Source organism: Flintibacter sp. (assembly GCF_046973065.1).
Map to the genome: position 1 here is coordinate 1 of NZ_JBKVXZ010000028.1, position 45,021 is coordinate 45,021.

Genomic DNA, 45,021 nt, shown 5'->3' on the forward strand with positions numbered 1-45,021 from the left:
GAGCTAACCCCTTTTCCCGGGCGATGGTGGCACGGGTGCGCCGCTTCTGCTTGTAGGGACGGTACAGGTCCTCCGCCTCAGCCAGGGTTTTGGCGGCGTCAATGGCGGCGGAGAGCTCGTCGGTGAGCTTGCCCTGATTTTCAATAGAGGTTTTGATCTCGCCCTTGCGCTGCTCCAGATTGCGCAGGTACTGAAGCCGCTCGGCCAGCTGACGCAGCAGCTGGTCGTCCATGGAGCCGTGGAGCTCCTTACGGTAGCGGGCGATAAAGGGAATGGTGGCCCCCTCGTCAATGAGGGTGACCACGTTTTCCACCTGCTGGGCAGGACGGCCCAGCTCGGCGGAGAGAGTTTCGATGATCTGATCCATGGAGAAGCGCTCCTTTTTATCCGATTACTCATAAGTGTAGCGAAAGCGGGAAAGAAAGTCCAGAAAAAATTGAGACGCAGCCAGGGCGGACGTGGTATAATAAAAATAATAAACAGGAGAGGGGGAGAACTATGCGGGAGCTGAGCCAGATCGACCAAGAGCTCAGACAGGTGCGGCGGGACCTGGACCGGGCGGGAAAGTTGGATGCCATGCTGGCCGACCTGGGGAAGCAGCATCTCCAGCAGCGCAAAAAGGCGGCAGAGGCCTTTGAGCGGTTGAACCGGGCAGAGGAGAAGAAGGCCTTTTTGGCCTCTGGCCGGGAGGCGGAGCACGAGACCGGAAAGCCCCGCCGGGACAAACAGGAGGTGGCCCAGGCCCGGGCGCGGTATGAGGAAGCCGAGTGGGACCTGCGGGACTTGGAGGACCGCCTGTGGGACGTGAAGGAGGAACGGGCCAAACTGGAGCAGCAGGAGAGCCGGTATCAGGCTCTTTTGAAGGAAAAGGAGCAGTATTTGTGCTGTACCGGCAGCAGCCAGGTTCCGCGGTTGGTGGAGATCGCCCGGGAGATGGGGACGGCGGACTGCCTGATCCGGGAGGAGCAGGAGGCGCTCCAGGCGGGAGAAGAAGCCCAGGCGCGGCTGAAGGAGCTGGCCGGTGCGCTGGAGCAGGCCAAAGGCCGGGGCTGGGATATGCCGGGAGGGTATATCAGCATGCAGACGGTCCAGGCCTATGCCCGGGACACCCGGAGCGCGCTGAGCCGTCTGCGCACCGAACTGGCCGGACTGACCCCCAAAGATGTGCCTCTTGTGGACCTGGAGGGGTATTCTGCCTTTGCCGATTGTTTTCTGGAGCAATTGTTTTCCGATCTGTTTGAGCCGGAAGGAGAAAAACAGACCCGGGAAGGGGTAACCAATACCCTGTGCGAAGTGGAGGCTCTGGTGGACGGACTGCGCCGGGAATTGGAGGAACAAAAAAATACAAAGCAGTCCCTCCAGCAGGAGCGGGAGAAGCTGCTGGCCGGAATATAGAGGAGGAAGGAACCATGAAGGACTATCAAGAGCAGCTGGAGACCTTGCAGAAATGGATCGACGAGAGCAAGAACATCGTCTTTTTCGGCGGTGCGGGTGTGTCCACCGAGAGCGGGATTCCCGATTTCCGCAGCGTGGACGGCCTTTATAACCAGCAGTATAAATACCCCCCGGAGACCATCCTCAGCCGCAGCTTTTTTGACCGGGACCCGGAGGAATTTTACCGCTTTTACCGCAACAAGATGCTCTGTCTCACCGCCAAGCCCAATGCCGCCCACAAAAAGCTGGCCCAGCTGGAAGCGGCGGGGAAGCTCAAGAGCATCGTGACCCAGAACATTGACGGCCTGCACCAGGCCGCCGGAAGCAAGCGGGTGTGGGAGCTCCACGGAAGCGTGCTGCGAAACCGCTGCATGGCCTGCGGCCGGGACTACCCGGTCTCCGCCATCGCCGACAGCCAGGGGGTGCCACGGTGCAGCTGCGGCGGTATCATCAAGCCCGACGTAGTCCTCTACGAGGAGAGCCTCAGCTCCCGGGTGCTCCAGGGGGCGCTGAGCGACATCCAGCAGGCGGATATGCTTATCATCGGGGGCACCTCCCTGGTGGTCTATCCCGCCGCCGGACTGGTGAACTACTACCAGGGCCACCGCTTGGTGCTCATCAACAAGTCCACCACTCCCTATGATAAAAATGCAGACCTGGTCCTCTCCGGTCCCATCGGAGAGATTTTGGACCAGATCAAGGTATAAAAAATTGGCAGGTCAAACGACCTGCCAATTTTTTATGCTCAGCGACGGCGGTGAGGACGGCTCATGGCAAAGCCCATGGCCGCGCCGCACAGGCCGCCTATAATGTGGGTCAGCTGGGAGATGTTGTCCTGGGCGGTGACAGCGTCTACGATCTCGCCGCCCAGATACAAAATGACCACCACAATCAGGGTCAGAGGGATGGAGCCATTCCGCATGCCCGCCAGAGAAGAGAGAACGATCATCATAAATACGATGCCGCTGGTGCCCAGCAGGGCGGTGGCGGGGAAGAAGATAAACTGCACTAGCCCGGATACAAAGGCGGTGAGCACGATGCAGCCCAGCAGCCGCTTGCTGCCGTACTTCTCCTCCAGGGGCGGCCCGACCACCAGAAAGAGCATCATATTGCTCATAAAGTGAGTGTAGTCCGCATGTCCTAGCACGTGGGTGAACATGCGCAGATAGGTCAGCGGGTCGGTGAGAGGGGAGCGATAGACGGTAAACAGCAGCCAGGTGGTGCGTTCTCCGGTAAACTCTCCCAGAGCCAGCGCGCCCAGGGAGAGAAGAAAGAAGGTAAGCACCACCGGGGAGTTATATTGGATCCGCAGTTCCTTCATCTCAGTGGTTGATCACCCGCACCCGGATCATACCAGGGATCGCACGCAGCTCGTCAGCCACCGCGTCTTTGATGCGGCCGTTCAGGTCCACCATGGTGTAGGCGTAGTCCTTCTTGGACTTGTTGGTCAGGTTCTCCACGTTGACTCCCTCGTCGGAGAGAATGGTGGTGATCTTGGTCAGCATGGCGGGGATGTTCTTGTGAATGAGGCACACCCGGGAGATGCCGCTCCAATCCTGGTGGACGTTAGGCAGGTTGACGGAGTTTTTGATGTTGCCGTTGATAAGATAGTCCTTCAGCTGGTCGGCGGCCATGCGGGCGCAGTTCTCCTCGCTTTCAGGGGTGGAAGCGCCCAGATGGGGCAGAGCAATGACGTTGTGGACCAGGGCGATCTTATCGTTGGGGAAGTCGGTGACATACTTGGCGACCCGGCCGGACTCCAGAGCGGCGATCATGTCGTCGTCGTTCACCAGTCCGCCGCGGGCCAGATTCAGCACCCGCACCTGGCCCTTCATCTTGGAGATGGCCTCCGCGTTGATGAAGTCCTTGGTGTCGTTGGTGTAGGGCACGTGGATGGTGATGTAGTCAGAGACCTTGTACAGCTCGTCCACGCTCTTTACTACATGCACGTGGCGGTCCAGCCGCAGAGCGGCGTCCACCGACAGGAAGGGGTCATAGCCGTACACGTCCATGCCCAGATCCAGGGCAATGTTGCACACCAGAGCGCCGATGGCGCCCAAGCCAATGACGCCCAGGGTTTTGCGGTAGAGCTCGGGGCCCACAAAGGCGCTCTTGCCCTTTTCCACGGCGGCGGCCAGATCCACATTGGGGGTGTGAGCCTGTTCCTGCACCCAATCGGCGCCGCCCAGAATGTCACGGGAGGCGATGAGCAGGGCGGCAATGACCAGCTCCTTCACCGCATTGGCATTGGCGCCGGGGGTGTTGAAGACCACGATGCCGTTCTCGGAGCAGCGGTCGATGGGAATGTTATTGGTGCCGGCACCTGCCCGGGCGATGGCCCGCAGGGCGTCGGGGAAGACATAGTCGTGCATGGCAGCAGAGCGCACCAGGATACCGTCCTCGTTTTCCACGTCATTGCCCACCTGGAAACGGCTCTTGTCCAGCTGGTCCAGGCCGGCGGAGGAGATCTTGTTCAGAGTTTTGATACGATACATAATAATAACCTCGAATCTGGAGTGAATTCAAATTTGTATGTCTATGTGGTGAGACCGCGGGCCACGCCCGCGGTCTCGGGAAAATCAGTTATTCTTGTCGAACGCCTTGATAAAGTCACACAATTCTTCTACGCCTTCCACGGGCATGGCATTGTAGATGGAAGCGCGCATGCCGCCGGTCTTGCGGTGGCCCTTCAGGTTGGTGAAGCCCGCCGCGGCGGCCTCCTGAACGAACTTGGCGTCCAGCTCCTCGTTGCCAGTGCGGAAGGTGACGTTCATCCCGGAGCGGGAGCCCTTCTCCGCGTGGCAGTGGAAGAGGCGGGAGTTGTCCAGGGTATCATAGAGCATGGAGGAGCGCAGGGTGCGCAGCTTCTCCATTCCTTCCACGCCGCCCTGCTCGGCCACCCAGTCCAGGGTCAGGCCCAGCATGTAGATGCACCAGCAGGGGGGAGTGTTGTACATGGAGTCCTTGTCGATCATGGTCTTGTAGTTCATCATCAAGGGGGTGTAGGGCAGCTCGTGGCCGGCCAGATCCTCCCGGATAATGACCACCGTCAGACCGGCGGGGGCCATATTCTTCTGGGCACCGGCATAGACGATGCCGAACTTGGACACGTCCACCGGGCGGGAGAGAATGTCAGAGGACATATCGCACACCAGAGGCACGCTGCCCGTCTCGGGGACGTACTGCCACTCGGTGCCGTAGATGGTGTTGTTGGCACAGTAGTAGAAGTAGCTGGCGTCGGGGGACAGCTTGAGCTGCTCCTGGGTGGGGATATAGCTGTGGTTGCGGTCGCTGGTGTCAGCGGCGATATTCACGGTGCCGTACTTGGCGGCCTCCTTGGCGGCGATGCCGGCGAAGTTGCCGGTGACCGCGTAGTCAGCCTTGCCGTTGGGGCCCATCAGGTTCAGAGGAATCATGGAGAACTGGCCGGAAGCGCCGGTCTGCAAAAACAGGATCTTATAGCCGTCGGGCACATTCATCAGGCGGCGCAGCTTCTCCTGGGTCTCGTCAAAAATCTGCTGAAAGACCTTTGAGCGGTGACTCATCTCCATCACTGACATGCCGCTGCCGCGGTAGTTGGTGATTTCTGACCCAGCGCGCTCCAGGGCGGAAAGCGGGAGCATGGAAGGGCCAGCGGAGAAATTGTAGACACGCTCATTCATTTGGGAGAACCCCTTTCATTTTCAAACTGATTCCGGACAGCTCGCCTGCCGGAATACTGTTTATTATAGTAAAGGAGCAAAGTTGTGTCAATCCTTGCGGGGAAGAAATCTCTCCTCCAACGCTCAGGCTTGGGTCTGGGAGGCCTGGATGGAGAAAACGTAGGTCAGATTCTGTGTCTCGCCGTCGATCGGAAACAGGTACTGCTCATAGACCTCGTAGCCGGAAAAGTCCATCTGGCAGGTGATGTCCCAGCCGTCGATGTTCCAGGTGCGCTCTCCGGCCACCGTCTCCAGCAGTTCCTGGTCAAGGGCGCTCAGCTCCTTGCCGGGCAGCAACTCCCGCTGCCCCAGCAGGGCGTGAACGGTGCGCACGGCGTAGGAGGAGGGGGGCTCGTACAAAAAAGCTTCCTGAGCGGAGACAATGGAGAAGGAGACCTGGGTGAGCTGGCCGTCTTTTTCAGTAAAACGGAAGGTGGGAGGCTCCACGCCCGTGTGGAATACAAAGGCATTGGGATCGGTCTGGTACCACTTCCCGTCCGCACCCAGTTTTTCGCCCGGAGAGTCGGGGGCGCTGGCGTAGGTCAGCAGGTGGTTGTAGTTGCTGGTAAATTCCTTCGCGGTAAGAGACCCATGGTGCCAGGGGGTAGCCGCTACCAAAGAGGCCAGCATGGTAAGGACAATGATGGCCACATAGCAGCCCACATAGCCCACGACCCGCAGCACGCTGCCCTTCTGCTCAAAGAAGGGAGTCCAGCCGCCGGAGGGGTCGGACCAGCCCTCGTCATCCAGGGCCCAGGGCTGGGATACCTGATGGCTGCACCGCTGAAAGGCCAGGATCGAGGTGATCAAGGAGACCAGAGGGATCATCAGGCCCAGGCCAAAAACCACCACCCGGCCGGTACGCCACAGGGCATCCAAAAAACCAAAGTAACTGCCGTCCGAGCGGGTCAGCTTGAGACCAAAGAGAGCCTTGCCCGGGGTGGTGCCGAAAAAGTGGAGACAGGCCGCCTCCAGTACACACATCAGGCCCAGCGCCATGGCGACATTTACCACATTCAGCCAGAACGACGTGGATAAAATATTGACCCGCAGCACCAGAGATAAAAACAGCTCCCACAGAGTGAGACAGAGAGCATAGTCCAGCGTCCGGGCAAAATACCGCCGCCAGGGGCAGCGGTTGCCCAGCGTATCCGACGCGTCCCGCACGGGGGGGAGCTCCGCGGAGATGGTGGGATTCCAGAAGAGGTAGCGCTCCGGCTGGAGATTGTCCCAACTGGGGCGGTCGGCCCGCAGCTGCCGGCACAGTTCCAGGGCGTGCTGGGTCTCCGACGCTTTTTTCTCCAGGGCATCCCCCACCTCAGAGAGCACCTGGTCCAGACTGCGTGTCCCTTTCTCCAGAGCCTGGATATCTTCCAGGGAGCAGTCCAGCTGCCGCAGGAGCTTGATTTTCAGCAGGGTGTCCAGATCCTCCTGCCGGTAATCCCGGTAGCCGTTGGCGGCTCGGGCGGGGTGGATGAGGCCTAAGCTCTCATAATAGCGCACATTGGCACGGGGCAAGCCGGTGGCGTCCTCAATTTCTCGGATGGTCATAAAGGTGCTCCTTTCCCGATATGGTCCTTTCTGGTGCCAGTATAGGGTATCAAGTTCCTTTACAGTCAAGATATTTTTCACATTTCTACCCTTATCATAACAAGACCGGGAACAGATGGCAATAAAAAACCGCCCGCAGAGCGGACGGCCAGATGAGAAACCTGAAAAGGAAGAAAGACTAACGAAGCACCCACTGAAGCATCAGAAGCAGGCCGAAGCCGGGTACTCCCAGCACGCCCAAAATGAGGGCGTTGACCAGGTTGACGCCTAGAGAGACGCCTATGAACTGTCCCACCTGGCTGAACAGAGCCAGCACCGCCAGGCCTACCGCCGAGCGGGCAGCCAGACGGAGAAGACGGCCAAGGGGACGGTGGAGCAGAGCCAGGATGGACAGGGCCAGCAGAGCGACGGCCAGCCAGGGTACATCGGGGGCGGTCATGGGGCGCACTCCAGCTCTTTGACCCGGCGCAGCAGGTAGTCGTACCGGGACTGAAGAGCCTTGATCTCAAAGACATAAGATTCGATCAGGTCGCTGTCGCACACCGTGTTGAAGCCGCCGTAGGCCTGCTGGATCTGGGTGCGGGTGCTGGCCAGGGAGGCCAGAAGCTCCCGCCGCTCCGCCTCCAGGGCGGCGGACTGTCTGCGCCGGGACAAAAAGGGGCGGGCCGGCTGAGCCATGGGGATCCCTCCTTTCGTACACTGCTAGGATATGCTTAGTTTGGACAATTATTCCAACCCCTAAACAAAAAATGGACCTGCCCGAAGGCAGGTCCGGAAAGAAGTTGAATTTAAACCAGCACATCCTCGCAAAGAGTCTGCAGCACGGCGGAAAATTCCGCCCGGGTCACAGAACCTGCGGGGTCCAGAACGGTTTTGCCGCCCACCGTGCGGCCGGCCAGAATGCCCTCGGCCACTGCCCATTCCATGGCGGTACGGGCCCAGTCGGCTACATCCCCTTCATCGGCGTAGCCGCTCAGGTCAGCGCGCTGGGAGGTGGAGACACCGCACTTTTTCACATAAAGGAACAGAGTCTGGGCCATCTCCTGGCGGGTCAGGCTGCGGTCAGGTGCAAACTGCTTGGGACTGGTTCCGGCCATCAGCTGCTGGCTGGTAGCCCAGGAGACCGCATTATAACTCCAGTGAGTCTGGGGCACATCGTCATAGTGGCTGATGGTGCTGTCAGGCTGTCCGGAGATGTTGTAGAGGGTCTGTGCCAGCATGGCCCGGGACAGCTGCTGATCAGGCGAGAAGGTGCTGCGGGTAGAGCCGGTGAGCAGGCCGTGGGACACTACGTAGTCTACCGCGTCATAGTACCAGGCGTTGGGAGCAATATCCCGGAAGTCGGAGGCAGCGGGGGCGGGCAGCTGGTCATACAGGTGCACGTAGTAACACTGCTCATATTTTTTATTGTCGCTGGGGGACTGGTAGGCGATGGTAAGCATATACAGGATGGAGTCGGCCTGAGAAGTAGTGGAGCTCAGGTCGGCCAGATAGCTGACGCTGCCGGCGGTGGTGCGGTCCTGGATAGCGGCCTGGCCCCGGGCGAGCAGGGCATTGCCGGTGATGGAGTAGGTGCGGCCCTGAGTCAGCTGGGTGGACACGCCGCTGCTGGCGCTGGTGAGGGTGCCGTCCGCGGAGAGTACGTCGCCCACTGGCCGGTCCTGGCCGCTGAGCAGCTCATACACCCCATCTCCATTGAGGTCGGTGAGATAGTCCACCGTCAGGGTGACCTGCTTAGCCTGGGGAGTGAGGTTAAAGGTCATGTCCTTGGTCAGACGGTTGACGGGGGTGACGTAGTCCATGGACTCCACCTTGGTAAAGGCGTTGGAGCTGTTCCGGCGGTAGAGAGCCAGGTCCAGGTCCAGAGTGGGGGAGTCGGAATTTTTCGCGGAGATGGCCACCTGAGCAAAGCCGCCGCCCGCCAGGGGATCGGCAGCCAGGGCCGGGACCCCCAGAGTGAGGGTCAATGTCAGGATCAAAGCGGCAGTCAGGCCGCGTTTCATATGCAGCAACATAGTAGCTCCTCTCGAAATGAAATAGAATCCAGCCGATTGACGGCGAAAAAATCGAAACCGGAAGAGACCGGTTTCTGGTAAGATATCAGAAAGTTTTACCTGATCTTGAAAAAATATTATACCGGAATCAAAGAAAAAATGCAAGATGGAAGTGGCTGGCGCCCAGATTTAAGACTGTTTACCGGGAACACGGCAAGCAGTAAACCGGAAGAGAAATGGGTTGACAATCGAGACGGCGGAATGTATACTAATCTCAAATTTGGTTTACGATATGGCAAGAGAGGAAGGAACTGTAATGACCCAATCGCCTGTGCCCGCTGCCGGCAGCCGGGGAAAGATCTATGTGATGTCTATGATCGCCGTGATGACGGCGGTGACCTGTGTACTGGCTCCCCTGTCCATCCCTATCGGAGAGGTACCCATCTCCTTTACCAATCTGGTGATCTATTTCACCCTCTATCTTTTAGGATGGAAACGGGCCTCGGTGAGCTATATTGTCTATATGCTCATTGGTATGGTGGGCGTGCCCGTGTTTTCCGGCTTTGCCGGAGGACTGGGGAAACTGGCTGGTCCCACCGGAGGCTACATCATCGGCTTTTTGCCTATGGCGGTGATCGCTGGCTTGGTCATCGACCACACCCACAGCCGGATTCTCCAACTGCTGGGAATGGTTCTGGGCACCGCGGTGTGCTACGCTCTGGGTACGGCCTGGTTCTGTTTCTCCACCAACACTGGAGTGATGGCCGCCCTGTGGATGTGCGTGATCCCCTTCATTGTGGGTGATCTGGTAAAGATGGCGTTGGCCATGACTATGGGCCCCATGATCCGGGGACGGCTGGAGAAGGCGGGCCTGCTGCAAATCTGAAAAAACGGAGTGGACGTAACGTCCACTCCGTTTTTTTTACAGCAATTCTTCGTAGCAGTTGAGATCCTCCGGCAAAAAGCCCTGGAAGAGGAAATGACTGGTGCCCGCAAAGCGGTAGCCCAGACGGGGATACATGGAGTTGGCGGGCTGGTTGTTCACATAGGTGTCCAAACGGATGACCCGCTTGCCCTGCTGACGGCAGTGCTCTTCGCAGAAGGCCACCAGCTCCCGGGCCTTGCCCTTGCCCGACCAGGCGGGGTGAATGACCAGGGTGTGGATGACGCCCACCTCGTTGTCCTGGGCGGCGTACTGCCAGGGGATGTTGGCGTACTCAGGCAGCTGTTCCCCATTGAGGTTGACACAGCCGTACACCTCACCGTTTTCCTCGGCGGTAAAGAGGGTGCCGGCCTCCAGGGCGGCACGGGCGGTGTCCACGGTTGGGTACTTGCCCCGCTGCCAGTTGGTGAAGGAGACCGGACGGGCGTCCTCCTCCGCCAAAATCGCCTCGTAGATGGCGGCGATGGCGGGCAGGTCTTGGGGATTGGCGGGTCGAATCATAAAAAGGCCTCCTTTTCCATCAGTACCGGGGTACCCAGCTGGTAAGGAACCACACCGGGAGCAGCCAGGTAAGCAGGAAGATCAGCAGATTCAGAGGGGACAGAGAGCCAAAGGCGGCCACAGCCGTCAGATAGTAGGCCAGCAGTACCCCTACTGTGGAGCCAACACAGGTAAGGATGGCGCCGAAGCGGGTGGCCCGGCGCAGACGCCGGGCGCCCACCACCGAGTCGGCGTAGGGCACCAGACCCTCGCGACACAGCACGGCGGTGAGGATGGGATTATGGGGCTGTTCCGGGTCGGACAGCTCCCGGCGGCGCTCCACGGGGGGAAAGTCCATCTTGTCCGATGCCAGCTTGAAGCGCTGGTGGAGCATGGCGGGGATGATGTTAAAGTCCCGGGTCGCCAGTACCGGGCCCACTTTTTCCCGCAGCAGGGCGTCCAGAGAGGGGAATACCCCGTCGTGCAGGCTGTAATTGAGGGCAAAAATACCGGCCAGATCCCCGTCGATGGCACAGAACACGGCGTTTTTCACGTTCAAGCCGGGGGGAAGGGGGACCTCCATCAGATTCATAAAGGAGGCCGAGCCCACCAGCACCTGATAGCCGCGGATGTTGGCGGACAGGCCGCCACCCTCGTAGCAACACAGGTGGTCGGCCTGGCGGAACAGGCCGCCTTGGGCCCGCAGCAGATCATGAAAGAGCTTAGTCAGGCCGCTGCCCGAGTCCCGGATCAGGGTGGCAGTATAGCTGAGCACCCGTTCGATGGAGTAGTCGCCAAAGACCTTGATGCCGTTGAACTCCACATAGCCCGGAGGAAACAGGTCGCCGTCATAGATCAGTACCCGGTCCCCCTTTCGGGTCTGGAGCAGGCCGGGCCATCCGGCCAGGGCGGCGCCGGTCTGGGAGAGACGGCGGGTCACCTTGTGGAAGGGGCGGCCGTAGACCAAGGCGCTGCCAAAAGCAGCGGCGGAAGTAAAGGTGGCCGACAGGCACCACAGAAGGTACTCAGGCCGGTTGGCCGCCACCGAGGACAAAATGGAGAACAGCAGGCAGGCCAGCAGCAGGATGGGGCAGTAGCGGCGGTAGATCCGCTGGGCTCCGTCGTCGGTCTGGATCTGGCTGCCAAAGCCGTTAGGCACGCCGGACCACTTGCAGTAGGTGTCCCGGCCGTTCCACTTGCCCTCGTCCAGGGTAAGGAGATAGGGCTCCGCCGCCGCGGCAGCCGTGCGGCAGGCCAGACGGAGTCCGCATTTTTGGTGATAGGTCCCGTGGGTCAAAAAGAACAGACCCACCAGAACTGCGGCGGTGTAGGGCAGCTGGCCCTCCCGGTTTTGTACCATGGCCAGCACCAATCCGTCAGCCAGAGTGAAGATCACCGACAGGGCGCACAGGGTATCCATGCCCACTTTGCCGTGGAAGGCCCGGGCCAGTCCGGTAAACAGTACATCGGCGGACAGGAGAAAGCCCGCGCCCAACAGGCCGCAGGCGATCCAGACCTGGATCTGATAGTTGTCCAGCGGGGGCAGCCATACAAAGTTGAGGGCAGGCACCAATAGCTGGAATATAGCCACCGCAGCCAGCAGGAAGATGGCCAGGGAGCGCAGGCGCAGGCCCTTGAGTCCCTTTCCATATGTACGGGCCAGCTGCTGGGGGGCAATGTCCTCGGGCATGGGCTCCTCCCGCCGGGGGCGGTGGAGCAGGCGATAGAGCAGACTGGGGGTCTGAGGCTGGGGAGGCTCGTCCTCCTGGTCGGTGCCGGGGATCAGCTCCTCCAGACGGCGGATCTCCTCCTCGTCCATCTCCTCCGACTCCTGAAACATCTGGTCGGCATACCGGTCGGCCTTGCGGCCCAGACGCTTGAGCAGAGAGGACAGCAGGCTCTCCTCCGGGGGGAATTCCACCACGCCGGAATCATCTTCTCCGGCGTCTTCCTCTTCCTCCTCCTGGGATGCCTCCTGCTCTTCCTCCTCCTGCTGGGGGGAAGAGGATTCCGGCTCCTGTTCAGTCTGGTCCGGCGAAGAAGCGGTCTCCGGCTCCTCCGGGGCGTCCGAATCCTCCGGTTCCTCCTGAGGCGTGGGGACAGGCCGCCGGGGGAAGGCCAGTACCTTGCCCTCCGGCTGGTCCAGGGGAGAGTTTACGGGGACAGCGGTGCGTACCGTGCTGCGCCGGGTGCCATACTCAGCCAGGATATCTTCCAGAGAATAGATCTCTTCCCCAGGCTCCTGGGTGGGATGCTTCGTATTCTCCGGAGTGGTCTTATTGGATTTTTCTTTGTCACGCTGGCGCATAAGCGGCTCCTTGGTGGTGGTTCGTGAGAATAATTATCCGCCTACGCGCTGCCGGACGGCCTCATAAAGAAGCACGGCGGCGGCGGCCGAGGCGTTGAGGGAGTTGATTTTGCCGAACATGGGGATGGAGACGGTGAAGTCACAGTTCTCCGTGACCAGACGGCCCATGCCGTCTCCCTCGCTGCCGATGACGATGGCGGCCGGGCCCTTCAGGTCGGCCTGATAGAGGGAGGTAGTCCCCTCGGCGGCAGTGCCGAAGACCCACACGCCCGCCTGCTGCAGCTCCTTCAGAGCGGCCACCAGGTTGGGCACCCGGGCTACGGGCACATGGGCCACCGCACCGGCAGAGGTCTTGGCCACCACGGCGGTGAGTCCCGCGGAGCGGCGCTTGGGGATGATGACCCCGTGGGCACCGGCGGCGTCGGCGGTACGGATGACCGCACCCAGGTTGTGGGGATCGCTGAGCTCGTCGCACACCACGATCAGGGGCTTTTCCCCCTTCTCCCGGGCGATGGCGAGAATGTCGTCCACGGTGACATACTCCCGCACCGCGCACAGGGCGATGACGCCCTGGTGGGAGTGGGTACGGCTCATGCCGTCCAGCTTGCGCCGGTCGGCGTCCACCACCACGATGCCCTTTTCCCGGGCGGTGGAGGCGATATGCCCCAGGGTGGCGTCGGTTTCGCCCTTGGCGATGAAAATTTTGTCGATGGTCACGCCGGCGCGTAATGCCTCGATGACTGCGTTGCGGCCTTCGATCACGCCGTCGCTTTCCGCCTCGATGGGGGCGGAGCGGCGCAGGGGGGGACGTTTATTCATGGATTGAAAACCTCCAAAATGAGCGGTAAAAAATCAAAATGCGATACAGAATATACTATACCATATTTCCCACCCCGAGGGAAGGGAAAAATTGTGCCTGGAATACCGGGTTTCACAGAAAGTTTACAGCACTCTTTCTTGTTTTTAAAGGAAGAGTGTGGTATAGTAATCACTGCGAATCTGAGATGAACCGGGCCGAAAGGCTCTGGTTCCCCATTTTTTTGTGCCAACAAGCGACGGAGGTATTCTCATTTGAAGCCAGAAAAAAACAATAACAACCGAAACAACAAACGCAATGTGATCGGTCTGGTCAGTATTGTCCTCTGGGCACTGTTTTTTACCATTTTGCTGCGCAGCTGCCAGTCTGCCTATGAAAATGCGGACACGGTTCAGGTGCCCTACACCACCTTCAAGGAGTGGTTGGTAGAGGACAAGATCAAAGAGGTCAACGTGGAGACCAGCCAGTACACCTTTACCCTGCGGGAAGGGGTGACGGTGGAACTGCCCAAGGAGGAGAGCAGCCAGAGTGAAAGCTGGATGAACTCCCTCATTCCCTCTACCCAGAAGCCGGAGGATGTGAAGTATATTACTGTGCCTCTGGCCGGAGTGGAAGACAGCGAGCTCTCTGCTCTGCTGGAGGAGCACACAGACGTATCCTACACTGAGCCGGTGGACAGCTCGGCCTATCTGCTCAGCCTGTTCCTGTCCTACATCCTGCCTCTGGTGGTGATGGTGGGCCTGATGCTCTTCCTGTTCCGCGGCGTGGGCGGAAAGGGCGGAATGGGCGGCATCGGCGGCATCGGCGGCGTAGGCAAGTCCAATGCCAAGGTCTATGTGGAGAAAAAGACCGGCGTCACCTTCCGGGATGTGGCCGGTCAGGATGAGGCCAAGGAGTCTCTCCAGGAGATCATCGACATCCTCCACAATCCCCAGAAGTACACCGAGATCGGCGCCAAGCTGCCCAAGGGCGCTCTGCTGGTAGGCCCTCCGGGTACCGGTAAGACCCTGCTGGCCAAGGCAGTGGCCGGTGAGGCGGGCGTGCCCTTCTTCTCCATCAGCGGTTCTGACTTTGTGGAGATGTTCGTGGGCGTGGGCGCCAGCCGTGTCCGTGACCTGTTCAAAGAGGCCGCCAAGATGGCCCCCTGTATCATCTTCATCGATGAGATCGACACCATCGGTAAGTCCCGCGACAACCGCATGGGCGGCAACGACGAGCGGGAGCAGACCCTCAACCAACTGCTGGCTGAGCTGGACGGCTTTGACCCCAGCAAGGGTATCATCGTTCTGGGCGCCACTAACCGGCCCGAGGTGCTGGATAAGGCTCTGCTGCGTCCCGGCCGCTTCGACCGGCGCATCACCATTGACCGGCCCAACCTGGCCGGCCGTCTGGCCACACTCCAGGTGCACACCCGGAAGATCAAGCTGTCTGAGGACGTGGATCTGAAGAAGATCGCTCTGGCTACCGCCGGATGCGTGGGCGCGGATCTGGCCAACCTGGTCAACGAGGCCGCCCTGCGGGCGGTGCGCCATGGCCGCCGCCTGGTGACCCAGGAGGACCTGCTGGCCTCCTTCGAGTTTGTCATCGCCGGCAGCGAGAAGAAGAATTCCGTGCTCACCGAGTTTGAAAAGAAGCTGGTGGCCTATCACGAGGTGGGCCACGCCATGGTGGCTTACAAGCAGAAGAACGCCGAGCCGGTGCAGAAGATCACCATCGTCCCCCACACCGAGGGCTCTCTGGGCTACACCCTGCTGATGCCCGAGGAGGACAAGACCAACCTGCGCACCAAGGAAGAGCTCATGGCCAAGATTACCGTCTCCATGGGCGGCCGTGCCGCCGAGGAAGTGGTGATGCACACCATGACCAACGGTGCCTCTCAGGATATCCAAGAGGCCACCAACATCGCCCGGAACATGGTCGCCATGTTCGGTATGAGCGACGAGTTCGGCATGATGGCTCTGGGTTCCGTCCGCAACCAGTATCTTGACGGCGGCTACGGTCTGGACTGTGCCCAGGAGACTGCCGCCATCATGGATAAAGAGGTCAAGATCATTCTGGACCAGTGCTACAAGGCGGCGGTGGAGCTGCTCAAGGAGAACCTGGAGGATATGCACAAGGTGGTGGAGTACCTGCTGCAGAAGGAGACCATCACCGGCGGCGAGATGGTGGCCATCATCGAGGGCCGCGACCCCGCCCTGGTGGAGGACGCCTACGCATCCACCCACGCCAAGGCAAAGCCTTTGCCCGGGGATATTGAGCCTCCCGCCAAGAATATCCACATGGTCAGCGAGGAGATCAAGCCCCCTCTGCCTCCCCAGGAGGACGAGGGCAGCGACGCCAAGCCGGAGGATCAAGCCTCTGACGACTCCGACAAACCGCAGTCCCCGGCCCAGCCGGAGGAGGGAAACGACTCCGACTCTGAGGAGACAAAGGAATAACAACACGGTTTTAGCCGGGAAGCGAACTTCGCTTTCCGGCTTTTTCTCTGCAAGGGATCCTTGCGTGACAAAATGGGGGCATATTTGGTATGATCAAGGCAGAAAGGGGGAGTGGTTATGCGTTTATCCATCGCGAAGCACATCCGCAGCCTGCGCAAGCGTGCCGGGCTGACCCAGGAGGAGCTGGCCCAGCGGCTATATGTGACCCGGCAGACCGTCTCCCTGTGGGAGCTGGGAAAAACCCGGCCTGACGTGGAGACCCTCCAGGCCATTGCCGATTGCCTGGGGGTGGATCTGCTCCAGGTGCTCTACGGACCGGAGCAGACTGCGCCCCAGAGCACCACGCGCCGGCTTATCGTATGGGCGGCGGTGAGCGGAGGAGTCGGGGCGCTGCCCCGGGGCGTGATGACCCTGGTACACAGCTGGATGGGCCGGCCGGAACTCATTGGCTCGGCCTGGTTTGTGCCTGTGGGCAGCGGCTATCTCTGGATGGGATTGTATGGATGCTCCCTTCTAGCACTGCTGTCCGGGATGTGGCTGGGAAAAATTTTGAACCCTGTGCCCACTCGCCCCCAGCCGCTGTGGATGGGGATTGGACTGGCGGTTCTGGCGATATGGACCACCTATTGTGTGAGCCTGCATATACCGCTGCCCTGGGCCAGTTTGGCTGCCTGGCGGATGCAGCAAGCCCCGTGGCTGTTTCTGCCGCTGGGGCTGCTCTTCCACCGGAGCTGGCTGTCGTGGCGGCACATGTTGGGCCTGAAACAAGAAAACGCGCTCTGAGAGGAATCTCAGAGCGCGTTTTGATAGCTTACAGGCACCGGCGGTAGGTGCGGGTAATTTCACGCAGCTTACCGGAGACATAGGGGTTGAAGGCGTCCATACGTACCCGCCAGGACCAGTTGTGGTCGCCGGAGGTGCCGGGGGTGTTCATCCGGGCGTCAGCCCCCAGGCTGAGCACATCCTGGAGGGGAGCCATGGCCAGATAGCTGCCCGAGGCCCAGGCTCCGGCAATGAGGCCCCAGCCAAGTCCCTCGTCCTCCCGCAGGCGCAGGTACTGCCGGGCAAAGCGGGCCTGGTCGGGGTTGCCCTGGGTCAGGAACTCCATAAAGGTGGGGGTGTCGTGGGTGCCGGTGTACACCACGGAGAATTTTTCACAGTTGTGGGGCAGATAGGCACTCTCCCCCAGGTGGTCAAAGGCAAAGACCAGCACCTTCATGCCGGGGATGCCGCAGGTGCGCACAAATTTCAGCGCGTCGGCATCCAGGTCGCCCAGGTCCTCGGCGATGAGCTCCAGCTCCGGAGCGGTGCGCTGGAGAGTTTTCAGCAGCTCCATGCCCGGGCCGGGCTCCCAGTGGCCCTCCTTGGCGGTCTCCGCGTCGGCGGGGATGGACCAATAGGTGTGGAAGGCGCGGAAGTGGTCGATGCGGATGGCGTCGTAGAGCCGGGCACACCAGGTGATGCGCTCCCGCCAGAAGTGGAAGACCTCCTTTTTATTGCCCTTCCAGTCATACAGGGGGTTGCCCCAGAACTGGCCGTCGGCGGTGAAGGCGTCCGGGGGCACGCCGGCCACATTGGCCAGATGGCCGTCCTTATCCAGCTGGAACAGCTCCGGGTGGGACCAGCGTTCCACGCTGTCGGCGGAGAGATAGAAGGGGATGTCGCCCATGATGCGGATGTGCTTCTGGTTGGCGTACTCCTTTAAATGGAACCACTGGCGGTAGAAGGTGTCCTGGAGAAAGATGTGGAAGGCCACCCCGTCGGGGTCGGGCTGGGCGTCCTCGGGCCACTCCTCCCAGCTGGTATCATACTGGTCGTGGAGGGCGGCAAAGCGTGCGTAATCGGCCAGCCAGGGCAGGTCGGGCTCTTCCTGCTGCTGGGCGGCGGGGAGCTGGGCGTAGCGCTCAAAAGCCTTGCGCAGCAGGGGGATGCGGGTGGCGTTGAGGTGTTCGTAGTCCACCCGGTCCGGATTTTCACACCGGGCAGATTCCAGCTCCTCGGTGGTAAGCAGGCCCTGGGCGGCCAGCTCGTCCAAGTCGATGAGCAGGGGGTTGCCCGCAAAGGCGGAGGTAGACATGTAGGGGGAATTTCCGTGGCCCAGGGGGACCAGAGGCAGGATCTGCCAATAGCTCTGGCCCGACTCAGACAGAAAGTCCACAAAGCGGCGGGCGGACGCCCCCAGAGAGCCGATGCCGTAAGGGCCCGGCAGGGAGGAGACGGCCAGAAGAATGCCGCTGAAGCGCGCGTCGTACATGGAATCAGGGTCTCCTTTCAGGGTTGAATGGGCGGAACCCGGCAGGGGGTTCCGCCAAAAAAATCTATGTTTCAGTATACCAGAAACTCTGGAAAATTCAAGAAAAATCCCCCCGGCACACCTGGCCAAAAAAGGCCAGGGTACGGTCGTTGGTGTCCCGGCTTTCCGGCCAGTCCCACCAGCCCACTTCAAAGACGTGGGTGGCCCTGGCGCTCTGCTGTCGGGACCAGTGGATCACTTGGTGGGGGAAGGGGGAGTTGTCCAGGTAGCGCATGAGACGCTGGCTCTGGGCGTAGTAGCGGTCGGGCTGGCTGGCGATGACCAGAATGGGAGGCAAAGGCAGACCGGGAGCGGTGTCCTCGAAGCTGACGTGCCTTCGCAGGGGAGAGCGCCGCCAGGGACGGCCCAGCATCAGGTGGAGATACTCCCGGGTGAGAGCCCGGTCCAGCAGGGGGGTGAACAGGCGGAAGCGGTACACGTCGCACACCCCGTGGGCGATGGCCAGGGCGGAGAAAGAGAAGGGGAGGGGATCGACCTGATAGAGCTTCTGAAGGTCGGGGCTGAGCTGGACGCAGGCGGTGAGCCCGGTGAGATGTCCCCCGGCGGAATCCCCGGTGAGCAGCACCCGGCTTAGATCAAAGCCATACTCTGTGCTATGTTCGGCCAGCCAGTGGAGGCTAGCAAACACGTCCTGCACCTGTCCCGCCACCGTCACCTCGGGGACCAGGCGGTAGCTCATACCCATGACGGCGTAGCCCCGGGAGGCCAGGTACATGCAGTAATTGCGGTTGAGCTGCCGGTCACCGTACATCCAGCCGCCGCCGTGGATGTCCACCACGGTAGGCAGTGGACCGTACACGCCTGCCGGGCGATACAGGTTCAGGGTGTGCATGGGATGGCCGTCCTCTTCATAGGGCAGGCCCTCCCACACCTCCACCCCCTGAGGGGGCGTCTGGGAGTCCAGACGGATGGCGTCCCGCTGGGTGTTCCCGTCCCATTTCCTTTGGATCATGCGGCGGATCAGTCGTCCCATGGAAGATCCCTCCTTTTTGGATTCAGGTACAGCATAGCGCAATTGGGGCGCTGCTTCAAGAAAAAACAACGCCGCCAGAGGATATTTTTCCTCTGGCGGCGAAACAATGATTTAGACCGATTCCCGCCGGACCACCGTGTAGCCCAGCATGGTTTGGCGCACCGGCGCGTCGTCCCGGCGTTTCTGGTCCGCCATGGACAGCAGAAGACGGGCGGCCTCGGCACCGCAGTCCTCATAGTAGAAGTGGGCGGTGGTGAGCTTGGGGGAGATGTGGATTCCGGCCCAGCTGTCGTCGATGCCTGCCACGCTCGCGTCCTCTGGAAGGCGCTTGCCCGCCGCCCGCAGGGCCTCCATAGCGCCCAGGGCAATGAGGTCGGTGGCGCACATCACCCCGTCCACGTCGGGGTGCTCGGCCAGCAGCTGCTCCATGGCCGCCCGGCCTCCCTCCACGGTGAAGGGACTCAGACGGGTGGGGATGTCGGGGCTGAGCCCGGCCTGGGTGAGGGCGGCGCGCACGCCCTGGCGGCGGTTGAGGCCCACCGCCACGTCCAGTTCAGTGACGCCGATGTATACCAGCTTCCGGCGTCCCCGCTGGATGAGACAGTCCATCAGCTCCCGGGCGGCGTTGAAGTCGTCGTGGTAGACACAGGGCACGTTTTGGGAGCGCTGGCCCACCACCACCACCGGCACGGAGCACTGGCGCAGCATCTCCTGGTGCCGGGGGGTAAGAATGGTGGCCATGAGCAGGATGCCCGCCACGCAGCGGCTTTGAAACAGGTCCAGGTAGGTCAGCTCCTGCTGGGGATCGTCGTCCGTGTTGGCCAGCAGACACAGGTAGCCCTGCTCAGACAGGACCTGGGTAACACCCGCAGTGACCCGGCTGACGGCGTCGGAGCTGATTTTGGGGACGATGAAGCCGATGTAGTCGGTGGATTTGGTGCGCAGGGACTGGGCTGCCGCGTCAGGGCGGTAGCCGGTGCGGTCAATGGCGGCCTGGATGGCCTCACGCTTGGGCTGGCTGAGGGAGCCGCCGTTGAAGTAGCGGCTGACGGCGGCACTGGATACGCCGGCCAGCTGTGCGATCTCCTTCATAGTCATATGGGGGAGCCTCCTTTGCTCCGGGGACGGATAGGGTCAGCCCTCGGTGTGAAGCATCCAGACAAAGCCGTAGGGGAACAGCTCCACCCGGCCCAGGTCGTCAAAGTTGCCGCCGTATACCAGCTCCCGGTAGGGCCCCTTCTCCCAGGAGGAGGCGGTGACGAACTGGTCGCTGAAGTTGAACATGGCGATGAGCTTGCGGCCCTGGTACCAGCGGCCTACGCCCAGCACATGGGGGCAGCCGGTGTCGAAGGTCCACACGTCGGCCCGGGCGTCAAAGGTGGGCTCGTCGGCGCGGATCTGCTCCAGACGACGCAGGCCCATGAACTGCTTGCCCTGGCGGGTGGTCTCGTCGCGGCGCATGTGGGCCAGATCCCACTGGAAATTGCCCCGGTGGATGTAGCGGCTGTCGTCCCACTTCTCGCCGTCGTGGTGGTAGGAGTAGTCGTTGAGCTGTCCCACCTCGTCACCGCTGTACAGAACAGGAATGCCGCTCTGGGTGAGCATCCAGGCGTGGAGCATCAGGTCGCAGGCGATGGCACGCTCCAGCTTGAAGGGATTCTTTTCATAGTCGGCGGCCTCCACCCCGCACAGGGAGGCGGTGGTGCCGCACAGACGGGCGTCGCCCAGGTGGGGGTCATCGTTATAGAGCTCGCCCCGGCTGCCGCTGCCCGGCCACTTGCCGGTGAACCAATCGTTGAGATACTTCTTGTGGGTCACCTCATCGGTGCCGAAGTGCTCCTTGAGCCAGGGGTAGTCCAGACCCCAGCCGATGTCGTCGTGGCAGCGCAGGTAGTTCAGGAACAAAAAGTCCCGGGGCAGGGCGCACACGGTATCCATCTGGTGGCGCAGCAGGGACACGTCCCCGGTGGCCAGCGTGTGCCAGGTGGTGGCCATGGTGGTCACATTATAGAGCATGTGGCACTCAGGCTTTTCCGGGGAGCCGAAGTAGGGGACGACCTTGGCAGGCTCCATGACTACCTCGCCCAGCAGCAGCACGCTGGGGCAGACGATCTCACACACCATGCGCATCATGCGCACCAAGGTGTGGACCTGGGGGAGGTTGCGGCAGGTGGTGCCCAGCTGCTTCCAGATGTAGGGGACCGCGTCCAGACGGATCACATCAATGCCACGGTTGGTGAGGTAGAGTAGGTTCTCGGTCATGTCATTAAAGACCACGGGGTTGGCGTAGTTCAGGTCCCACTGGTAGGGATAGAAGTTGGTCATGACCACCTGCTTGCAGTCATCCAGCCAGGTAAAGCTGCCGGGGGCAGTGGTGGGGAACACCTGGGGGACCGTCTTCTCAAATTCGCGGGGAATATCCCAGTTATCATAGAAGAAGTAGCGCTCCCGGTAGCCCGGCTCTCCGGCACGGGCCTTGCGGGCCCACTCGTGGTCCTCACTGGTGTGGTTCATCACAAAGTCCAGGCACAGGCTGATGTCCTTCTCCCGGCAGGCGTCGGCCAGAGACTCCAGATCCTCCATGGTGCCCAGCTCGGGCTGGACCCGGCGGAAGTTGGACACGGCGTAGCCGCCGTCGCTGCGGCCCTTGGGGCTCTCCAGCAGGGGCATCAGGTGCAGATAGTTGACGCCGCACTCCTGAATGTAGGGCAGCTTCTCTTCCACACCCTTCAGGGTGCCGGCAAAGGCGTTGGTGTAGAGCATCATGCCCAGCAGATCCCGGCGGCGGTACCAGTCGGGATCGTTTTCCCGGCGCTGGTCCTGCAGACGCAGGGCATCCTTGCGCTGGGCCCAGCAGCGACGGAGCATCTGGACAAAGTAGTCAAAGGCGGCCATATCACCGTGGTAGAGCTCGCAATAGAGCCACTTGAGCTCGTCATAGCGGCTGTCCAGACGGCGCTGGAAGGCGTCGGGGTCGGGATGGACGGGAGCGGGCTGCTCGGCCTCTTCGGCAGTCTCTTCCACCTCGGGTTCCCCGGTCTCTTCGACAGTCTCTTCCGCCTCGGGTTCCTTGGCCTCTTCGGCAGGCTCTTCGGCCTTGGTTTCCTCGGCCTCTTCGATGGTCTCCTCAGCCTTGGGCGCCTCGACCGCTTCGATGACCTCTTCGGCCTTGAGAAGAACCGTTGCAGGCTCCTCCGCAGGAGCTTCCGGCGCCTTGGCAGGAGCGGGCTGGATGGCCTCTTTCTGGTCTTCTGCGGGGGTGAGCTCACCCACCGGGATGGGGATGGCGGGGATCTTCAGCCAGCCGTCCCCCTCGTCGGCCTGGCGGATGCGCCAGGTGCGGGCGGGGATGACGCTCCAATTCTTAAACCCGTTCATATCAAGGGCCTCCTTACTGAATTTCCGCCAGGGTGGGCATGGCGGGGATGGCTCCGCTGCGGGAGCAGGTCACCGAGGCAGCGCGGTTGGCAAAGGCCAGGATCTCCTCCAACTCCTGGGTGGTCAGGCCCTCCAGGGGCTTGTCGCCCCGGGCGACCAGGCGGCTGAGTACCGCCCCCAGGAAGGTGTCGCCGGCGCCGTTGGTGTCGGCCACCTTGGTGGGGACTCCGGGCACCAGACCGGTCTTGCCCTGCCAGCGGTAGAAGGAGCCCTTATCTCCCAAAGTGATGAGCACCAGGCGCACGCCATCCGCCTCCAGACGGCGGCTGCCCTCCTCGGGGTCGTTGGTGTCGGTCATCAGAGCCACTTCCTCGTCGGAGAGCTTGATGAGATCCACCAGGGGCAGGGGAATACGCATCCACTGCTGGGCCTCCTCCTGGGTCTTCCACAGGGAGGCGCGGTAGTTGGGGTCATAGCTCACCAGCACGCCCTTCTGATGGGCGTGGCGGGCGGCAAAGATGGTGGCCGAACGGGACAGCCCGGCAGTCAGACTGACCGAGCCGAAATGGAGCACCTTGCTCCCCTCCAGCTGGCGCACGTCCACCTCGTCGGGGGACAGGTTGCAGTCGGCGCCCCGCATAAAGCGGAAGGAGCGCTCCCCGGAGGGGGAGACGGTGACCACTGCCAGGGTGGTGGCTCCCTCGTCGGTGCGCAGGCCGGCCACGTCCACCTGGTTTTCCTGCAGCACGCTTTTCAGATAGTCGCCGAATCCGTCCCGTCCGATCTTTCCTAAAAAGGCGGTGCGGGCGCCCAGACGGGCGGCGGCCACGGCTACGTTGGCGGGCGCTCCTCCCGGGTTGGCGGCGAAGAGGGGCACTCCCTGTTGGTTTGTCCCGGTCTGGGTCAGGTCGATGAGCACTTCTCCAATGGTGGTGAGATCCGTCATAGCGGTCCGCTCCTTCTTGATAGAATTGAAAAAAGTTGAAATCGATTACAAAGGTAATATAGCACAAACGGCTCCGGGGTGCAATGGGGACCACCCTTCGCCGTTTCAACAAAAATATATTCAAAAATTTGGTTGATCAGACAATGGGTATGGTTTGTTAATATTTTTCAAACAAGAAAACAATTGAAATTTTCTTCCCCCCATGATACCTTGTTGATAGGAATGTTGGTTTGCCTGTCCGGGCGGCCCGATTTTTGGGTTTGAGAGGAGACAGCTTATGCCTTTGGAAGAGTATCATAAAGCGATGCGCCAGGGTCTGAAGGAGGAGAAGGAGGCCATTGCCCGGGGAGAAGAACCGGGTCTGCGGGTCCTGCCTGAAAATTCGGATACCCTGGCGGTGCGGCGGGAATCTCTGGGTGTGGTGGAGATCCCCAGCGAACTGATTGACGGCACCTGCAACGATCTGCGGAAAAATGCCTTCTCCCGGGGCTTTTACCCCGTGCTCCAGGAGGAGAGTGAGTTTGCCCACAAGTGGTCTAACCTATGCAAGGCTCACCTGGAGGAGGGCATCCGGGACCCCATCAAGGCGGTGGAGTACCTCAACCACTTTTACGTGGTGGAGGGCCACAAGCGGGTGAGCGTGCTGAAATACTTCGGCGCCATCTCCATCCCTGGTGTAGTCACCCGGCTTCTGCCCAAGCCCTCGGACGACCCGGAGGTGGTGGCCTACTACGAGTTTCTGGATTTCTACCAGATGACCGGGTTGAATTTTGTGGTCTTCAAGCGGCCGGGAGAGTACCGGGAGCTGCTCCAGGCTCTGGGCCGCACCAACCGGGAGGCGTGGAGTGCGGAGGAAATCTATGCCTTCCGCTCCTTCTACTATATGTTCCGGGATGCCTGCTACCGGGATAACGCCGACCGGCGGTATATTTCGGTGGCGCTGCTGGTCTATTTGAAGATCTTCGGCTATCAGCAGTCCCGCAACAAGCTCTCCTCGGAGATCGGAAAAGAGCTGGTGAAGATTCGCCCTGAGATCCTCAACCGGCTGGAGAATGCAGGAGCGACTCTGGTGCTGGAGGACGCGGTAAAGAAACCTCTGTTCTCCTTCTCCACCACGGGAAAGATCTGCGCCGCCTTTATCCACGGCGGCTCGGCGGCTACCTCCAAGTGGGTCTATAACCATGAGTATGGCCGCTACCTGCTGGACAACACCATGGGCGACCAGGTGCGCACCCTCTCCTATGAGAATGTGCTCACCGACGAGCAGGCCGATGAGGCCATCGAGGATGCGGTGAAAAAGGGTGCGGATATGATCTTCACCACCACCCCCAAGCTGCTGCTGCCCAGTGTGAAGGCGGCGGTGCTTCATCCGGACGTGAAGATCCTCAACTGTTCGTTGAACACCGCCTACCCCTCGGTGCGCACCTACTATCCCCGGCTGTATGACGCCAAATTTATCAAGGGAGCCATTGCCGGTACCCTGGTCCAGGACGGGCGCATCGGATATGTGGCTGACTACCCCACCTACGGCAGCATCGCCGGCATCAACGCCTTTGCCCAGGGAGCGCGGATGGTCAACGCCAACGCCCGGGTCTATCTGGAGTGGGCCAACCTGAAGGAAGGCGGAGGCGTGGAGCGTCTGCACGAAAAGGGGATCGTGTATATCGACCATCTGGACCGTCTGGCCGCCAATACCGGCAATGACATGCACGGTATGCACAACCTGGCGCTGATCCAGTGCCACTGGGGACGGCTGTACCGCAGTCTGGTGCGCCGGGTGGTGGAAGGAAGCTGGAAGCAGGAGGAGCGGGGCAGCAGCGCCATCAGCTACTGGTGGGGCATGACCCAGGGCATCGTAGGTGTGCTGTGCTCCCGCCGTCTGCCCATCGGCACCCGCCGACTGGCAAGCGTGCTCCGGGACGCCATCCGGGAGGACCGGCTGGACCCCTTCTACGGCGTGCTGATGGACCAGCAGGGCCGGGTGATCTATGGGGATGACGCGCCTCTGCCTGCCGATCAGATCCTGTCCATGAACTGGCTGTCCGCCTATGTGGAAGGACGCATCCCTGCCTTTGATGAGCTGACCCCCAAAGCCCAGGAGCTGGTGAAGCTCCAGGGAATCCAAGGCCTGGAGGGAAGCGTTGACCCATGAAGATTCTGGTAGTATCCGACTGCGAGTCCCGGTATCTCTGGGACTACTACACCCCGGACAAGCTGGAGGGAATTGACCTGATCCTTTCCTGCGGGGATGTGAAGGCCAGCTACCTCTCTTTTCTGGCCACCTTTGCACACTGTCCCGTGCTCTATGTCCGGGGCAACCACGACGACCGCTATGAGCAGGAGCCGCCTCTGGGCTGCATCTGCATCGATGGAGACCTCTATGAATACAATGGACTGCGCATTTTGGGCCTGGGAGGCTCTATGCGCTACAACAATGGGGTCAACCAGTATACCGAGAAGGAGATGACCCGGCGGGTGTGGCGGCTGCTGCCACGGATCATGCGCAAGCGGGGCTTTGACATCCTGCTGACTCATGCGCCGGGAAAGGGGATGGTGGACTGCCACGATCTGTGCCACACGGGCTTTGAGACCTTCAACAAGCTGCTGGACAAGTATCAGCCTGCCCTGTTTCTCCACGGACACACCCACCTCAATTACGGACGAAATATCCCCCGGGAGAGCCGCTATGGGCAGACCCGGGTAGTAAACGGCTACGAGCGGTATATTTTGGAATTATAAGGATCCATTTGGCCGCGGCAGAGCACTGCACGTATATGCGCAGAGCTCTGCCGCGGCCTTTTCAAGAACATGAAAGATATGGAAAAACAACATATTAACAAGTTTATGGAGGAGCGCATCCTTAGAACCCGACAAAATGACAGGAAGAACCGGACGCACATTTGTTTTTTTAGGCGTGTTGCCTTGTTCAAAACGGCAAAAACTGACGCTTAAAACTGTGCAACCATACGAAAGTTGTGAAATCCGCACAAAGAATGACAAAATGTATTTTGATATATACAGAAATAATATTAAAATCGCTTTTGGACATATTCGAAAAACTTGCTTCCATTTTCAGCCGATATGGAAAGATGCTACACTAACTTCGTCAAAACCGCAGTACGCGGAACTGGGAGCGCGGATCCGGTGCAGCGATGTGCCTGGGAAGGGGCACACAGCCGGTCCTGCTCCACACCATTCCATGTGTTGAAAGGAGAAAAAACATGAAACATCTGAAACGAACCGCCCTCGTCCTTATGGCTGCTGCCATGGCCTTCACCGCTACCGCCTGCGGAAGCAGCGGCGGCAGCGATGCTGGCAGCGACGGCAAGCTGACCATGCAGATCTGGGATAACTCCCAGCGCGAGGCCATGCAGGCCCTGGCCGATGCCTACCATGAGCAGAATCCCGATGTGACCATCGAGGTCCAGGTCACCAGCTGGGACGAGTACTGGGCCAAGCTGGAGGCCGCTGCTGGCTCCGGCAACCTGCCTGACATCTTCTGGATGCACACCAACCAGATCCTGCTGTACGCCGACAGCGGTATGCTGGCTGACGTCACCGACCTGTATGACGACGACACCTACTCCCACTACTCCGACATCTCCATCGCCAACACCCAGGGCTCCGACGGCCGTATGTACGGCGTGCCCAAGGACAAGGACACCGTCTGCCTGGTGTACAATAAGGAGATGTTCGACCAGGCCGGGGTCGCTTACCCCGACGAGAACTGGACCTGGGATGATCTGACCGAGGCCTCTCAGAAGATCTACGACGCCACCGGCAAGTACGGCTACATGGCCTACTGCGACGAGCAGCTGGGCTACTGGAACTTCGTCTATCAGAATGGCGGCTACATCCTCAATGACGATAAGACCGCTGCCGGCTTTGATAATCAGGCCACCATCGATGCCATGAAGTTCTACATCGGCCTGCAGGACAACGAGTGGTGCCCCGATCAGAACTACTTCGCTGAGACCGCTCCCGGCAATGCCTTCTTCTCCGAGCAGGGCGCTATGTTCCTGGAGGGTACCTGGAACCTGCTGTATGAGATGAAGAACTATCCCGAGATGCAGGGCAAGTGGGACGTGGCTGTGCTGCCCAAGAGCCCCAACCCCGCCTCCGGCGACGGCCGTGCCACCATCTCCAACGGCCTGTGCTATGCCACCTCTGCCAAGAACCAGGACAACGAGACCGTTATGAACTTCCTGAAGTGGCTGGGCAGCGAGGAGGCCCAGAAGCTTCAGTCCTCCTACGGCGCTGCCATCTCCGGCTATGAGGGCACTGAGCAGGCTTGGATCGATGCCTTCGATCAGTTTGACTACAAGCTGAACGTGCAGGCCTGCATCGATATGTTCGACTACTCTGTCCAGTCCGTCAACGACGCTACCCGCCCCGTGTGGAAGAGCAAGGTCAACGATGAGATGCTCAAGATCTACGGCGGCCAGGTCAGCGTGGACGAGGGCCTGAAGAACTGCAACGACATCATCAACCAGGCCATCGCAGAGGGCTGATCGTCTCTCGAAAGCAGAAAACGATCCGCGGCGGGCGGCTTCGGCCGCCCGCCGAAGAGTGAAAGGAGTAGAAATCCATGCGCAAAGCCCAATCCATCGCTGCCCGCAAGGAGCAGCACTGGGCATGGCTGATGGTGGCTCCTACCATCATCGGTCTGCTGGTTTTAAACTATTATCCCCTGATCGAAACCTTTATCCTCAGTTTTTCCAAGACGAAAACCTTTGGAGCCTCTACCTTTAATGGCATTGACAACTACATCCAGATGTTCCAGTCCCCCGAGTTCTGGAAAGCTACCTGGAACACCATCCTCTTCTGTATCCTCACCGTGCCTGTGGGCATCATCCTGGCCCTGCTGGTGGCTCTGCTGCTCAATGCCAAGGTGAAGTTCAAGGGTGGCTTCCGGGCCATCTACTTTTTGCCCATGGTGTGTGCTCCTGCCGCCATCGCCATGGTCTGGCGCTGGATGTTTAACGGCGAATATGGTATTATCAATCAGATCCTGGGCACCAAGATCAGCTGGCTGACCGACCCCAAGACCGCCATTGTGGCCTGCGCCATCGTGGCCATCTGGAGCTCCATCGGCTACGACGCCGTGCTGCTGCTGTCCGGATTGCAGAATATCTCCAAGAGCTACTATGAGGCCGCCCGCATCGACGGCGCCGGCCGCATCAAGCAGTTCTTCTCCATCACCCTGCCCATGATCTCCCCCACCCTGTTCGTCACCCTCATCATGCGTATGATGGCCTCCCTGAAGGTGTATGACCTCATCTACATGATGATCGACCAGTCCAACCCGGTGCTGCCCGACGTACAGAGCCTGATGTACCTCTTCTACCGGGAGGCCTTTGTGGCGGGCAACAAGGGTTATGCCTCTGCCATCGTGATCTGGACCATCTTCCTGATCGGTATCGTGACTGTTATCCAGTTCATCGGTCAGAAGAAGTGGGTCAACTACGACGTCTAAGAAAGGAGGAAGTCAGATGAAAACCGGAACTATGAGCCGCAGCCGCGGCATTGCCACGGGGCTTACCTACTTCTTCCTGATTGCAGGCGCCCTGCTGATGATCTTCCCCTTTCTGTGGATGATCCTCACTTCCCTCAAGTCCCTGTCTGAGAGCGTACAGATCCCGCCTACGATTTTCCCTGCAAAAATCGTGTGGTCCAACTTTAAGGACGCCCTCACTAGCCTGCCCTTTGTCAACCTGTACATCAACACCATCATCATGGTACTGGTGCGTGTGATCTGCGCCATCGTGTTCAGCTCCATGGCCGGCTACGCCTTTGCCAAGCTGCACTTCAAGGGCAAGAATCTGCTCTTCACCCTGGTGCTGGTACAGATGATGATGCCCTCTCAGATTTTCGTCATTCCCCAGTATCAGATGCTGGCTAAGGTCGGTCTGACTGAGAGCATCTTCGCCCTGATCTTCCCCGGTCTGGTCAGCGCCTTTGGTACCTTCTTCCTGCGTCAGGCCTACATGGGCATCCCCAACGAGATCGGTGAGGCCGCCTACCTGGACGGCTGCAACCAGTGGCAAACCTTCACCAAGGTGATGCTGCCCCTGACCGGCACCTCGGTGGCCGCCCTGACCATCTTCACCGCCGTGTTTGCCTATGCCGACCTCATGTGGCCTCTGGTGGTGAACACCGACATCAACCTGATGACCCTGTCCTCCGGCCTGGCCACCCTGAAGGGCCAGTTTATGACCAACTACCCCGTGCTCATGGCGGGCAGCTTGTTCGCTATGATCCCCATGCTGATTTTGTACCTCATTTTCCAGCGCCAGTTTATCGAGGGCATTGCCCTTACCGGCGGCAAATAAGAATCTGTTGTTCCTGGGGCGGCCTGTTTGGGCCGCCCCAGGTGGCAGGCCGCCCATTTGCGCACTCTATGATTTAAGGATGACCAGTTATGATTTTCTTTGATGAACGCCGCAATACTATTACTCTGAGCACTGCCGCCACCACCTATCAGATGAAGGTGGACTCCACGGGAGTGCTGCTGCATACCTACTACGGTCCCCGCCTGCGGGGCGGTGACCTGTCCAACCGCATCGTGCATGAGGACCGTGGTTTTTCGCCTAACCCCTACGAAGTAGGGAAGGACCGCACCTACTCGCTGGATACCCTGCCTCAGGAATACTCCTCCTGCGGCGTAGGCGACTTCCGTGTGCCCAGCGTGGAGGCCACCTGTGGAAAGGGAAGCCGCACCGTGGATCTGCGCTATGTGGGTCACACCGTCCGGGAAGGAAAGTATGCCCTGGAGGGGCTGCCCGCCTTCTACGATGAGGGTGTGACCGCCCAGACCCTGTCTGTGGAGCTGCGGGACAGCTGCACCGGCCTGGAGGTTGAGCTGCTGTACGGCGTGCTGGAGGAGTACGATCTGATCACCCGGGCTGTACGGGTGCGCAATGGGGGCGAGAGCCCCATGGAGCTGGAGCGGGTATCTTCGGTATGCCTGGACTTCCCCGCTGGTGAGCACGACCTCATTACCCTGGGCGGCGCCTACGCCCGGGAGCGGGAGCCGGTGCGGATGCCTCTGACCCAGGGAGTCCACACCGTAGGCAGCGTCCGCGGTACGTCCAGCCATCAGCAAAATCCCTTTGTGGTGCTGTGTGACCATGAGACCACCGAGGACGCCGGACGCTGCTGGGGCGTGGCTCTGGTCTACTCCGGCAGTTTTCAGGCCAACACCGAGTATACCCAGTTCCACGAGACCCGCCTGACTCTGGGGATCAATCCCTTCCACTTCCGCTGGACGCTCCAGCCTGGCGAGTCCTTTACCACACCGGAGGCGGCCATGGTATTCTCCGCCCAGGGCCTGGGCCACATGAGCCGTCAGCTCCACCGGGCCATCCGTCTCAACCTGTGCCGGGGTCCCTGGAAGGACCAGCGCCGGCCCATCCTCATCAACAACTGGGAGGCCACCCTGTTTGACTTTGACGCAGAGAAGATCTGCTCCATTGCCAAGGCGGCCAGCCAGGTGGGCGTGGAGATGATGGTCATGGACGACGGCTGGTTCGGCAAACGCAATGATGACTTTGCCGGTCTGGGCGACTGGAACGTGAACCAGACCAAGCTCCCCGGCGGCCTGGGCCCCCTGGCCCACCGCATCGAGGAGATGGGAATGAAGTTTGGCCTCTGGGTGGAGCCGGAGATGGTCAACGAGGACTCCGACCTCTACCGGGCCCATCCCGACTGGGCCTTCCAGGTGCCTGGCCGTCCCATGACCCGGGGCCGCTCCCAGTTGGTGCTGGATCTGACCCGGGCCGAGGTGCGCCAGTACATTATGGATAACCTCCGGGCTACCCTGAACAGCGCCCCCATCTCCTATGTCAAGTGGGATATGAACCGCAGCCTCACCGACGTGTGGAGCGCCGCCCTTCCCGCCCAGCGCCAGGGCGAGGTGTACCACCGCTATGTGCTGGGCGTGTACGAGATCCTGGAGATGCTCCATCAGGAGTTCCCCCAGGTGCTCATCGAGGGATGCAGCGGCGGCGGCGGACGCTTTGACTGCGGTATGCTCTACTACACCCCCCAGATCTGGTGCAGCGACAACACCGACGCCATCGAGCGCCTGCGCATCCAGTACGGTACTTCTTTCTGTTATCCCTGCGCAGCGGTGGGCGCCCATGTGTCCGCCGTGCCCAACGGCCAGACCGGCCGCAGCGTCTCCATGCACACCCGCGGCGTGGTGGCTGCCGCAGGTACCTTTGGCTATGAGCTGGACCTCAACGAGATCACTTCTGAGGAGATGGAGGAGGTCCGCACCCAGATCCAGCACTTCCGCAGCTGCTGGGACCTGGTGCTGCGGGGCGACTACTACCGCCTCAGCAATCCCTTCCGGCAGGAGGCCTTCAACGCCTGGATGCACGTCTCCCCCGACAAGAGCCGTGCTCTGGTGGGCATGGTCATGGGGGTGGGACACGCCAACCCCATTCGTCCCCTGCTGCGGCTGAAGGGACTGGACCCCAATGCGGACTATAAAGTCAACGGCGAAGTATATGGCGGCGATCAGCTGATGTACGGCGGCCTGGCCCTGCCCATCCTGCAGGAGTATCAGGCGCTGCAATTTGATCTGGAGCGTGTTTGACTCACTTTGAGAGGAGAATGACCCATGGACCAGGGACGTTTTTCTGTGTTTCCCCATGAAAATTTTGTGGATCTGTTTTTGGTGCAGTTTGGCTGGGAGCAGTGCGAGTCCCTGTATTCCTATGGGCCCCATGTGCGCAACAACTATCTCTTCCACTACATTATTTCCGGGAAGGGACACCTGGAGGTGCGGCAGCGGGACGGCTCCGTTCGGACCTATCCTCTGCGGGCCGGACAGGGCTTCCTGATCTGCCCCAACCAGGTGACTACCTACTGTGCCGACGAAAAAGACCCCTGGGCCTACACCTGGGTGGAATTTGGCGGGGTCCAGGCCCAGTACCGGCTGACCCTGGCCGGACTGGGGGAGGACCAGCCGGTCTACACCCCCATCCAGCCCGACATGTCCCAGCCGGTGAAGGATGAACTGCTGTTTATTGCCAACCATGCCCAGTTCTCGTCCCTGAAGCTGATGGCCCACTTCTACCTTTTCCTGGACGCTCTGATCGACAGCTCTTCCTCCAAGCAGCGGGTGCGGGGCCTGTCCCAGCAGGGCTTTTACATCCGGGAGGCCATCCACTTCATCGACCAGTACTACCGGGATGACATCCGCATCGAACAGATTGCCAGCTTCTGCGGTCTCAACCGCACCTACTTCAGCCGTCTGTTCAAGGAAGTCATGGGCCAGACGCCCCAGGAGTACCTGGCCCGCTACCGGGTGAACAAGGCCATGGAGCTTATGCGAAACACCAACATGAGCATCGGAGAGGTGGCCAGTATGGTGGGCTATCCCAACCAGCTGTACTTCTCCAAGGTGTTCCGCAAATATCAGGGTCTTCCCCCTCGGGTATGGCGCCAGGAGGATCTCATGGCCCTGGAGAAAAAACAGAGCGCCGAGCAAAGCCAGCCCAAGGCGCCCAAGGTCCGTAACTAAGGAGGCACCAGATGTTTTTCAATCCCAATGATTTTCGCCGCCGCCAGGAGCGCACCGGTCCCTCCGGATTGCTGGAGATCTTCTCCCGGGAGTGGCTGACCATTGTGAAGGTGGATGCCCTCACCTGTCTCTCCCTGGTGCCTCTGGTTACCCTGCCCCCCGCGCTTTTGGCTATGAACCACATGGCCCGGAGAATGGCGGAGGACCGCAGCGTCACCGTCCGGGAGTTCTGGCAGTCCTTCCGCGCCAACTTCTGGCGCTCGTATCCCACCTTCTTCCTGGCGGTTCTTCTGCCTGTCATCTCCCTGTGGTCCAGCTTTTTCTATGCGGGACAGGCGGTAGGAAACTGGATCCTCTTTTTGCCGTGTGTGTTTTCTGTGTTTGTGTTTGTGGTGTCCCTTCTTATGTCGGCCTATCTCTTTCCTCTGGCCGCCTCGGGGATGCCGCTGGGCCAGGCGGTGCGGCAGAGCTTTGCTCTGGGCTTTGCCCGTCCGGGACAGGCGCTGATGTGCGCTCTGCTCAACGACTGTCTGGCCGTTCTGGCCATCGGATTTCTTCCCTTCAGCATTCCCTATTTCCTGCTGGGCGGACTGATGTTCCCCTGTGTGGCAGGTCAGGTGATTGTGCGTCCAGTTCTGGACCAGTTTTGTCCCGACCTGGAGGGAGAGGAAGAAGAGGAGTTTTAAGGCAATAAAAAACTGGCAGCTCAACGAGCTGCCAGTTTTTTTGCCTATTTTCAATTACAAACAGTTTATTTGCTGCGCTTCAATACTTCCAGGACGAAGTTCCACAGGCGCTGCACGGAAGAAATGCTCATGCGCTCCCGGGGAGTGTGGATCTCAAACAGGTCGGGACCGATGGATACGCAGTCCAGGCCGGGCAGCTTGCCGGCGAAAATGCCGCACTCCACGCCGGCGTGGATGGCCTCGATGCGAGGCTCACGGCTGTACTGCTCGCGGAAGACGGCCACCAGGCGATCACGCAGGGGGGAGTCAGCCAGATACTCCCAGCCAGAGTACTCGCCGAAGAACTCCACGCTGCCGCCCAGCTGCTCCATCAGGCTGGACAGACGGGCCTTGAGCATCTCCTTCTGAGAGTCCACCGAGCTGCGTACGCAGAAGGAGGTACGCACCACGGAGTCCTCAGTGGTCAGGATGCCCAGGTTCAGAGAGGTCTGCACCAGGCCGGCGATGTCGGCGCTCATGACCTGAACCCCGTTGGGCAGGCAGGTAAGCATGCACAGCACCTTCTTGGTGGAGGCGGCGTCCATGGCCTCGCCTTCGCCGGCGCCCTCCACGGATACGGCTACGTTGGGATCGGTGACCCGGTACTCAGCGGCAAAGCAGGCGCCCATCTCCTGGGCGGTGGCCTTGGCGGCGGCGGCGTCAGCCACCAGCACCTGAGCCTGAGTCTTGATGGGAATGGCGTTGTCCTTCAGACCGCCGTTCACAGCCACAATGCGCATTTCGGTCGCTGCGGCCACAGCCTGGAGCAGACGGCCCATGAGCATGTTGGCGTTGGCACGGCCCTTGTGGATCTCGGTGCCGGAGTGGCCGCCCTGCAGGCCGCTGATAGTAATGGTGAGGGCGCTTCCCTGGAAGGGAGCACGGGCGATGGGCAGCAGGCAGGTGGTCACATTGCCGCCGGCGCAGCTGACGGTGAACACGCCCTCCTCCTCGGAGTCCAGGTTCAGCAGCTGACGGCCCTTCAGGGGAGACACGTCCATGGAAACAGCGCCCAGCATGCCGATCTCCTCGTCCACGGTGAACACGGCCTCCAGGCGGGGATGGGGGATGTCCTTGGCGTCCAGAATAGCCAGAGCCATGGCTACGGCGATGCCGTCATCGCCGCCCAGGGTGGTGCCCTTGGCGGTGACAAAATCGCCCTCCACCATCAGGTCCAGACCTTCCTTGTCCATATCCTTGGTGCAGTCATGCTCCTTCTCACACACCATGTCCAGGTGGCCCTGGAGGATGATGGCGGGGGCATTCTCATAGCCGGCAGTGGCCTCTTTGATGATGATGATGTTATTGTCCTGGTCCTGGTAGTGCTCCAGGCCGCGCTCCTTGGCGAAGGCCACACAGTAATCGCTGATGGCCTTGGTGTTCCGGGAGCCGTGGGGAATGGCGCACAGATCTTCAAAGAAGCGGAATACGCTCTTGGGTTCCAGGTTGGATAGTACGTTCATAGCTGCATACTCCTCTCGTGGCAGATTTATTTCCTCAGGCGGTAGCGGCCGTTGGAGACCTTCTTCAGCAGCAGCTGTTCCACCATGTATTGGGCTAATTTGGGGGCAAAGGTCTTGGAATTTTGTACCATCGCTCTTTGCCGGGACCAGAACTGACCGGCCTTTACGCCGGTGCAGAGCTGGGCCATCTGGGAAAGGGTGATCTCCTCATTTTTCTTGAGGTAGTTTACCACCTTTCCCGCACTTTTACTGAGCAAAATGCGTTCCAGATCGGCGCTTTGGGTGTAGCTCTTTTTCAGACCCCACACATACAGCACCGCGATGACCACGGCAAAGGCCAGAATGCCCAGAATGGTCTCCAAGGTATTCATTCCTTCACCTTGTCCTTTCCGCGAAACAGGATAAACTCGTTGTTGCGCAGGATCTGCATATATTTTACCAGTCGATCGTAGAGAGGTTCGGCCTGGTCGCCGAACTGTTCCTTCAGCTGCTGGGCCAGTTGACCCACCGTGCGTTCGCCGTTGATCCGCTTCCACAGAAAGCTGCCGTACTCGTCCAGCTTGATGTGGCTGACTCGGGGCGTGTGGAAGACCTTCTGGGCGATGGTAGCGTAGAAGCCCCGGTGGACCATATGGATGGTGGCAATACCGTCCTCGCCCTCGCTCCAGTCATTTTTAGGGTTGATAACGGGGATGAAATCCAAATAGTTCTCGCTCTTTTTCTTGGCCATTTCGTTTCTCCTCATGGATAATAACCCAAACCGGGCTGCATACCAAAGTATACAGCCCGGCTGGGGAAAAAACAAGAATTACTTCTTCTTGCTGTCCTTGGTGGCGAAGAGATAGATGGTGAACAGGATGACGGCAAAGCAGATGAGACCGCCGATGTTGCCGATGCTGAAGACCTCGCTGAAGTTGATCTTGTCGCTGACATACAGAGCAACGCCTTCATCGCTCATACCAGCGGGGATGATAGCCAGCACGGCCAGCAGGATGCCCACGATACCCTCGCCGGCGATGAGGCCGGAGGAGTACAGCACGCCGGACTGCACGGTGTCGTTCTTGTCCTTCTCAGAGGCGTACTTACGCTTCTCCAGGAACCAGCGCAGAGCGCCGCCCAGCATCATGGGCACGGACAGGTAGATGGGCAGATACAGGCCGATGGCGAAGGGCAGCACGGGGATGCCCAGCACCTCTACCACGATGGCGATGAACACGCCGGCGAACACCATGTTCCAGGGCAGGTTGCCGCCCATAACGCCCTCGACGATCATCTTCATCAGCATCGCCTGAGGAGCGGGCAGGTCGTTGGAGCCGTAGCCGCCCCAAGCCATGCTCAGCAGGTACAGGATAGCGCCGATGGCCACGGAGGAAACCGCAACACCGATCAGCTCGCCGATCTGCTGCTTCTTGGGGGTAGCGCCAACCAGGAAGCCGGTCTTCAGGTCCTGAGAGGTATCGCCGGCGATGGCAGCGATGACGCAGATGATGCCGCCGATGACGATGGCAGCAGTCATGCCCTCAATGCCAACGGTACCGGTGGCCTTCAGCAGCATGGTGGAGATGAGCAGGGTAGCAATGGCCATGCCGGAGACGGGGTTATTGGAAGAACCAATGAGGCCCACCATCCGGGAGGACACGGTGGCAAAGAAGAAGCCGAAGACAATGACGATCAGGGCGGTGAACAGGTTCAGGGGGATAGCAGGAACCAGCCACAGCACGATGGCCACCAGAAGCACGCCCAGCAGAACGACCTTCATGGGGATGTCCTGCTCGGTACGCAGGGTGCTGACGGTGCGGCCCTTGCCGTAGTCGCCCATGGCGTCCTTGAAGGTGCGCACGATCAGAGGCAGGGACTTGATGAGGCTGAGCACGCCGCCGCAGGCCACGGCACCGGCGCCAATGTAGCGCAGGTAGTTGCTCCACAGGGCGGACACGCCGTTAGCAGCCACCAGCTCGTTGATGGTCATGTCGGTGACGGGGAACATGATGGCGTCGCCGCCGAACAGAACCATCAGAGGCATGATGACCAGCCAGCCCAGGATACCGCCGGCGAACAGATAAGAGGATACCTTGGCGCCGCAGATATAGCCCACGCCGGCCAGGGCGGGCAGCACGTCGATGCCCACACCGGAGCCCTTGTAAGCGGAGATATCATAGGTGATCTCGCTGGGGAAGATCTTCAGGCCGTCGGCAATGAACTTGTAGACGGCAGCAATGCCCAGACCGGAGAACACGGTGGACGCCTTGGCACCGCCCTCTTCACCGGCAATCAGAACCTCGGCGCAGGCCTGTCCCTCGGGGTAAGCCAGCACGCCGTGCTCCTTGACGATCAGAGCGCTGCGCAGGGGGATCATCATCAGCACGCCCAGTACGCCGCCGCACAGGGCAATCAGGCCGATCTCCACCAGGCCGGGAGCGTTGCCCATGCCTTCCTTGGCCCACATAAACAGAGCAGGCAGGGTGAAGATGGCACCGGCGGCCACGGACTCACCGGCGGAGCCGATGGTCTGCACCATGTTATTTTCCAGGATGGAATCACGCCGCAGGATCTTGCGGATGACGCCCATGGAAATAACAGCCGCGGGGATGGATGCAGAAACGGTCATGCCTACGCGCAGTCCCAGGTAGGCGTTGGCGCCGCCAAAGACGATGGCCAGAATAGCGCCCAACACAATGGAAACCACGGTAAATTCCGGCATCACCTTGTCCGCGGGGACATAGGGTTGGAATTTTTTCTCTTCCACGATGTTTCTTTCCCTTCTTTTATTTTCGCTGCCAGCTCCACCCCTCTCTCCGGCTTGCGCCAGGATGGAAACTGCTTTTGCAGCTAGTTTACTATTTTACGTTTTTTTCACCTGTTCGTCAAGCTTTTTGTCTTTGTATGACGCACAAATGCGTACAAAAATAATGGGCAGCTGGGAATGGGTCCCTGTGAATGATCCACGCATAGCCTCCGTTTTCCTGTCCATACTATATTTTGTTTCCAAAAAACCACCGTGGGAGGAATTATATAGATGAAAGCAACAGGTATTGTCCGCAGGATCGATGACTTAGGTCGTGTCGTAATACCAAAAGAAATTCGACGTACCATGCGAATCCGAGAGGGCGACCCACTGGAAATTTACACGGAGCGGGACGGCAGTGTGATTTTTAAAAAGTATTCCCTGCTGGGCGGGCTGACCGAATTTGCCACCCAGATGTGCGAGACCCTCAACCGCACCACAGGAAGGATCGCGGTGATCACCGACCGGGACAACATTATTGCTCTGGCCGGTGCACCCCGGCGGGAACTGCTGGACAAGCAGATTGCCCCCGAGCTGGAGCGGCTGATGGAGAGCCGGCAGATCTACCAGCATAAGGTTGGCGAGATCGGTGTGCCCCTATGCGCCGAGGAGGGACGGTTTTTCCTGGATACCGTGGCCCCCATTTTGTCAGAGGGGGATGTGCTGGGCAGCGTGGTATTCACCGCGCCGGAGGAAAACCTCACCGGAGGCGAGGTGGAGTACAAGCTGGCCCAGTCCATCGCTGTGTTCCTGGGGAAGCATATGGAGGGCTGATGGCCGACCCCTTAAGTAAAATACGCCTCTCCGCCGGAGAAAACGGCAGAGAGGCGTATGGAACACAACGGAGAACTATGAAAACAGCGCCGGCCAATGGCCGGCGCTGTTGATCTCACAGAGGCTCAGCCCTGGGAGATGGCGCTCATGGGGCAGCTATCGGCGCAGGAACCGCAGTCCAGGCAAGCGCCGGCGTTGATCTCGTAGTGGTCAGCACCCTGAGCGATGGCGCCCACGGGGCAGGCATCGGCGCAGGAACCACAGCTGATGCAGGCATCGCTGATGACATAGGCCATTGGAAAACACCTCCCTAAAATTCTACACTACATTCTATCACATCTTTTCAAAATTGCAATGCTAATTTTTGAAAAAGCGGGCATAGTTAGAGAAGACCCTGGTGGGCTTCCGGATATTTCCGGGACGTGCGCCAGGATATGGAACATCTGGAGGGATCAATATGGCCGATTGCCGTTTTACATCCACTGCCCTGGGGGCCATTCGTCTGGCCCAGGAGAACGCCGCCCGTCTGGGACACAGCTATGTAGGCAGTGAACATCTGCTGCTGGGGCTGGCCAGCCAGGAGTACAGCACTGCCGCCCGTCTGCTGCGGGAGGAGGGAGCGGGCAGCCCCCGCCTGCGGGTTTGTATCGCACAGCTGGTGGGCACCGGGGTGCCCGGACGCACCCTGCACCAGGGGCTGACGCCCCGCTGTTGCCAGGCCATTCAACAGGCGGCCGTGGAGGCCAAAAAGATGGGACAGCCGGCGGTCAACGCGGAGCATCTGCTGCTGGGCCTTCTGCGGGACAGTACCAGCTCGGCCGTGCGGCTGCTGGGGGAGTGCGGGGTAGACCGTGCCCGGCTCAGTCAGCGCTTGTCCGCCGCCCTGGGAGGCGAGGATAGCATCTCCAGGGTCATGCGCAGCCGGGAGCCGGAGCGCAGCGGAGGAGACACCCGCCAACTGGACCAGTGTGCCCGGGACCTTACCGCCATGGCCGGCCAGGGTCAGCTGGACCCGGTGATCGGCCGGGAGGCGGAGCTGGAGCGGCTGATCCAAATCCTCTCCCGCCGCACCAAGAACAACCCCGCTCTCATCGGAGAACCAGGTGTAGGCAAAACCGCGGTGGTAGAGGGATTGGCTCTGGCCATTGCCGACGGCACTGCACCTGCCCATTTGTTGGGTAAACGGGTGTGCGCCCTGGACCTGTCCGCCATGGTGGCAGGCACCAAGTACCGAGGCGAGTTTGAGGAGAAGCTCAAGCACGTGCTCCAGGAGGTGCGCCGGGCGGGCAATGTGATTTTGTTCATCGATGAGCTGCACACCATCGTGGGGGCAGGCAGCGCGGAGGGAGCCATTGACGCGGCCAACATCCTGAAACCTGCCCTCTCCCGGGGAGAGATTCAGGTCATTGGTGCCACTACTCTGGATGAGTACCGCAAATATATTGAAAAGGACTCCGCCCTGGAGCGCCGCTTCCAGCCTATCACGGTGCGACAGCCCACCCGGGACCAGACCCTGGCCATCCTCCGGGGACTGCGGGGGAGGTATGAGGCCCATCACCATATTACCATCTCGGACAAGGCCTTGGAGGCGGCGGTGGACCTGTCCATTCGCTATCTGCCCGAGCGGTTTTTGCCTGACAAGGCCATCGACCTCATGGACGAGGCGGCCTCCCAGGCCCGGCTGTCCAGCCACACGCTGCCTCCCGAGCTGCAGCGGCTGGAGCAGCGGGCAGTCCAGGCGGGGCGTCAGCTCACCCAGGCCATCCGCAAGCAGGATTTTGAAAAGGCGGCCATGCTCCGGGATGCGGAGGGGGACTTCCGCAAGGAGTTGGAGGCGGGGAAAAAGCGCTGGCGGCAGGGCCATCCCCAGAAAACTGTGGAGGAGAGCCACATCCGGGCGGTGCTGTCCCAGTGGACCGGGGTGCCGGTGAGCGACCCCACCCAGCACGACCGAAAAGCACTGGAGGAACTGGAACAGTCCCTGGAGCGCACGGTGCTGGGCCAGGAGCAGGCGGTAAAGGCGGTGGCCCGGGCGGTGCGCCGGGGAAGGCTGGGGCTGAAGGACCCCAGAAGGCCGGTGGGGTGCTTTTTGCTGCTGGGTCCCAGCGGCGTAGGCAAGACCCAGCTGTGCCGCAGTCTGGCCCAGACCCTGTTCGGCAGTTCGGAAGCCCTCATCCGCTTTGATATGTCGGAATATATGGAGGCCCACAGCGTCTCCCGCCTCATCGGCTCGCCCCCCGGCTATGTGGGTCACGAGGAGGGGGGACAGCTTACCGAGCGGGTGCGGCGCAGCCCCTGGTCGGTGGTGCTGCTGGATGAGCTGGAGAAGGCCCACCGGGATATCTGGTCGGTACTGCTGCAGGTGATGGAGGAGGGAGTGCTCACCGACAGTCAGGGACGAAAGACCGACTTTCGGAATACCGTATTGGTGATGACCTCCAACCTGGGGGCGCGGCACTTCCAGCAAAAGACCCGTCTGGGCTTTGGGAGCGGGACGGAGAGTGACCGGAAAGCCTTGGAGGGGGAGGTACTCTCCGAGGCAAAACAGACCTTTGCCCCGGAGTTTCTAAACCGTCTGGACGCCGCTCTGGTGTTCCATCCCCTGGGGGAGGAGACACTGGTATCCATTACCCGGCAGCTGCTGGGTGAGACCGGCAAACGGTTGGAGAGCTTGGGAGTCACCATGCAGGTAGAGGAGGACGCCGTGCGGCTGCTGGCCAAGAAAGGCAGCCACCGGGATTACGGGGCACGGCCGCTGCGCCGGGCCATTGCCGCCTGGGTGGAGACCCTGCCGCCGACCTGCTGCTGTCCGGACAGTGCCAGCGGGGAGGCGGACTGCATGTGCTGGTACAGGAGGACCGGGTGCGGGTGGAGTGCCTGACGGGAGGAAACGCTGCATGTGATATAATCTAGTCTTTAAAATTAGATTTAGTAATTTTGCTTATTGATTTTGCTGAAGGGGAGGACTATACTATGGAACATAGAAGAGTGTTTGACAGACCCACGCCAAATGCCTTTGATTGTGAGGTGTCTGATATGTTCCATGAAACTGCAGTTCCGGCCAGACCTTTGATTTCTGTGCCCCGTCCCCGGAGGCGGAAAGAGGTGCGGGACCCCTATGACGGCCTGAGGCCCTGGTCGGCCATTACCCACGGGATTGGAGCGGCGCTGGCGGTGGTAGGGACGGTATTTCTCGCCGTTCAGTCCGCGTGGATGGGTAAATGGGAAAACCTGGTTCTCTTTCTGATTTACGGGGTGTCTATGGTGTGCCTGTATACAGCCAGCACCCTGTACCACTGTGTAAATACCACCCGTTCTAAGCGCATTGCCCTGCGCAAATATGACCACTGCTCCATTTATCTGCTCATTGCCGGCAGCTACACCCCCGTATGCCTCACGGTGCTGCGGGAAGATGGCGGGCTGCCCCTTCTTATTGCGATCTGGGGCCTGGCTGTGGCCGGCGTGGTGCTTACCATCGCCAAGCTGGATATCCCTCGGTGGCTCACCAGCGTCATCTACCTGGTGATGGGCTGGCTGGCCCTGTTCGCCATAGTTCCTCTGTCCCAGCGGATGCCTGGGCTGGGTATGTTCTGGCTCATTCTGGGCGGAGTTTTATACACGGTGGGCGGTGTGCTCTATGCGGTGAAGTGGCCCGGGCGCAGCAACCCCCGCTTTGGCTGCCACGAGATTTTCCACGTATTCATTCTCCTGGGCTCCATTGCCCACTTTATGATGATGGCTCAGGTCATCGCTTATCTTTAAATAAAAAGTCCCGGAAGCGATTGCTTCCGGGACTTTTTTTACATCTCCAGAGGGTGGATCTCCTTGCGGTAGACCCGGCGCAGGAACAGGGCAGACAGGCCTACGGAGAGCAGCTCCGCAATGGGGAAGGCCCACCAGACGACGGCCAACCCACCGATGCGGGACAGAAGGAAAGCGACAGGCAGCAGTATCATCAGCTGACGCACGACCGATACCACCAGGCTGAGCACGCCGTGGCCCAGGGCCTGGAACACGGAGGAGCAGACGATGGCAAATCCGGCAAACAGGAAGCTCAGGGAGATGATCCGCAGAGCGGGCACACCGATGGTGAGCATATCGCCGGTGTCCTGTTCGGAGCGGAACAGATCCAGCAGCACATTGGGCAGGAACTGGAAGATCAGCAGGCCGATGAACATGATGGACACGGCGTAGATGACGCTGAGCTTGATGGTTTGCTTGATGCGGTCAGGACGGCGGGCGCCGTAGTTGTAGGCCACAATGGGTACCATGCCGTTGTTAAGACCAAACACAGGCATGAACACAAAGGACTGGAGCTTGAAGTATACACCGAAAACCGCGGTAGCGGTGGTGGTGAAGGCGATCAGGATCTTGTTCATGCCGAAGACCATCACCGAGCCGATGGAGGACATGATGATGGAGGGAACGCCCACGGCGTAGATGTGGCCGATGATGGAGGCCTGGGGGCGGAAGCCCTTCAGGCTCAGCTGTACGTCAGGGTTGCGGGTGGCGTTGATGACCACCGAGACGAGGGCGGCAATGATCTGGCCCAGTACGGTAGCCAGGGCGGCGCCGGCAACCTCCATGCGGGGCAGACCGAACAGACCGAAGATCAGGATGGGGTCCAGTACGATGTTGATGATGGCGCCCAGAGCCTGGGTGAACATAGTGTACAGGGTACGGCCGGTGGCCTGGAGGATGCGTTCAAAGGTGATTTGGAAGAACATGCCCACCGACAGTACGCACACGATGAACATGTAGCTCTCGCCATAGTCTACGATGGTCTGCTTGTCCGTCTGGATGGCAAAGAACAGCCGGGAGCAAGTCAGACCGATGAGCATAAAGACCAGGTAGCTGACCGCAGCCAGAAACAGGCCGTTCATGGCGGCGGCATTGGCCCGGTCCTGACGCTTTTCGCCCAAACTCTTGGACAGCAGGGCGTTGATACCTACGCCGGTACCTACTGCCACGGAAATCATCAGGTTCTGAATGGGAAAGGCCAGGGAGACGGCGTTCAGGGCGTCCTCACTGAGCTGGGCCACGAAGATACTGTCTACTACGTTGTACAGTGCCTGGACCAGCATGGAGATCATGATGGGGATGGACATGGACAACAGCAGCCGGTTGACCGGCATGGTGCCCATTTTGTTTTCTGCGGGCTTGTTTTGGCTCATCGTGCAACTCCTTCTCTCTCAATCCTGTGGCAAATGCTACCACCCAAAAGGGCCAAAGAAAAGACGACTTGTCGAAACAAGTCGTCTTTTCTAACTGGTGCGGCTGACGGGAGTCGAACCCGTACGCCCGTCCGGACACAAGCACCTCAAGCTTGCCAGTCTACCAATTCCAGCACAGCCGCAAACAGGCGGTCTATTGAAAACCGCCTTATCATTATAGGGCGGAAGGAGCGATTTGTCAATGCTTTTTTCGCGGAGAAACTATTTGCCCTGCCGCTCCTGCATGGCCTGATGTTCCCGGCGCAGCTCCTGCCACAGCTGCTGGGAGGTCCAGTCCCGGTTGGTGGGGGTGAGCACCGCCTTGAGGGGGATGGGGGGCAGTTTGGCGCGCTTCATGGCACCCAGCAGGCGGTCCAACTGAGGACCAGTAAGGGAACAGAACACCAGCATGGGGTCGGAAAATTCCTCCTCCACTCCGGCGGGTTCTCCGCTGCCCTCCAGCACCTGGGCGAGGGGAAGGCCATACTGGCCGGGCTCCACCGCCTTCATGCGCAGCTTCTGCATCACAAATACCTGGCGCAGCTTGCTCCACTGTGGGCCGGAGCAGTTATAGAGCAGTACGGTTTCGCCTGCCATAGAGATACCTCCGATCTGAAAAAAGCCCAGGCGGCAGAGCCGCCCGGGCCCGGTTTATGGATATTTTACACGTTGGCCAGGGCCTGCTCCAGGTCAGCGATGATGTCCTTGGCATCCTCAATGCCCACGGAGAACCGCACCAGGTCGGGGGAGACACCGGCGGCAGCAAGCTCCTCGTCGGTCATCTGACGGTGAGTGGAGGAGGCGGGATGGAGCACGCAGGTCTTGGCGTCAGCCACGTGGGTGGCGATGGAGGCCAGCTTCAGCCCGGCCATGAACTTCTCAGCCGCGGCCCGGCCGCCCTTCACGCCGAAGATGACTACGCCGCAGGTGCCGTTGGGCAGATACTTCTGGGCGCGCTCGTGGTACTTGTCTCCGGGCAGACCGGCATACTGCACCCAGGCGATCTTTTCGTGGCCCTGGAGATACTCGGCCACAGCCTGAGCGTTCTCGCAGTGCTTCTTCATCCGCAGAGGCAGGGTCTCCAGGCCGATGTTCAGCAGGAAGCAGTTGTTGGGGGAGGGGATGGAGCCCAGGTCACGCATGAGCTGCACGGTGGCCTTGGTGATGAAGGCGCCCTCCAGGCCGAAACGCTCGGTGTAGGTGACGCCGTGGTAGCTCTCGTCGGGGGTGGTCAGGCCGGGGAACTTGTCGG

General features: G+C 60.3%; 40 protein-coding genes, 1 tRNA gene and 1 pseudogene. 16 read left to right on the forward strand and 26 right to left on the reverse strand.

The window, feature by feature from the left end; genetic code table 11:
• The coding region (locus ACLTXB_RS10820) for a Tex-like N-terminal domain-containing protein (RefSeq protein ID WP_428226990.1) at positions 1-367 on the reverse strand (367 nt) is incomplete at its 3' end.
• A gap of 131 nt (positions 368-498) precedes the next feature.
• Here ACLTXB_RS10820 and ACLTXB_RS10825 point away from each other — a divergent pair.
• Together ACLTXB_RS10825 and ACLTXB_RS10830 are read left to right on the forward strand one after the other, a co-directional pair.
• A complete protein-coding gene (locus ACLTXB_RS10825; protein ID WP_428226991.1) occupies positions 499-1,395 on the forward strand; it encodes a hypothetical protein in 897 nt (298 codons plus the stop codon).
• Positions 1,396-1,409: 14 nt separating this feature from the next.
• Entirely contained in the window at positions 1,410-2,141 is a 732-nt protein-coding gene (locus ACLTXB_RS10830) for an NAD-dependent protein deacylase (RefSeq protein WP_235395469.1), read from the forward strand.
• A 38-nt stretch (positions 2,142-2,179) separates the two neighbouring features.
• Here ACLTXB_RS10830 and ACLTXB_RS10835 read toward each other — a convergent pair whose 3' ends face one another.
• From ACLTXB_RS10835 to ACLTXB_RS10865, 7 genes are all read right to left on the reverse strand, one after another.
• Positions 2,180-2,755 (reverse strand): rhomboid family intramembrane serine protease, encoded by a 576-nt coding sequence (locus ACLTXB_RS10835; RefSeq protein ID WP_428226992.1) that lies wholly within the window; start codon positions 2,753-2,755, stop codon positions 2,180-2,182.
• 1 nt (position 2,756) lies between these two features.
• Positions 2,757-3,929 carry a phosphoglycerate dehydrogenase gene (locus tag ACLTXB_RS10840; protein WP_235395471.1) on the reverse strand — a complete coding sequence of 391 codons (1,173 nt, stop codon included), beginning with the start codon at positions 3,927-3,929 and terminating at the stop codon, positions 2,757-2,759.
• An 84-nt stretch (positions 3,930-4,013) separates the two neighbouring features.
• Positions 4,014-5,096 (reverse strand): 3-phosphoserine/phosphohydroxythreonine transaminase, encoded by a 1,083-nt coding sequence (gene serC / locus ACLTXB_RS10845; RefSeq protein ID WP_428226993.1) that lies wholly within the window; start codon positions 5,094-5,096, stop codon positions 4,014-4,016.
• A 123-nt stretch (positions 5,097-5,219) separates the two neighbouring features.
• Entirely contained in the window at positions 5,220-6,686 is a 1,467-nt protein-coding gene (locus ACLTXB_RS10850; RefSeq protein ID WP_428226994.1) for a MerR family transcriptional regulator, read from the reverse strand.
• Between the two features lie 178 nt (positions 6,687-6,864).
• Complete coding sequence (locus tag ACLTXB_RS10855) at positions 6,865-7,125, reverse strand: pro-sigmaK processing inhibitor BofA family protein (protein ID WP_020989885.1); 261 nt, start codon at positions 7,123-7,125, stop codon at positions 6,865-6,867.
• Complete coding sequence (locus ACLTXB_RS10860; RefSeq protein WP_110442075.1) at positions 7,122-7,364, reverse strand: YaaL family protein; 243 nt, start codon at positions 7,362-7,364, stop codon at positions 7,122-7,124. The genes ACLTXB_RS10855 and ACLTXB_RS10860 overlap by 4 nt, the downstream gene beginning before the upstream one ends.
• Positions 7,365-7,474: 110 nt before the next feature.
• Entirely contained in the window at positions 7,475-8,689 is a 1,215-nt protein-coding gene (locus ACLTXB_RS10865) for an S-layer homology domain-containing protein (protein ID WP_428226995.1), read from the reverse strand.
• A 307-nt stretch (positions 8,690-8,996) separates the two neighbouring features.
• On the opposite strand from ACLTXB_RS10865, the gene ACLTXB_RS10870 reads away from it, so the two are divergent.
• Positions 8,997-9,566, forward strand: a complete 570-nt coding sequence (locus tag ACLTXB_RS10870; protein WP_428226996.1) for a biotin transporter BioY — start codon at positions 8,997-8,999, stop codon at positions 9,564-9,566.
• Between the two features lie 36 nt (positions 9,567-9,602).
• On the opposite strand, the gene ACLTXB_RS10875 is transcribed toward ACLTXB_RS10870, so the two are convergent.
• Genes ACLTXB_RS10875 through rlmB form a run of 3 tightly spaced genes read right to left on the reverse strand, consistent with a single transcriptional unit; the run spans position 9,603 to position 13,230 of the window.
• Positions 9,603-10,124, reverse strand: coding sequence for a GNAT family N-acetyltransferase (locus ACLTXB_RS10875; RefSeq protein ID WP_298732296.1), 522 nt, complete (start codon positions 10,122-10,124; stop codon positions 9,603-9,605).
• A gap of 19 nt (positions 10,125-10,143) precedes the next feature.
• The gene (locus ACLTXB_RS10880) at positions 10,144-12,411 is read right to left on the reverse strand and encodes a hypothetical protein (RefSeq protein WP_428226997.1); all 2,268 of its coding nucleotides are present in this window, start codon (positions 12,409-12,411) and stop codon (positions 10,144-10,146) included.
• A 33-nt stretch (positions 12,412-12,444) separates the two neighbouring features.
• Positions 12,445-13,230: a 23S rRNA (guanosine(2251)-2'-O)-methyltransferase RlmB gene (rlmB, locus tag ACLTXB_RS10885; protein ID WP_110442079.1), complete on the reverse strand. Its 786-nt coding sequence runs from the start codon at positions 13,228-13,230 to the stop codon at positions 12,445-12,447.
• Positions 13,231-13,482: 252 nt separating this feature from the next.
• Here rlmB and ftsH point away from each other — a divergent pair, with 252 nt between their 5' ends.
• Positions 13,483-15,666 carry an ATP-dependent zinc metalloprotease FtsH gene (ftsH, locus tag ACLTXB_RS10890; protein WP_428226998.1) on the forward strand — a complete coding sequence of 728 codons (2,184 nt, stop codon included), beginning with the start codon at positions 13,483-13,485 and terminating at the stop codon, positions 15,664-15,666.
• Between the two features lie 117 nt (positions 15,667-15,783).
• Positions 15,784-16,449, forward strand: coding sequence for a helix-turn-helix domain-containing protein (locus ACLTXB_RS10895; protein ID WP_428226999.1), 666 nt, complete (start codon positions 15,784-15,786; stop codon positions 16,447-16,449).
• A gap of 28 nt (positions 16,450-16,477) precedes the next feature.
• On the opposite strand, the gene malQ is transcribed toward ACLTXB_RS10895, so the two are convergent.
• From malQ to ACLTXB_RS10925, 6 genes and pseudogenes are all read right to left on the reverse strand, one after another.
• Positions 16,478-17,920, reverse strand: a complete 1,443-nt coding sequence (gene malQ / locus ACLTXB_RS10900; RefSeq protein ID WP_428227000.1) for a 4-alpha-glucanotransferase — start codon at positions 17,918-17,920, stop codon at positions 16,478-16,480.
• A gap of 97 nt (positions 17,921-18,017) precedes the next feature.
• Entirely contained in the window at positions 18,018-18,953 is a 936-nt protein-coding gene (locus ACLTXB_RS10905) for an alpha/beta hydrolase (RefSeq protein WP_428227001.1), read from the reverse strand.
• A 111-nt stretch (positions 18,954-19,064) separates the two neighbouring features.
• Entirely contained in the window at positions 19,065-19,952 is an 888-nt protein-coding gene (locus ACLTXB_RS10910) for a LacI family DNA-binding transcriptional regulator (RefSeq protein WP_428227015.1), read from the reverse strand.
• Positions 19,926-20,054, reverse strand: a pseudogene (locus ACLTXB_RS10915) (LacI family DNA-binding transcriptional regulator); the annotation flags it as partial. The gene ACLTXB_RS10910 and the pseudogene ACLTXB_RS10915, both read right to left, overlap by 27 nt.
• 33 nt (positions 20,055-20,087) lie before the next feature.
• Positions 20,088-22,331 (reverse strand): amylosucrase, encoded by a 2,244-nt coding sequence (locus ACLTXB_RS10920; protein ID WP_428227002.1) that lies wholly within the window; start codon positions 22,329-22,331, stop codon positions 20,088-20,090.
• Positions 22,332-22,344: 13 nt separating this feature from the next.
• Positions 22,345-23,277, reverse strand: coding sequence for a carbohydrate kinase family protein (locus tag ACLTXB_RS10925; protein WP_151076272.1), 933 nt, complete (start codon positions 23,275-23,277; stop codon positions 22,345-22,347).
• Positions 23,278-23,554: 277 nt separating this feature from the next.
• On the opposite strand from ACLTXB_RS10925, the gene ACLTXB_RS10930 reads away from it, so the two are divergent.
• The 8 genes from ACLTXB_RS10930 (at position 23,555) to ACLTXB_RS10965 (ending at position 33,495) form a co-directional block, all read left to right on the forward strand.
• Positions 23,555-25,429 (forward strand): BMP family ABC transporter substrate-binding protein, encoded by a 1,875-nt coding sequence (locus ACLTXB_RS10930; protein WP_428227003.1) that lies wholly within the window; start codon positions 23,555-23,557, stop codon positions 25,427-25,429.
• The gene (locus ACLTXB_RS10935; protein ID WP_151076271.1) at positions 25,426-26,016 is read left to right on the forward strand and encodes a metallophosphoesterase family protein; all 591 of its coding nucleotides are present in this window, start codon (positions 25,426-25,428) and stop codon (positions 26,014-26,016) included. Before ACLTXB_RS10930 ends, ACLTXB_RS10935 begins: the two co-directional genes overlap by 4 nt.
• A gap of 482 nt (positions 26,017-26,498) precedes the next feature.
• Positions 26,499-27,788, forward strand: a complete 1,290-nt coding sequence (locus ACLTXB_RS10940; RefSeq protein WP_428227004.1) for an ABC transporter substrate-binding protein — start codon at positions 26,499-26,501, stop codon at positions 27,786-27,788.
• A 77-nt stretch (positions 27,789-27,865) separates the two neighbouring features.
• Positions 27,866-28,753 (forward strand): carbohydrate ABC transporter permease, encoded by an 888-nt coding sequence (locus ACLTXB_RS10945; protein ID WP_110442088.1) that lies wholly within the window; start codon positions 27,866-27,868, stop codon positions 28,751-28,753.
• Positions 28,754-28,769: 16 nt separating this feature from the next.
• Positions 28,770-29,609 carry a carbohydrate ABC transporter permease gene (locus tag ACLTXB_RS10950; RefSeq protein ID WP_110442089.1) on the forward strand — a complete coding sequence of 280 codons (840 nt, stop codon included), beginning with the start codon at positions 28,770-28,772 and terminating at the stop codon, positions 29,607-29,609.
• 89 nt (positions 29,610-29,698) lie between these two features.
• Positions 29,699-31,879 (forward strand): alpha-galactosidase, encoded by a 2,181-nt coding sequence (locus ACLTXB_RS10955; protein ID WP_428227005.1) that lies wholly within the window; start codon positions 29,699-29,701, stop codon positions 31,877-31,879.
• Between the two features lie 24 nt (positions 31,880-31,903).
• The gene (locus tag ACLTXB_RS10960; protein WP_008981599.1) at positions 31,904-32,809 is read left to right on the forward strand and encodes an AraC family transcriptional regulator; all 906 of its coding nucleotides are present in this window, start codon (positions 31,904-31,906) and stop codon (positions 32,807-32,809) included.
• 11 nt (positions 32,810-32,820) lie between these two features.
• Positions 32,821-33,495, forward strand: coding sequence for a DUF624 domain-containing protein (locus tag ACLTXB_RS10965; protein ID WP_008981600.1), 675 nt, complete (start codon positions 32,821-32,823; stop codon positions 33,493-33,495).
• A 65-nt stretch (positions 33,496-33,560) separates the two neighbouring features.
• On the opposite strand, the gene ACLTXB_RS10970 is transcribed toward ACLTXB_RS10965, so the two are convergent.
• The 4 genes from ACLTXB_RS10970 to ACLTXB_RS10985 all read right to left on the reverse strand — a co-directional run bounded on the left by ACLTXB_RS10970 (position 33,561) and on the right by ACLTXB_RS10985 (position 37,746).
• Positions 33,561-34,997, reverse strand: a complete 1,437-nt coding sequence (locus ACLTXB_RS10970) for an aminoacyl-histidine dipeptidase (protein ID WP_428227006.1) — start codon at positions 34,995-34,997, stop codon at positions 33,561-33,563.
• Between the two features lie 26 nt (positions 34,998-35,023).
• A complete protein-coding gene (locus ACLTXB_RS10975; RefSeq protein ID WP_428227007.1) occupies positions 35,024-35,368 on the reverse strand; it encodes a hypothetical protein in 345 nt (114 codons plus the stop codon).
• Complete coding sequence (locus tag ACLTXB_RS10980; protein ID WP_428227008.1) at positions 35,365-35,727, reverse strand: PqqD family protein; 363 nt, start codon at positions 35,725-35,727, stop codon at positions 35,365-35,367. The genes ACLTXB_RS10975 and ACLTXB_RS10980 overlap by 4 nt, the downstream gene beginning before the upstream one ends.
• Positions 35,728-35,805: 78 nt before the next feature.
• Positions 35,806-37,746: an OPT family oligopeptide transporter gene (locus ACLTXB_RS10985; protein WP_428227016.1), complete on the reverse strand. Its 1,941-nt coding sequence runs from the start codon at positions 37,744-37,746 to the stop codon at positions 35,806-35,808.
• A 267-nt stretch (positions 37,747-38,013) separates the two neighbouring features.
• Here ACLTXB_RS10985 and ACLTXB_RS10990 point away from each other — a divergent pair, with 267 nt between their 5' ends.
• Positions 38,014-38,556, forward strand: a complete 543-nt coding sequence (locus ACLTXB_RS10990) for a stage V sporulation T C-terminal domain-containing protein (RefSeq protein WP_428227009.1) — start codon at positions 38,014-38,016, stop codon at positions 38,554-38,556.
• 125 nt (positions 38,557-38,681) lie between these two features.
• Here the strand turns inward: ACLTXB_RS10990 and ACLTXB_RS10995 are convergent, their stop codons facing one another.
• Positions 38,682-38,852 (reverse strand): DUF362 domain-containing protein, encoded by a 171-nt coding sequence (locus ACLTXB_RS10995; RefSeq protein WP_008981606.1) that lies wholly within the window; start codon positions 38,850-38,852, stop codon positions 38,682-38,684.
• Positions 38,853-39,013: 161 nt separating this feature from the next.
• On the opposite strand from ACLTXB_RS10995, the gene ACLTXB_RS11000 reads away from it, so the two are divergent.
• Positions 39,014-41,437, forward strand: a complete 2,424-nt coding sequence (locus ACLTXB_RS11000; protein ID WP_428227010.1) for an ATP-dependent Clp protease ATP-binding subunit — start codon at positions 39,014-39,016, stop codon at positions 41,435-41,437.
• Between the two features lie 92 nt (positions 41,438-41,529).
• Positions 41,530-42,318 carry a PAQR family membrane homeostasis protein TrhA gene (trhA, locus tag ACLTXB_RS11005; protein ID WP_428227011.1) on the forward strand — a complete coding sequence of 263 codons (789 nt, stop codon included), beginning with the start codon at positions 41,530-41,532 and terminating at the stop codon, positions 42,316-42,318.
• Positions 42,319-42,356: 38 nt separating this feature from the next.
• On the opposite strand, the gene ACLTXB_RS11010 is transcribed toward trhA, so the two are convergent.
• From ACLTXB_RS11010 to ACLTXB_RS11025, 4 genes are all read right to left on the reverse strand, one after another.
• Positions 42,357-43,730, reverse strand: a complete 1,374-nt coding sequence (locus ACLTXB_RS11010; RefSeq protein ID WP_428227012.1) for an MATE family efflux transporter — start codon at positions 43,728-43,730, stop codon at positions 42,357-42,359.
• A gap of 95 nt (positions 43,731-43,825) precedes the next feature.
• Positions 43,826-43,912, reverse strand: a tRNA-Leu gene (locus ACLTXB_RS11015).
• 79 nt (positions 43,913-43,991) lie between these two features.
• A complete protein-coding gene (locus tag ACLTXB_RS11020; protein WP_428227013.1) occupies positions 43,992-44,366 on the reverse strand; it encodes a DUF3783 domain-containing protein in 375 nt (124 codons plus the stop codon).
• Between the two features lie 65 nt (positions 44,367-44,431).
• Positions 44,432-45,021, reverse strand: a 590-nt coding sequence (locus ACLTXB_RS11025) for a PLP-dependent transferase (protein ID WP_428227014.1), incomplete at its 5' end; no start/stop codon positions are given.

What these genes read in the sequence shown, in the direction of transcription:
- ACLTXB_RS10940 (WP_428227004.1), top strand. Translation starts at nt 26,499, where the DNA reads ATGAAACATCTGAAACGAACCGCCCTCGTCCTTATGGCTGCTGCCATG.
- ACLTXB_RS10965 (WP_008981600.1), top strand. Translation starts at nt 32,821, where the DNA reads ATGTTTTTCAATCCCAATGATTTTCGCCGCCGCCAGGAGCGCACCGGT.
- ACLTXB_RS10990 (WP_428227009.1), top strand. Translation starts at nt 38,014, where the DNA reads ATGAAAGCAACAGGTATTGTCCGCAGGATCGATGACTTAGGTCGTGTC.
- ACLTXB_RS10930 (WP_428227003.1), top strand. Translation starts at nt 23,555, where the DNA reads ATGCCTTTGGAAGAGTATCATAAAGCGATGCGCCAGGGTCTGAAGGAG.
- malQ (WP_428227000.1), bottom strand. Translation starts at nt 17,920, where the DNA reads ATGTACGACGCGCGCTTCAGCGGCATTCTTCTGGCCGTCTCCTCCCTG.
- ACLTXB_RS10830 (WP_235395469.1), top strand. Translation starts at nt 1,410, where the DNA reads ATGAAGGACTATCAAGAGCAGCTGGAGACCTTGCAGAAATGGATCGAC.
- ACLTXB_RS10840 (WP_235395471.1), bottom strand. Translation starts at nt 3,929, where the DNA reads ATGTATCGTATCAAAACTCTGAACAAGATCTCCTCCGCCGGCCTGGAC.
- ACLTXB_RS10950 (WP_110442089.1), top strand. Translation starts at nt 28,770, where the DNA reads ATGAAAACCGGAACTATGAGCCGCAGCCGCGGCATTGCCACGGGGCTT.
- ACLTXB_RS10835 (WP_428226992.1), bottom strand. Translation starts at nt 2,755, where the DNA reads ATGAAGGAACTGCGGATCCAATATAACTCCCCGGTGGTGCTTACCTTC.
- serC (WP_428226993.1), bottom strand. Translation starts at nt 5,096, where the DNA reads ATGAATGAGCGTGTCTACAATTTCTCCGCTGGCCCTTCCATGCTCCCG.
- ACLTXB_RS10870 (WP_428226996.1), top strand. Translation starts at nt 8,997, where the DNA reads ATGACCCAATCGCCTGTGCCCGCTGCCGGCAGCCGGGGAAAGATCTAT.
- ACLTXB_RS10945 (WP_110442088.1), top strand. Translation starts at nt 27,866, where the DNA reads ATGCGCAAAGCCCAATCCATCGCTGCCCGCAAGGAGCAGCACTGGGCA.
- ACLTXB_RS10875 (WP_298732296.1), bottom strand. Translation starts at nt 10,124, where the DNA reads ATGATTCGACCCGCCAATCCCCAAGACCTGCCCGCCATCGCCGCCATC.
- ACLTXB_RS10920 (WP_428227002.1), bottom strand. Translation starts at nt 22,331, where the DNA reads ATGAACGGGTTTAAGAATTGGAGCGTCATCCCCGCCCGCACCTGGCGC.
- ACLTXB_RS10955 (WP_428227005.1), top strand. Translation starts at nt 29,699, where the DNA reads ATGATTTTCTTTGATGAACGCCGCAATACTATTACTCTGAGCACTGCC.
- ACLTXB_RS10850 (WP_428226994.1), bottom strand. Translation starts at nt 6,686, where the DNA reads ATGACCATCCGAGAAATTGAGGACGCCACCGGCTTGCCCCGTGCCAAT.
- ACLTXB_RS10970 (WP_428227006.1), bottom strand. Translation starts at nt 34,997, where the DNA reads ATGAACGTACTATCCAACCTGGAACCCAAGAGCGTATTCCGCTTCTTT.
- ACLTXB_RS11020 (WP_428227013.1), bottom strand. Translation starts at nt 44,366, where the DNA reads ATGGCAGGCGAAACCGTACTGCTCTATAACTGCTCCGGCCCACAGTGG.
- ACLTXB_RS11010 (WP_428227012.1), bottom strand. Translation starts at nt 43,730, where the DNA reads ATGAGCCAAAACAAGCCCGCAGAAAACAAAATGGGCACCATGCCGGTC.
- ACLTXB_RS10825 (WP_428226991.1), top strand. Translation starts at nt 499, where the DNA reads ATGCGGGAGCTGAGCCAGATCGACCAAGAGCTCAGACAGGTGCGGCGG.
- ACLTXB_RS10860 (WP_110442075.1), bottom strand. Translation starts at nt 7,364, where the DNA reads ATGGCTCAGCCGGCCCGCCCCTTTTTGTCCCGGCGCAGACAGTCCGCC.
- ACLTXB_RS10895 (WP_428226999.1), top strand. Translation starts at nt 15,784, where the DNA reads ATGCGTTTATCCATCGCGAAGCACATCCGCAGCCTGCGCAAGCGTGCC.
- ACLTXB_RS10855 (WP_020989885.1), bottom strand. Translation starts at nt 7,125, where the DNA reads ATGACCGCCCCCGATGTACCCTGGCTGGCCGTCGCTCTGCTGGCCCTG.
- ACLTXB_RS10905 (WP_428227001.1), bottom strand. Translation starts at nt 18,953, where the DNA reads ATGGGACGACTGATCCGCCGCATGATCCAAAGGAAATGGGACGGGAAC.
- ACLTXB_RS10960 (WP_008981599.1), top strand. Translation starts at nt 31,904, where the DNA reads ATGGACCAGGGACGTTTTTCTGTGTTTCCCCATGAAAATTTTGTGGAT.
- ACLTXB_RS10865 (WP_428226995.1), bottom strand. Translation starts at nt 8,689, where the DNA reads ATGAAACGCGGCCTGACTGCCGCTTTGATCCTGACATTGACCCTCACT.
- ACLTXB_RS10935 (WP_151076271.1), top strand. Translation starts at nt 25,426, where the DNA reads ATGAAGATTCTGGTAGTATCCGACTGCGAGTCCCGGTATCTCTGGGAC.
- ACLTXB_RS10995 (WP_008981606.1), bottom strand. Translation starts at nt 38,852, where the DNA reads ATGGCCTATGTCATCAGCGATGCCTGCATCAGCTGTGGTTCCTGCGCC.
- ACLTXB_RS11000 (WP_428227010.1), top strand. Translation starts at nt 39,014, where the DNA reads ATGGCCGATTGCCGTTTTACATCCACTGCCCTGGGGGCCATTCGTCTG.
- ACLTXB_RS10880 (WP_428226997.1), bottom strand. Translation starts at nt 12,411, where the DNA reads ATGCGCCAGCGTGACAAAGAAAAATCCAATAAGACCACTCCGGAGAAT.
- rlmB (WP_110442079.1), bottom strand. Translation starts at nt 13,230, where the DNA reads ATGAATAAACGTCCCCCCCTGCGCCGCTCCGCCCCCATCGAGGCGGAA.
- ACLTXB_RS10980 (WP_428227008.1), bottom strand. Translation starts at nt 35,727, where the DNA reads ATGGCCAAGAAAAAGAGCGAGAACTATTTGGATTTCATCCCCGTTATC.
- ACLTXB_RS10975 (WP_428227007.1), bottom strand. Translation starts at nt 35,368, where the DNA reads ATGAATACCTTGGAGACCATTCTGGGCATTCTGGCCTTTGCCGTGGTC.
- ACLTXB_RS10925 (WP_151076272.1), bottom strand. Translation starts at nt 23,277, where the DNA reads ATGACGGATCTCACCACCATTGGAGAAGTGCTCATCGACCTGACCCAG.
- trhA (WP_428227011.1), top strand. Translation starts at nt 41,530, where the DNA reads ATGGAACATAGAAGAGTGTTTGACAGACCCACGCCAAATGCCTTTGAT.